Source organism: Scandinavium sp., from assembly GCF_032012665.1.
GTDB lineage: Bacteria > Pseudomonadota > Gammaproteobacteria > Enterobacterales > Enterobacteriaceae > Scandinavium.
The window spans coordinates 112,431-167,766 of sequence record NZ_DALZVG010000007.1; the positions used below are offsets into that span (position 1 = coordinate 112,431).

Sequence of the window (55,336 nt, forward strand, 5' to 3'; positions counted from 1 at the left end):
GTTGTCCGGCAGGGACGAAGAGACATCGATGCGCTCGATGGTTATGCCCGGATCGTTATCGCTGCCTTTCAGCGCTTGCAAATCCTGCATCATCACCTGGCGCAAATCGCTGCGTAATCGTGAACGCTCCTGCGCGGCACGACTGTCATCCTTTAGCGTTTCAGGGCGGGCGACCAGGATGGTATCCAGGTCGCGTCCTGCGCTAACCAGCGTCGCGGCGCGTTGCGCCAGCCTGTCCAGCAGTGGACCAATGTGCTGCTCCTGGAGCACATACTGGAGAGGAGAACTGATGCGGTAATACACCTGCATATTAAGCTGGACGACACCGGAATCGCCCGTCAGTAAATAACCCGCCCCGGCTCCGGCATCGCTGGTGTATTGATCGCCAGTCAGTTGCTTGAGTTGTTCATGTCGCTGCAGCGGCAGAACATCGTGCTGCATGATACGGGCCGGGCCCGGGATGATTTCAACGCGATCCACCGGTTTGGGCCAGGCAAACAGCATGCCCGAGCTTTCGACCGTTACGGGTTTGCCGAAACGAAAAATAATGGCCTGAGTATCGGGCGTCACCTGGTGAAAACTGGAAAAGATCCACGACACTGCGGCCAGCACGGTGGTGGCATACAAGCTAAAAAAGGCAATCCGGTAAGACTGTCCCCACGGGCTCATGCTTGAGGCTTGCTTTTTCATGGATTCGCCTTTTGCCCGTCAGCCGGTTTTTGCACCAGGGCATTGAACGGCGCGGCATCAGTACTCAACACAATGTGGGTGCTTTTATTCACCACGTCGTTAAGCGTGTCGAGGGAGCGCAGCAGGTTGTAGAGCTGAGGGTCCAGCGCATAGGCTTTGGCGTAGATAGCGGCGGAGTCCTGTTGCGCCTGAGCCGTGATGGCGGCCGCTTTTACTGAGGCATCCGCTTCGATAATGCGGGCTTCTTTATCGGCTGTGGAATGGATTTCTGCCGCCATTCGGTTTCCTTCCGCCGTCCGTTCAGTCGCGATGGTTTCACGTTCTGCCCGCATTCGATCAACCGTTGCATTAAGGGTAACGGCGGGCAGCGTCAGTCGCTCAATGCCGACATCAATCAGCTCAATGCCATAGCTGCTGAGAAGCTGAGCTTTTAGCTGATTTTTGATCTGCTGCTCCAACTGCGGAATTTTTACCTTTCTGGCGTCCGTATTGACTATCTCGGACAGCGCATAGTTGCTGGTTGTCGTCTCGAGGGAAGAGCCGATGAAGGTCCGAATCTGGCGTGCGGCCTCTTCTGGCTGGTTCTGCACCGCGCGAATAAAGCGCAGCACGTGAGTCTGTTCAGGGCTGACCTTCCAGATAGCCCAGGCCTGAACGATGACCCGCAACCCATCACGCGTTCCTACATCCTGTAAGCCACTTGAGGTTGAGCGGGTGCGTAAATCGACATCGACTGGCGTTTCAAAAGGCGCCGGAAGACGCCAGGCAAGCCCCGGGGAGAGTAAAACCCGAACCGGGCTACCAAAACGGGTCATGATAGTGGCGCTCCCGGCGTGCACCTGAACAAGGCATGCGGTCAGCAACGCCAGTACCACCAGCAGGGCGGCGATGCTGTAACGCAGCCAGCGACGTGAAGAGTGTGAAACGTGCTTCCGTGCGGCGACAGGATTGAAACCCACCTTGCTGTTTTCTGCAGAGGGGGAAAGAGTACGGATTTTCATTCTCAGCGAACCTTATTTATGCAGCACTATCGTGCGGGCTGGGAAAATTGACGTAAATCGAGCACGGGCTCATGGCCTTCAGCCACCTGGCTATCGAGAATGAAGAGCGGCGTTCTGGACAGCGCTTTGCTGTATGTCTGATAGCGGCGTTCATTAAGGTAAGCCTCCGGATTCATTTTCCAGGCATTATGCTCTGCGCTGTAGCGCGTCAGGGCGACATTGGCCTGCGCCATACGTTCACCTGCCGACGCCTCGGCTGCATTGATAGCCGTGGTTGCGTTACGCTGCGCTTCTTGCCCCTGCGATGCGGCGTAGCCTCTCTCTTTCGTCATCTGAGTGCTGGCGGCAATTTGGGCGGCCTGTACGCCGTGATAGGCATTTGCCGCACCGGCCGGAGGGTGGATAGATTCAACACGGGTATAGAGCAGTTCAACGCCGGAATGGAGTTGGTCCAGACGTTGCTGGATGGCGGTATTCATCGCCGCAGACATCGACGCGCGTTGCTCATTCAACAGGGCATCCAGCTGCTGATGCGCGAAATATTGCGTCAGAACCTGACGGGCAATGCGCTGGATAGTGGTGGGCAAATCATCGGTCTGGTAGAGGCTGTTCATGGCGTCTTTGTCCCGCAACCCCACGCGCCAGATGAGGCGAATATCCATATTGACTATCTGGAAGCTCTGTTTATCGCCAAGGGCGCTGGCGATAACCTGTGCCTGGTCGGTGATATGGGTATTATCCCACAGACGCCAGCTTTCCTGCGGTGCCGGGCCCTCAATGGTATCGGGGATGAGGGCATTTGCGCTTGCTTCGGGGGCTTTTTCGCTCAGCTGAAGCTCATGCACGGTGCCAAAATCAACGGGGATGACCCGCCCAAAAGGCCAGGGAAGGCCGATATGTAAACCTGGTGGCAGCACGGCAACAGGACGCCCAAAGCGTTCGTAAACCCCGCGCTGAGCAGGAGAGACTTCTTGCAGTCCGCTGACCAGCCAGCCCGTCAGGGCAATGCCCAGAAAAACCGGTAAAAATAGCTGTCCTATTAGCCTGAATGCCTGAATCCTTCCAATGTCCACGCCAAAATGCTGAACGATCTTTTTCCGCAGCGCCAGTAAAGGATGTAGCGGCCAGCGATACTGTTCAGCAATCAGGCTTTGGGTCAGAAAGGGCGGTTTTTCGTCAGGGGCGGGTAACGTGCAGGCGGCAGCCAGCGTCCGGAGAAGAAACTCAAGGGCAAGCAGAAACACGATTATGCTTGCGACCTGGACTATCCAGAGCGCGATCGCAAGTGAAAACGCGGAGACCGCAAAAGCGGCGGCTATCAGCAAGCCAATGCTGAGCATGGTGCGAATCAAACCAATAATCGCGGCCTGCTGCGGCCAGGTTTTTATACGCCGGAAGCTGAGGGTTCGTTCACAGACCAGCAGGGCGAAGCAGCCCACCAGAAGTACTGCGCCGGCCGGGATCATACCGCTGTCCAGCGGCGTAAAAACATTGTCGGTGGTGAAATTTTTGCTGACAAGCGAGAGGGCAATAAGGGCGCAGATAGCGGTTATCCCCAGGTGAATAATATGGGGTTCCCATTGCGCGAGAAGCGTATCCAGCCTGATAAGCCAGTCCGGTTTTTTCTTTCTTTTATTTTCTGCTGCCTCTTCGCCGTGCTCTGGCTCCCAGGGGGGCGGGAATGAAGACGCCCGCAGCGCATTTTCTGCCACCGCGAACGTTAACAATCCTGAGGCCAGCAGAGGCCGGATAAGAACCATCCAGCCGCTTTGCTCATCAAATAATTCGAGCATGAAAAACAGAATAGCGAAGGCGCCTAATACCATCCCAACGATGGCCCGACACCATAATAATCGCGAGCGCAAACGGCTGTCCTGGGGCGGAACGGTATTCTGAGGAGAAGGCTCCATGAAAGCTCCTGATTAACAATATAAAAACGAAACGCGTCATTTCGCTCAGGGATAAAAAGGGACTATCCACAACGCACGCGGCTTAACGGATGCCTGAAAGGATCCTGCACATTCTACGAATGGTTTTTGCTTATCCCCGGGTACACGAGCCTGCCATTGTGTTTTTTGTCACTTTGGGTGAGCGTGCAGGGGAGCCAACGGGTGTGGGGCGTTATGGTATAACGTAACTTAGGGTTTTGGCCTGATTTCTTCAACCCTTTTCTTATCCCGGAAAAGTTTGGTAACACAGTGTGTTCGCACCTGTCCGGAAGGCGTGTTTCCGGGCGCGATCTGTATCAGGATGGCATCGACGTTGTAATACGCAGGCAAACGATCGTGGCGGGCAGAAAAGGGAAGGCGTTCTGACCAGAACAAAAGCGATTCTCAGCCAGAAACGCTTCTGTTCTTCATTGATATGGGGTGAAGTACGACGAACTGTGCGGATCCGCCTGGTTATGTTTTATTCACGCGACAAGATCCCGCTATGGCTGGATTTCGCGTTTTTCCGCCCATTTCAGCATCGCATCCAGAGCCGGGCACAGGGCCTGTCCCCATTCCGTGAGGCGATATTCCACCTTAGGTGGCACCTGGGGATAAACCTGCCGTGACACGATCCCGTCGGCCTCGAGCTGCCGCAGCTGCTGTGCGAGCATTTTCTGCGAAATCGTCGGGATCAGTTTTTCGAAATCTGAATAGCGCTGTACTTTTCCATCGAAGAGATGAAAAAGGAGGATTAATTTCCAGCGGCCTTCCAGCAAACGAATGACCTGCTCCACGCCGCTTGCGGCGGATTCCGGACTGTATAACTTACTCATTGTTCAGCCACTCACTTTTTTGTGCGTACTTGTCAATTTCACAGTCTATGTCGAAAATGCGGGTACTGTAAATCAAGGGAGGTAAAGGCCATGTCATTAGTTCTACCGAATGCTGTTTCTGCCTGGTTTGCCATTGATAAGAGGGGCGATCTTACCGGCATCAGACGCTGGTTTACTGCCGATGCGATTGTGATCGATGAAGGTAAAACGCATCAGGGACATGCGGCTATTGAAGCATGGCTGCGTTCAGTGCAGTCATCGTTTGACTATAGCGTCGAACCGATTGATGTCCACGCCGACGGTAGCCGGTTTACGGTCACCGCCAACCTTGTCGGGAATTTTCCCGGTAGCCCTGTCGTACTCAGGTACGTGTTTGGCTTGACTGGCGACAGAATTAACACGCTGGAGATTGCATGATGTCATCAGATACCGATTTTCAGGGCAAGCGCGTGCTGGTTACCGCAGGAACCAAAGGCGTCGGTAAAGCGGTTGTCGGGCTGTTCAAACAGCGGGGCGCGAAGGTGTTAACGACCGCCCGCCACGCGCCGGAGGAAGCGGTCGCTGACGCCTTCGTGGCGGCGGACCTGACCACTATCACCGGATGTGCCGCCGTTGCGGAAGCCGTGCAGGCGCATCTTGGCGGCGTCGACATTATCATTCACGTGGCGGGCGGATCTGGCTCACCGGCCGGTGGTTTTGCGGCGCTGGGCGAGACGGAGTGGCAGCAGGAGCTTAACCTTAATCTGTTACCAGCGGTACGTCTGGATCGCGCGCTGCTGCCGGGGATGTTAGCGCAGGGCCACGGAGCGATCGTCCACGTCACCTCTATCCAGCGTGAACTGCCGTTACCGGAGTCGACTACCGGCTACGCAGCGGCCAAGGCGGCGCTGTCTGCTTACAGCAAAAGCTTGTCAAAAGAGGTCTCGCCGAAAGGCATTCGGGTGGTTCGTGTTGCGCCAGGTTGGATCGAAACTGAAGCGTCGGTGGCGCTGGCTGAGCGGCTGGCAGAGCAAGCGGGCACGGATTATGAAGGCGGGAAGCAGATCATCATGAATGCGCTCGGTGGTATTCCGTTGGGCCGTCCGTCAAAGCCCATTGAAGTGGCGAATCTCATTGTTTTCCTCGCGTCGTCTCATGCGGCCGCCATTACCGGTACTGAATTTGTGATAGATGGCGGCACCATTCCAACCGTGTAACGGTGGGCTCGATCGGCACATTATCTGAACCGGTTAAGCTTGCTTCTGGCTGACTATTGGTGATGCATGATGTCTGCTCCTGAACGGCAGCAGGCTGGCATAAAATCCGGACGTTAAGCATTTTCCAACACATCCCCTCGTCTCCCTGTGCCATGCTCGGTTATCACTTAAAAGCATTCGGGCTGAGGCGAGGAAGATGATGATAACGTTATGTAAAGCGTGTGGAACCTCTTACGACGTTGCGGCGGGGCATCCGGAAAACTGCCCGATTTGCGAGGACGAGCGGCAATACGTTCCGGTGAGCGGGCAGGCGTGGATTGAACCTTCTGCCCTTCACGCGAGGCACGCGAATAAGTGGCGACAGCTTGCGCCCGGGCTTCTCAGCGTGGAAAGCGTACCTGGTTTTGCGATTGGTCAGCGCGCGATCGTCGTGCAAAGCGAAGAGGGCAACATTCTCTGGGACTGTATTCCCAATCTGGATGATGCCACAAAGGCGATTATCACCGCGCTCGGCGGGCTAAAAGCCATTGCGATTTCGCATCCGCATTATTACAGCACCATGCAGGACTGGGCGGCAGAGTTTAACGCTCCGGTTTATCTGCACGCCGCCGATCGCAAATGGATTCAGCGCGACAGTCCGCATATCCATTTATGGGATGGGGAGTCGCTGCCCATTAACAGCCGCGTGGAGCTTTTGCGCCTCGGCGGTCATTTTGCCGGTGGCAGCGTTCTGCTTCACAAAGAAAATCAGGGCGTGCTGCTGACCGGGGATATTATTCAGGTGGCACCCGGTGCGGGCAGCGTCTCCTTTATGTGGAGCTACCCCAATATGCTGCCGCTTTCTGCCACCACCGTTGCTGATATCGCACAACGGTTAAAAGACGTCCGGTACAGCGCGCTGTACGGTGCTTTTGAAGGCAAAGATATTCCGGACAACGCCGCAGATATCGTGCAGCAATCCGCGCGAAAATACATCGAGTGTATCGAGCGGCGCTGAAGTTACGCATTCAACGGCGTCAGCTCATAAAGCACCAGCGCATTGCTCTCCAGTGAATCCACCATCTGCCAACTGTCGTGCAGATGCTCATCGCGCACGGCGAGCGTCATCGGCAGTTTAACTTCGGCAACGTATGAAGGTCTGTACCTGAACGCTGCGAAAAATCCCACCAATGCGGCTCTGATGCTACAATCCTCCACATGTTACACCACCCCAAAGAATCTCTTATGACTACCGCTGATTTCAAACGTCCTAAGCTGGAACTCCCGAAGGGGGCAGACAAACTGTTGCTGCATTCGTGCTGTGCTCCCTGTTCCGGTGAGGTGATGGAGGCGATCCAGGCCTCGGGCATCGATTACACCATCTTCTTCTACAACCCGAATATTCATCCGCAGAAAGAGTATCTGATTCGTAAGGATGAGAATATTCGCTTTGCTGAACAGCATGGCGTGCCGTTTATCGATGCGGATTACGATACCGACAACTGGTTTGAGCGAGCCAAAGGCATGGAGTGGGAGCCCGAGCGCGGTATCCGCTGCACCATGTGTTTTGACATGCGCTTTGAGCGGACGGCGCTGTACGCCGCTGAAAATGGTTTCAGCGTGATCAGCAGCTCGCTGGGTATTTCACGCTGGAAGAATATGCAGCAAATCAACGACTGCGGACAGCGGGCCGTTGCGCATTATCCGGGCATGGTGTACTGGGACTATAACTGGCGCAAGCAGGGCGGTTCGTCGCGCATGATTGAAATCAGCAAACGCGAACAGTTCTACCAGCAGGAATACTGCGGCTGTGTTTACTCACTGCGTGACAGCAATCTGCACCGTAAATCTCAGGGCCGTCCTCTCATTCAGCTCGGTAAGCTTTACTACGGTAAAGACGACGAGCAGGCCTGATTTTGCCTGTCACGCCCGCTGCGGCTTGACAACCTTCCTGAACTTATCCCTCTGTTATTCTCGTCAAGGGTTGCAGTAACAATCGCTATATAATTAAATGCATATCGGTTAGTTAAGGAGAGCGTTCCGATGAGGCTGTATATGTTTTACGTCGGCGGCAATGCCGGCAAGTCCAATATAGAAGTTCATGACATTCAGTTTGTCGCCGCTAACTCTCCACGCGAGGCATGGCCTGCGCTAAGGGCCGCGTGGTTTGGCGATAAAGATAAAATTCACATTGATGGCTACAGCCAGATTACCTGGGCGGATGGCTATAGCGTCACGCTCTCTGCCGAACCATCCTCTTCCAGCCTCAGGCTCTTCTTTGTTAACGCCGGGGGATATCGTCCGGACACGCTAGCTGAACTGCACGAGTTCGATTTGTTCGTTGCGGCGACTGCGCAGGAGGCAAAAAAGAAAGCGCTGGATACGCTCCTGTGCGGCGTCGATCAGCAGCATAAAGACAACCTCAAAGAGGTGGATGATTGTCTGTTGCTCGATAAAGTGGGTGAACTTTATGTGCATTTAACGCCCTGCGCCACCGGAACGCGCGACAAACCTGAGTGGCAGGGCTACCAGCCGATTGGTGAGTAAATTACCAGATTGAAGGAATTTGTCTGCCCGGTAAGCTTGTGCCACCGGGCAGTGCTGGCGCTGAGCTCCACTGTAAATAGTTTGCCCCTATGATTTGAGGGCGCGTCTGTTCAGCCATAGAGCCACTTCCCGGCTTCTGCTGATTCAGCAAACATTCGTACGTTCAGCGGCAAGCGGGTTGCTTCGACTTCTTCACGTTTGAGTTTGAACCATCGTTGCAAAAGCGGTGTATTTTCCCACGGGAAGTAAGATGTCCTGTTTACCTGTTCAAGACATACGCCAAACTGCTTTTGGTATTTGTCTAAAGTATCTTACAAATCAGCACGTGGATGCTCAAATAAATCAGAATCAAGCTCTGATGGAATCTCCTTCCAGTCGCTGTCTAAATAGACGGGGATTTATTCGTGGAATAACACTAAAACATCTTCGATTATTTCTGTCATTAGAAGGCGGTCTGCTGCATACATTTAAATTTAATATTGATTACGCAAAAATCATCACCATAATAGGAATGATTATATCTCTTGAATGAATGGATTGTTAAATTATATTGGCATTGAATATTTTAATAAAAATACCTCTGTTGCGCTGAGATGTCAGGCGCAGAGGTTGCGCCCTTTTTGTTATGCAGTCCAGCGAACATTCCAGCCGTCTTTGTACGAAACGTTACCGTCTGTATATTTCCATGTTATATTCTCGTAGCGTAGCTCAATGTTTTCCAGGTGCGTACTGGAAACTCCGCTCGGTAGCAGGGCAGGCGTAATGCTGCAAATCTTCACATTCTCCAATGTAATATTAAAATACTCAGCCTCGACTCCTGCATCAGTAATCCGGTACATCTTGATGGTAGCAGTCTTAAGCGTTCGCCCCTCACATAACGCCCTGAAAAGCAGGGGAGTAGTCTGATCAAACTCTTTCTGCATAACGATTGGGGAATGGACCCTCGTCCCGGTAAGTTTTCCGTAATTGGGATCGACGGGGATACAAACATTGTGCGTTAACGTTTGAATTTCAATGGAACCGAGTCGGGTAGGCATTAAACACCCGCCAACAATGGGTGAGCCATTTTCGTCTGTTAACCATAAGTGCGCTGGAGTTGACATATAAATTTCCTTTTTTTTCTTATTTGGGTTTTCGTGGAAAAAACCACATAAGAACAAACACGAAAACTATAAAGATTCCTATTGACTGAATAGCGAAGGATGGGAACCAGGTCACCGCAAACATACCGAATAGCACGGTCAAAACAACGGGCAGGCATGACCATAAAAAGAACGATGCTTCATACCTAATCCATTTCTTTAATAGTTTTAACATAATTAACGGACCATTCTTTGTATAATGTTAACCACGTCATGATCTGACATATAGTAGTGAGGTGCAAATGCTCCCGCCTTAGTAAATACCGGCTCAACTAAAAAATACATCATTTCAAGCTGCTGCATGTAAAGGGCATGGTAATACATGGGGCTAAGGAGCTTCAATCTGTCAGCGCTTTCCGATGCCTGCTGTACATAACCATAAGCTCCTGCAAGAAATACGGCTCCACCTGATAGCTTACGGACTTTTGCAACAATTAGAGGGCTAAATCCGGCGCTCAAACATACGGTTGTGGTCAGCCCCGCAACAAACGACTTTGCAGTCAATGTGCTGGCTGAGACGTTAACGCCAACTTTTTCGAGTGCCATGCCGATGGCCAGAACTTGCTGCTGCGTTTTGTTCTTGAATACTTCGTCAAAGTAAATGCCAATTAAGTCATAAATGATCCTTCGATTACGTACCAACTGAACTATCCCGGAGAGAAAACGACTATCTTCACTTTTCAGCTTTGCGCACACATTTTGATAATTCTGAGTAAAGCAAGAGGTGTAATAAATTGCCCGTGTCGCGCCATCTTGTATCCTAGCCGCTGCGTCTAACATTTCATCCTTCATCCCTGCTAGAGACTTATCAAGTTGCAAAGCCAATATTTTGTCTGCCTGCGTTTCGCTTATGATTAAATCACTGTAATACATATCCAGTTCCCTCCGGTAAATGTTGGTGCGAATATGAAAGGTAGCATGATTTTGTCAGGCTTTTAACTAAAAAAAGAGTGAGGTTGGAGGTGTGTATTCACCCTGTGTATATGTGGTGGAGTATTTATTTCCTTGCTTTATAAATAGCAACGCCAAAGCAATTGAAAGCTTTTCTTTCTATTTTTGATGTCAATGGCTCTCCAGTTTTTATTAGTAAGGGGAATATGTAATTCAGTAAACCAACACTAAAATCAATGATTCTTGGTTGTCTTTTTGAAAATGACCTATTGATCAGTGGGTTGTGAATTTCCCCCTGATGTTTGTATTAAGAAATATGTGATCGCAAACGAATAATTATGACAAATGTATAAATTGATGTTGAATATTTAATTTTAGAAGCCTATTTAAGAAACAGGCGTAGAAAAAATCTACGCTGGGAAAATTAATAATTGTTCATTTACTTTTTGAAAGGAAATCTTGATGTCAAATGTTTATGTAGAACCACAACCGACTGGGCGCCCGGAAGGGACTGCTATCACGCATTACACTGTTGAGTATGCAGGCGGACAGAGTATTGATGGAAAGAATCATGCTACACAGGAAAGTGCAATCAGCGCTGCGAAAGCAAAGGGGTTTAAACCTCTTGTTGCGCGGGTAAGGAATACCAGCAAAGGTAACCCGGATCACTGGCGCGCAGCTTGATTGTGCATATCCAAATAAACAAAGCTCCTTATGGAGCTTTTTTGCTACGATATTTAAATATTTGTCTTTAACCAACTTTCGCAGTGCCGCATGCTTGGTAAGCTTTCTCCATCAGGCATGATGCAAACCTGTTTATGATGAAGAAAAGCAGTAACGCTAGTTCAGTCATACCCTCTACAGCCCGGATTTAGCCGATTCAGCAAACATGCGTACGATCAGCGGCAATCGTTTTGACTCAACCTCTTTACGCTTGAGGTTGAACCACCGTCGCAAAAGCGGTGTATTTTCCCATGGAAAGTATAAGGGCCAGTTTACGCTCTCAAGACTGACTTCAAAGCGGTTTGATCAATTCAGCAGGGGCGTAGGCCCGGTAAGCTTGCGCCACCGGGCATATTGTTTTACTGCGGGAGCTTAACTGAAACCCAACGTGGGGCTTTCAGATCTGCTGCAAACATCCAGACCAGTTCACACAGAAGCCCTCTCAACGTCTTTTCCGTTTCAGGCAAAAACGATTGCTGGCACAGCACCTGAGCTAAAGTCTGGCAGTAATCGCAGAGTGCCTCAGAGTCCGGCTCGAAATGAGACTGAGGGGCAGGGAGCGTTTTGGTCGTAAGGCAATCAATCAGATGATCCGGAATGGGATCGTTAAGCGTCGGGCGCAGCAGCGCCAGACAGGCTCCGATCCGGCCCAACAGCGCCAGCTTTTCGGCTGTGTCGTCGCAGTCGATCAGGTTTTCAGCGAAACGGTCGCAGTGGTTGGCGAGTTCGATAAAGTTCGCCGCGGCGGTGAAGGACTGGTTCAGGACGTCTTGATCGGTAGTGGGGGTTGTCATATAGCGTACTCCAACAAGTGGTATATAAATACCGCCAGCGGAGAGGTCAATCTCGCGGGTGGCGGAACCGAGCGGGGTTGACCTTACCGACCTTGTTGGCAATCGGCGCACCTTTCGATGCCCCCGCCCGGCCCGCCATTGTAGCGTAGCCGTGCGCGCGACACAAAAGGCGCGGACGCGCCGCTGTGTCGCCAACAAGAGAATTTCAGGAGGTCAAACCCGGCACCTGAATTTGCAGGTGCGGGAAAAGAATAAGGCGATAATCCAATGCTAACAAGGGCTATTACTGGAAGGAGGGTCTCATTATGGAATGTAAACACCTTAGCTTATTTACATAAAATAGATGAATGGTTTATGCTGTCTTATTTGCATTGTCAATCTCAGCTAATAATTTTTTTCAACTTCAATGAGCGAAAGATTGCTATTATATGGCTGAAAGTTAATAATAGAAAATTCTGTCTTTCAACTGACTACCGCATCTGAAGGTTAAGGAAATGCTGCACGGTTCTATTCTTCATATTCAGACGCGGATATAATGCCTTCCTTAGTGCGAATGAATCTATGTTTCATAGGTTTGAATGGCGAATGCTTTACTATTTCTAAAGATAAATTGGTCAGCAGTCCAAAGACTTTATGTGCATACTCTAAACAATCATATGCCCCACGTTCTTCAATGGAAAATCGAGATAATTCTTTAAAATGCTCTATGTATTTATCAAAATCACTTTTCTTGCATCGTTCACCATAAAGTTTCTCTGGATTTGCAGGTAAAGGGAAACGAACAGAAAGGAGTTCTTTATTGCCAGGCAAAGCAATAGATTCGTGAATTGCATATAAACGATGGCTTGCTATATTTATCGGTGCAGAGTGCATAACTAAGTCCCTATAGTTCCCTAACTCGAACAACCATCCACCTGGACCCATTTCATTTTTTAAATAGGACTCCAACTCAGTACATACAACCATTTTTTTCAGGACTTTTAATAAACCACCTGCTGTTGTTATCTCTTTACCATCCTGCTTACACGCACCATCATTTGAAAAATGATACACATACTCGCATAAGTTATCTCGTAGTATTCCAGCATCAAACAAAAAAGAATGAAATTCTTGGTATACTAAGTCCGTAAATCCATCCTGGAAACGCTGGCCATTTTTAAAATTGTCTTTTAAAGCTAAAGCGTTTAACTGATTTTGATATGACAATGCTAAGTTTTTTAGACGGTTGTTAATACTAGTTAGCTGAAAGCTGATTCTGTTGGATAAATCATAGCTTAACCCATTTTTATTTCTAAAAGATGATAAGGCTATGCCACTCCATTTTTGTGTAGCATCCCAATTAGACCAATGTCTCTCTTGCTCAATATAGCCACGAAACTGTCTTGGTGACTCACCTGAAAACTCACTGTAATTAGTCGTAAATTCAACACCAATTATTTTTAAATTGTATTTATTAAGTGCATAGAAAAGTTTTTCATATTTGTCCAGTTTGATTTGTACCTCTTTTCCGTCTTTAGTGTTTGGCCAGAGTAAAACTATATCGCTTTGTGGTTCAATTGAAGCAACAGGACCGCCAAACAAAAATACTGTCCTTCCGCAAATTGGCCAATTATCTTTCATGTTTCCCCTTAGCTGAATACAGCAAAAAAATTGGTTGGAGAGAAAGCCGCTTTCCTTTTGGTTACTCTGTAACAATGCAAAAATATAGTCAACTTGGTACTGTGGTCTAACGAGAGCGTTGCAAAATACTGTAAGAGCACGGTAATCGCCTCCCCAATCATGATGTTTGCAGCGTCCGTTAGTGGTCAAAAGTTGTCCTCCACTATTCTGGTACAGCTTCTACATCTTATGCTTCTTCAACAAAGCCCGTAACTGGTGATAAGTCAGCCCCAGCAGCTCAGCCGCTTTTTTCTGATTAAACTTCGCTTGCTGTAGCGCCTGTTGCAGCAAACCCTTTTCCTGCTGCTGTTGAAATTCGCGCAAATCGAGCGGCAGCGAGAGGGCGCTTTCCTGGTTTTTTTCCTCAACATCCACCGAATCAGAAGCCGGAACCGGCCGCTGGAACGGATCCAGAATAATATTATCCAGCGGCTCTTCAATGCTGGCGTGGCGATAGACCGAGCGTTCGACCACGTTTTTCAGTTCGCGGATATTGCCCGGCCAGCGGTAGTTTTGCAGCGTGTCCCGTGCGTGTTCGGTAAAGCCCGGGAAGAGCGGTAATCCCAGTTCGCGACACATCTGAATCGCGAAGTGTTCCGCCATCAGCAGGATGTCGCTCTGACGTTCTCGCAGCGGCGGGAGCTGTACGACGTCGAAGGCCAGGCGATCGAGAAGGTCGGCGCGGAAGGTGCCTTCTTCCACCATCTTCGGCAGGTCGGCATTCGTAGCACAGACCAGCCGCACGTTTACCTGCAACGGCTGGCTGCCGCCGACGCGCTCCAGCTCGCCGTACTCAATTACACGCAGCAGTTTTTCCTGGACCAGCATCGGGGCGGTGGCGAGTTCATCGAGGAAGAGGGTGCCGCCGTCGGCGCGTTCGAATCTCCCCGGATGGCGTTTTTGGGCGCCGGTAAAGGCTCCCGCTTCATGGCCGAAAAGTTCTGAATCGAGCAGGTTTTCATTCAGCGCCGCGCAGTTGAGCGAGATAAACGGCCCCTGCCAGCGCGAGGAAAGAAAGTGCAGGCGGTTGGCAATCAGCTCTTTCCCGGTACCCCGTTCACCAATGACCAGCACGGGCTTATCCAGCGGCGCGAGCCGTGAAACCTGTTCCAGCACCTCGAGGAAACTGTTCGCTTCGCCGAGCAGGTTGTCCTTATATTCTGCCATGATGAAATTCGCCACTCGTTAGTGTAATTGACCACTTTACTGTAGCGGTGGAATGGGTGAATTTCAATCACTCCTCGCAAAATCAATAAGATAAAAAGTTGGCACGCCGTTTGTATTATCCCTTGCAGCAGGGCTTTGCCCGATGACAAAACTGACTGTATGAGGATGTGAATATGGGTATTTTTTCTCGCTTTGCCGATATCGTGAACGCCAACATTAACTCGCTGCTGGAAAAGGCTGAAGATCCACAGAAGCTGGTCCGCCTGATGATTCAGGAGATGGAAGACACCTTAGTCGAAGTGCGTTCCACTTCAGCCCGCGCGCTGGCGGAAAAGAAACAGCTGACCCGCCGCATCGAGCAGGCGACCGCGCAGCAGGCCGAATGGCAGGAGAAAGCCGAACTGGCGCTGCGTAAGGAAAAAGAAGATCTGGCGCGTGCTGCGCTGATTGAAAAGCAAAAGCTGACTGACCTTATCGTCACGCTGGAGCAGGAAGTGACGCTGGTAGACGACACCCTGGCGCGCATGAAAAAAGAGATTGGCGAGCTGGAGAACAAGCTGAGCGAAACCCGCGCTCGCCAGCAGGCGCTGACGCTGCGTCACCAGGCGGCCAACTCATCCCGCGACGTGCGCCGTCAGCTCGACAGCGGCAAGCTGGACGAAGCAATGGCGCGCTTTGAATCCTTCGAGCGTCGCATTGACCAGATGGAAGCCGAAGCGGAAAGTCACGGCTTTGGCAAACAGAAATCGCTGGATCAGCAGTTTGCCGACCTGAAGGCGGATGACGATATCAGCGCGCAAATCGCTGAACTGCGCGCCAAAATGAAGCAGGATAATCAATAATATCGTCCAGGCGGCACCGCGGGTGTCGCCGCTCATCATCAGTAAGGAGACCTTATGAGCGCGCTTTTTCTTGCCATTCCGCTGACGCTGTTTGTGCTTTTTGTTCTGCCGGTTTGGCTCTGGCTGCACTACAGCAACCGCAGCAGCGCAGATTTAACGTCGGGTGAAAAGCAGCGGCTGGCACAGCTGACTGACGAAGCGAAACGGATGCGTGAACGCCTTCAGGCGCTGGAAGACATTCTCGACGCGGAACACCCGAACTGGAGAGAAAAATAATGGCATTAGATTTCAGCAAAAAGCTGTGGCGTATTCCGCAGCAGGGCATGGTGAAGGGCGTGTGTGCCGGGATCGCCCACTGGCTCGACGTGCCGGTGAAGCTGGTGCGTCTTATCACCGTGCTGGCGATGATTTTTGGGCTGTTTTTCTTCGTGGTGGTGGCCTATATCATCCTGACGTTCGCCCTTGACCCGATACCGGAGAGCGAAATGTACGGCGAAAAAATGCCGTCCAGCGGCGAGCTGCTTGATGCGGTTGATGCCGAACTGGCGGCGGGTGAAAAGCGTTTGCGCGAAATGGAACGCTACGTCACCTCTGACACGTTTTCCCTGCGCAGCCGGTTCCGCCAGCTGTAACTGAGAGAGAAAAGCATGAATTCAAAATGGCAACGCACCGGGCAGAAGGTCAAACCCGGGCTGAAAATTGCGGGCAAGCTCGTGCTGCTGACCGCGCTGCGTTACGGCCCGGCGGGCGTTGCCGGTTGGGCTATCAAATCCGTTGCCCGCAGGCCGCTGAAGATGCTGCTGGCGGTGGCGCTCGAACCCGTGCTGGCGCGTCTTGCCAGCCGCTTATCCCGAAACCTCAAGTAGCAATGAGAGGCACAGCCACGGAAGTGCCAGAATCTTAAGAATTTTTTACATTGCATCTTCCTGCTTTGCCCTCATGTAATATCCTTGACTGATATTCCCACTTCTGGACGCAATGGAATGGCGATAAACCGACTCAAAAACGAACTCAATGCCCTGATGAACCGCGGCGTGGACCGACATCTGCGCCTGGCGGTCACGGGGCTTAGCCGCAGCGGTAAAACGGCGTTTATCACGGCGATGGTCAATCAGCTTTTGAATTTACACGCGGGCGCACGTTTACCTTTGTTAAGTGCGGTGCGGGAAGAGCGTTTGCTCGGCGTGAAGCGCGTGCCGCAGCGCGATTACGGTATTCCGCGTTTTACCTATGACGAGGGCCTGGCACAGTTATATGGCACGCCGCCGACGTGGCCGACGCCCACGCGCGGAGTGAGTGAAATTCGCCTGGCGCTGCGTTTTCGCTCCAATGACTCACTTTTACGACACTTCAAAGACACGTCCACGCTGTATCTGGAAATCGTCGACTATCCCGGCGAGTGGCTGCTGGACCTGCCGATGCTGGCGCAGGATTACCTGAGCTGGTCGCGGCAGATGACTGGCCTGCTGACGGGCCAGCGTGCCGAATGGTCTGTGCGCTGGCGTGAGCTGTGCCAAGGGCTCGATCCGCTGGCCCCGGCCGATGAAAACCGGCTGGCGGAAATCAGCCAGGCCTGGACCGACTATCTCCACACCTGCAAAAAAGAAGGTCTGCATTTCATTCAGCCGGGCCGCTTTGTGCTGCCGGGAGAAATGGCTGGTGCGCCTGCGCTACAGTTCTTCCCGTGGCCGGATGTGGATGCCGCAGGCGAGGCAAAGCTGGCGCAGGCCGATAAGCACACCAACGCCGGGATGCTCCGTGCGCGTTTTGACTATTACTGCGAACATATCGTTAAAGATTTCTATAAAAATCACTTCCTGCGCTTTGACCGCCAGATAGTGCTGGTCGACTGCCTCCAGCCGCTGAACAGCGGCCCGCAGGCGTTCAACGATATGCGCCTGGCGCTGACGCAGCTGATGCAAAGCTTCCATTACGGGCAGCGCACGCTATTTCGCCGCCTGTTTTCCCCGGTGATCGACAAGCTGCTGTTTGCTGCCACCAAAGCCGACCACGTCACCGTCGATCAGCACGCCAACATGGTGTCGCTGCTGCAACAGCTGATTCAGGATGCGTGGCAGAATGCGGCGTTTGAAGGCATCAGCATGGACTGCCTTGGGCTGGCCTCGGTGCAGGCGACGCAGAGCGGGCTGATTGACGTCAACGGCGAGAAAATCCCGGCGCTGCGCGGCCATCGTCTGAGCGACGGCGAGCCGCTGACGGTCTATCCGGGTGAGGTTCCGGCGCGCCTGCCGGGCCAGGCGTTCTGGGAACAGCAGGGTTTTCAGTTTGAAGCGTTCCGTCCGCAGGCGATGGACGTCGACAAACCGCTGCCGCATATCCGGCTGGATGCCGCGCTGGAGTTTTTGATTGGAGACAAATTGCGATGAGCGAACCGATAAAACCGCGCATTGATTTTGCCGGGCCGCTGGAAGCGGACAAAACAGAGCAGCTTCGCGGTGCGCAGCTGTTTGAACAGAACCAGGCCGAAACCTTCGCCCCGGCGCTGGTGGACGATCCGCTGGAAGATGAGGGCCAGGCGGAGGCCGTGGTTGAAGCTGCCCTGCGTCCTAAGCGCAGCCTGTGGCGGCGCATGGTCAGCGCCGGGCTGGCGATTTTCGGCGTCAGCGTTATCGCTCAGGGTGTGCAGTGGACGATGAACGCCTGGCAAACTCAGGACTGGGTGGCGCTGGGCGGCTGCGCTGCCGGGGCGCTGATCGTCGGGGCAGGCGTCGGTTCCGTCGCTACCGAATGGCGTCGTCTGTGGCGATTACGCCAGCGCGCGCAGGAGCGTGATGAAGCGCGGGATCTCCTGCACAGTCACGGCACGGGCAAAGGTCGCGCGTTCTGCGAGCAGCTTGCCAGCCAGGCGGGGCTCGATCAGTCGCACCCGGCGCTTCAGCGCTGGTACGCCGCGATCCACGAAACGCAAAACGATCGTGAAGTGGTGACGCTCTACGCGCACCTGGTTCAGCCGGTACTGGATGCGCAGGCACGGCGCGAAATCAGCCGTTCTGCGGCAGAGTCGACGCTGATGATTGCCGTCAGCCCACTGGCGCTGGTGGATATGGCGTTTATCGCCTGGCGCAACCTGCGTCTGATCAACCGTATCGCTACGCTCTACGGTATCGAGCTCGGCTATTACAGCCGCCTGCGCCTGTTCCGCCTGGTACTGCTCAATATCGCTTTTGCCGGAGCCAGTGAACTGGTGCGCGAAGTGGGTATGGACTGGATGTCTCAGGATCTGGCGGCGCGTCTTTCTGCTCGCGCAGCTCAGGGGATTGGTGCCGGTCTGCTGACCGCTCGTCTTGGCATCAAGGCGATGGAAGTGTGCCGTCCGCTGCCGTGGATAGACGACGACAAACCGAAGCTCGGTGATTTCCGCCGCGAGCTTATCGGGCAGCTGAAAGAGACCATCAACAAGCGTCCTGCCTGATCTTTTCCCTGCACGGTCGTGAGGCCGTGCGATCTTCGCGACGGGCACTGCGATTAGCGGGACGCTGGAAGCGATGTTTCAGCGCTGAGGTTTTGCGCTTTGTGCACTTTATCGTGAGCTTTACGGCAAAGCGCCTGATTTTCCGCCATACTGTCAATAATTGTTGACAGCCATCTTCCCGCAGGCGGAGAACTGTCTTATCATCCATGCGTTATTGGCTCTGAGGGTGATACTTCCCATGCGTCTTGAAGTTTTTTGTGAGGACCGCCTTGGTCTGACCCGTGAATTGCTCGATCTGCTGGTGCTGCGCGGTATTGATCTGCGCGGGATCGATATCGACCCCATTGGCCGAATCTACCTGAATTTTGCCGAGCTGGAGTTTAATGCCTTCAGCACGCTGATGGCGGAGATCCGCCGTATTGCGGGCGTGACGGACGTGCGAACTGTGCCGTGGATGCCGTCCGAGCGCGAGCATCTGGCGCTGAGTGCGCTGCTTGAGGCCATGCCGGAACCGGTACTTTCTCTGGACACCAAAGGCAAAGTCGAGCTGGCTAACCCCGCCAGCAGCCAGCTGTTCGGGCAATCGCAGGACAAATTGCGTGCTCATCACGTCGCCCAACTGATTAACGGTTTCAACTTTCAGCGCTGGCTGGAGGGCTCGCCGGTGGAGTCCCACGCCGAGCATGTTGTCATCAACGGGCAAAACTTCCTGCTGGAAATTACCCCGGTCACCCTGGAAGGGGAAAATGCCACCCGCGTGCTGATGGGGGCGGTAGTGATGCTGCGCTCCACGTTACGTATGGGCCGCCAGCTGCAAACCATGACCAGCCAGGACGTCAGCGCATTCAGCCAGATCATCGCCGTCAGCCCGAAAATGCGCCACGTAGTGGAGCAGGCGCGCAAGCTGGCTTTGCTGACCGCGCCGCTGCTGATTGTCGGGGATACCGGCACCGGGAAAGATCTGCTGGCGAACGCCTGCCACCTGGCAAGCCCACGCGCGCAGAAGCCGTATCTGGCCCTGAACTGTGCTTCTATCCCGGAAGATGCTGTAGAAAGCGAGCTGTTTGGCCATGCGCCGGAGGGCAAAAAAGGCTTCTTCGAGCAGGCGAACGGCGGCTCGGTGCTGCTGGACGAAATCGGTGAAATGTCGCCGCGGATGCAGGTTAAGCTGCTGCGCTTCCTGAACGACGGCACCTTCCGCCGCGTCGGCGAGGATCATGAAGTTCATGTCGACGTGCGCGTCATCTGCGCTACCCAGAAGAACCTGGTTGAACTGGTGCAGAAAGGACTGTTCCGCGAAGATCTTTATTATCGTTTGAACGTACTGACGCTGAACCTGCCGCCGCTGCGCGATCGTCCGCAGGACATCATGCCGCTGACCGAGCTGTTCGTGGCGAGATTCGCCGATGAGCAGGGGATTGCGCGCCCGAAACTGGCCGCTGACCTGAACACCGTGCTGACGCGCTACGGCTGGCCGGGGAACGTCCGTCAGCTGAAAAACGCGGTCTACCGTGCATTGACGCAGCTGGAAGGCTACGAGCTGCGCCCACAGGACATCCTGCTGCCGGATTACGACACTACAACCGTAGCGGTTGGCGAAGATGCGATGGAAGGATCGCTGGATGAAATCACCAGCCGCTTCGAGCGTTCGGTGCTGACCCAGCTGTACCGGAGCTTCCCGAGCACGCGCAAGCTCGCCAAACGCCTCGGCGTGTCGCATACGGCGATTGCCAATAAGTTACGTGAATACGGCTTAAGTCAGAAGAAAAACGAAGAGTAATAAAAAGGCCGCCTGCAAAAAATGAAGGCGGCCTTTTTTATCCGTGAAGGGATCAGGCTTTCAGAGCTTCCAGCGCGGCAGCGTAGTCCGGCTCGTTGGTGATTTCGTTCACCAGCTCGCTCAGTACGACGTTGTCGTTTGCATCGAGAACGATGACGGCGCGAGCGGACAGGCCTTTCAGCGCGCCTTCAGCAATGCCAACACCATACTGCTGCAGGAAGTCTGGCGCACGCAGGGTGGAGAGGGTAATCACGTTGCTCAGACCTTCTGCGCCGCAGAAGCGGGACTGCGCGAACGGCAGGTCGGCAGAAATGCACAGCACCACGGTGTTGTCCAGTTCGGTCGCCAGCTGGTTGAATTTACGCACGGATGCCGCACATACGCCGGTATCAATGCTCGGGAAAATGTTAAGCACCTTACGTTTGCCGGCGAACTGGCTCAGTGCGACGTCGGAGAGATCCTTGGCAACCAGTGTGAATGCTGGTGCTTTGGCGCCCGCCTGAGGAATGGTGCCCTGAACGGAGACGGGGTTGCCCTGGAAATGCACAGTTTGTGACATGATTATCTTCCTGTTTACATATAGTTAACGTCGCGGCTAGTGTATGCCAACAATCATAACGACAGCAAATGCTTTTGGTGCCATCTATAACGAGGGGCAGGGAATGAGAAGTCTGAGAGTATACGAGGAAGCCTGGCCGCTGCATACGCCGTTCGTCATCTCGCGCGGAAGCCGTAGCGAAGCGAAAGTTGTGGTGGTTGAGATCGAAGAAAACGGCGTGAAAGGCGTCGGGGAATGCACGCCATATCCGCGTTACGGGGAGAGCATTGACTCTGTAATGGCGCAGATTGTCAGCATTGGAGAGGAGCTGGAATCAGGCATCAGCCGCGAAGCGTTACAGCAGTTACTGCCCGCAGGCGCGGCGCGTAATGCCGTGGACTGCGCGCTCTGGAATCTGGAAGCGCTTAAGGCGGGTAAAACGCTGGCGCAAATGGTCGGGGCGGAGCTGGCCTCCAGCGTGACAACGGCGCAGACCGTGGTGATTGGCACGCCGGATCAGATGGCAAACAGCGCCAAAGCGCTATGGGATAACGGCGCGCGTCTGCTGAAGGTGAAGCTGGACGATCACCTGATCAGTGAGCGAATGGTCGCCATTCGCGCCGCCGTGCCGGAGGCGACGCTGATTGTTGATGCCAACGAAGCCTGGCACAGCGATGGCCTCGCCGCGCGCTGCCAGCTGTTGGCCGATCTTGATGTGGCTATGCTGGAGCAGCCGCTTCCGGCGACAGAGGATGCGGCGCTGGCGAATTTCATTCATCCGTTGCCGATCTGCGCCGATGAAAGCTGTCATACCCGTGAAAGCCTGACGACGCTTGCCGGTCGCTATGAGATGGTCAATATCAAACTCGACAAAACAGGTGGTCTGACGGAGGCGCTGGCGCTGGCCGCCGAGGCTGATGCCCAGGGCTTTGGGCTGATGCTGGGCTGTATGCTGTGTACCTCTCGCGCAATCAATGCAGCATTGCCGCTGACGCCAAAGGTTCGCTTTGCCGATCTCGACGGCCCAACCTGGCTTGCAGTAGATGCAGAACCCGCGTTGCGTTTCGGCACCGGTACGCTATACCTGTAAGGCTCAAGTTTATTTTTAAATAAAATCAGGCACAAAACGATCATAGCTCCTTCACGCGGCGCACTTAGGATAGCCGTATCAGATTTGAGGGTATTTGAGATGGTTGACTGGGAAGACGAAAGCGTCTCTACGCAGGATGCATTAACGAAGCGGATGATTGATACCGTGGGTCTGGTTGTTCTTCTGGTGGTCGTGATTGCCGCCCTGTGCTTTATCTGAATGGGGATTGTCGGCTGACTGAATGCCGGATGGCGCTGAGGCTTACCCGGCCTACGGCAAAAGATTGATTTTGCAGGCCCGGCAACGGCGTGTTGCCGGGCAATTCTCATGGTTATCGTTTGGCCTTTAATTCCGGATGCCAGTGCAGCAGCGCCGTCATCGCGGCGAGGTATTTCTCGCTGGCTTCGTCCGAGGAGATGGGCGGGAATTCAGCGGTGATGCAGTGCATCCCGATATCGGCACACCAGCTGCCGAACGAACCCGGTGTCGCATAGCCGACGCTGGTCACCAAAGGCAGCTCAAACGACTCTGCCAGCCATTTGCCAAGCAGCGTCTGCTGCGGATCTTCAATACAGGCCAGCGGATCGTGGAAAGAAACGACCCACGCCGGGTGAATCTTGTGAATCAGCTGACATAACGCTTCCGTTTCGGGTTCTGAGCCGGGGTTATCGCCTGTCAGCAATACCACGTCACGGCTTTCTGCTGAACTGTTCCAGCGGTAAACGGTTTCGCCTGCCTTCCAGTTCGCTGCCGGAAAATTGCGATTGAGATCGACGCCGTTGGCGTTGGCGCGCAGTCCCAACTGACAGCCGTCAGGGTTGACGGTCAGCACCACGTGATGACGGCGCAGATCCGGTGCGAGCGTGCGCAGGGCGCAGGAAAGCGTGACGATGGAAGAGTTTTCGTCGCCGTGGGTGCCGGCAATAATCAGCCCGCTGTTATGGTCGGCGAGCGGCGCGGGAAACCAGATCAGCGGCGCGCCTAATAACGAACGACCATAGTGCTGCGTACCGGGTGGAAACGCGCCGCGCTGTTGGCGAGGACGGGTGGAAGACATACGTATCCTGCATAATTGTGTTGTTTCTGGCAGTGTTGTGCAAAACTCACCGGGAATCAATTAGTTTCATACAGGTTGTTTCTGAAATCATTTCGCTGCTTCCTTCAATTTTTTGCCATAAGTCGTTTGCAATTCTTCCTGCTGAAACAAATAATTACCCGTCTAAGTTGGCTGGGTTTATTTGAACTGGGTTCATTTCAATAAAGGGGATCCCATGAAGTTTCCTGTTTCGTCTCTCTGTTTTGCGCTGGCGCTCGGTGGTACCGCGTCTTACTCATTCGCGGCGGATGTGCCGCAGGGAACTGTCCTGGCGCAGCAGCAGACGCTGGTTCGCCACATTAAAGATGAACCGGCTTCTCTGGATCCGGCGAAAGCGGTGGGGCTACCTGAAATCCAGGTGATCCGCGACCTGTTTGAGGGCCTGGTGAATCAGGACAGCAAGGGCAACATTGTGCCGGGCGTGGCGACCAAATGGCAGTCCAACGATAACCGCATCTGGACGTTTACGCTGCGCGGCAACGCAAAATGGTCCGATGGTACACCGGTGACGGCTCAGGACTTTGTCTACAGCTGGCAGCGTCTGGTCAATCCGAAGACAACTTCGCCATTTGCCTGGTTTGCGGCACTGGCGGGGATTACAAACGCCCAGAATATTATCGATGGCAAAGCAACGCCGGATAAGCTCGGCGTGACGGCAGTGGATGCGAAAACGCTGCGCGTGCAGCTTGATAAACCACTGCCTTGGTTCGTAAACCTGACGGCCAACTTCTCTCTCTATCCGGTGCAAAAAGCCAACGTCGAAAGCGATCCTAACTGGACGCGTCCTGGCAAGCTGATTGGCAACGGCGCGTACGTGCTGAAAGACCGCGTGGTGAATGAAAAGCTGGTGGTCGTCCCGAATACAAACTACTGGGATAACGCCAAAACCGTGATCAAGCAGGTCACCTTTGTGCCGATCAACCAAGAGTCAAATGCCACCAAACGCTACCTGGCGGGTGATATTGATATCACTGAATCTTTCCCAAAAAATCAGTATCAGCAGCTGCTGAAAAACATTCCTGGCCAGGTCTATACGCCGCCGCAGCTCGGCACCTATTACTATGCGTTTAACACTCAGAAAGGCCCAACCGCCGATGCCCGCGTGCGTCTGGCGCTGAGCATGACCATCGACCGTCGCATTATGGCGGAAAAGGTACTGGGCACCGGCGAGAAACCGGCCTGGCGCTTTACGCCGGACGTGACGGCAGGCTTTACGCCGCAGGCCTCTGCGGAAGAGAAAATGAGCCAGGCGGAACTTAATGCTCAGGCGAAGATGCTGTTATCCGCAGCGGGCTACGGTCCGAACCGACCGCTCAAGCTGACGCTGCTCTATAACACCTCTGAAAACCACCAGAAAATTGCCATTGCGGTGGCATCAATGTGGAAGAAAAACCTGGGTGTGGACGTGAAGCTGCAAAATCAGGAGTGGAAAACGTACATCGACAGCCGTAATACCGGCAATTTCGATGTGATCCGCGCTTCCTGGGTTGGCGACTACAACGAGCCATCAACCTTCCTGTCGCTACTGACCTCCACGCACAGTGGCAATATTTCGCGCTTCAACGATCCGGCCTATGACAAAGTGATTAACCAGGCAACGCTGGAAACCACCGAGAAAGCGCGTAATGTTGACTATAACGAAGCCGAAAAAATCATTGCCGCACAGGCACCGATTGCGCCGATTTATCAGTACACCAACGGTCGATTAATCAAGCCGTGGCTGAAAGGTTATCCGATCGATAACCCGGAAGACGTGGCCTACAGCCGTACGATGTACATCATTAAGCACTGATCGTTCCCGCAGTAAAAACCTGGCCTCGCATGCCGGGTTTTTTTATGGCTAAGACCACGCCATAAATGTGGATAAGGTCGTATTTGCGGGCTAAGCTTAGTTGATATCCTTTATCAGGAGGGGATATGTTGACGCATTCAGAAGCTAAACGATGGGCTACTCTGATGTTGAAATCCGCGCTCTGTGACGGGATGCAAGCCGAGGAAATTTTCCGGCAGGTGCATCTGGTTTGCGACAAGCACGGCAAAGAGTGCCTTGAAGAGTTAATAGAGGAAATTCTGGTGGAGGCCGGGCGTATTGGTCCTCAGCACAGCGCCGGGGAGTATAAGCACCACTAACGTCCTCTGAGCATAAAACCGCCTGCGGGCGGTTTTTGTGTTTTATGCGGCAAGCACCCGGTTTCGTCCGTCATCTTTGGCCTGATACAGCGCCTTGTCTACGCGTTTGAATATTTCATTAATGGTTTCTCCTGACTGGTGTCTGTTCACGCCTGCTTTTTTTGCGCGGTCGTGTGTAACGCCGTTGCCGGAGTATGCTTTGCGTTTTCAATCTGGGCTAATAATTGCGGGATCTCCTTTGCGGGGAGCGCCCTGGCAAAGAGGAATCCTTGCAAATTTTCTTTTGATTGGTCTTGTGCATCACATTTTTATCGACACGCTGAAACCTGTCGCACAAAACACCCTCATCGACTTAAGTATTGCTTAAGCATCTTATAGCACCAATAAAATGAAGTCTGGCATTACTGCTTTGCTGTGAGATAATCTGTTGCTATTAGGCAATAAAAGGGTATTTTTTGGTGTGAATAACTGCCAGCTCGGCGAATTGTCGGATAAATAAAGTTCTAAACTCAAACTCACCGTGTTTAACCGTGAATATCAATTTCTCATGGTGATTGGATTGAAATAGCCAGGCCAGCTGCTATAACCAGATCACCCCTCCGAGGATCTCTGTGAGCCTGATTATGCTAAGAAATATGAGTGTCAGAACTTTCATATTGATGTTTTTACTGGTGGTTGTCTTTATTGTCGATATTTTAGCAGTGATATTTTCCGCCAATACTGCCGTCCTGATTATGCTTAATATCAGCTGGCTGCTAGCGCTCTCCTTATTATGGTTATATATGACAAAATATCTGGTGACGCCCATTAATGCGGTTAAGCGCAGCATTGATGACGTGGTCTCCGGAAATATTTCAGTGCATATCCCTGAATTTGGTAATAACTGTGCAGGGCGTTTAATTCCCGGTATTAATAGTTTGTCGAGCAATATTTCCACGCTGGTATCGGAAATTCGCTCATCGTCGCAAACGGCAATGACGCTTTCCGAACAGCTGGCGAATCGCAGCGCGGAACTGTCGGTGAAGACGGAGCAGCAGTCGGCCACGCTAATGCAGACGGCCTCCAGCATGGAAGAGATTGCTGCCAGCACCAAAAATAATGCTGAGAATACTCGTCTTGCCAGCGGCCGTGCGGGAGAAGCCACGCTCTGTGCCCGGAAAGGAGGCGAGCTGATGGGCGATGTGGCAACCAACATGCAGTCCATTACCGACTGCGCCCGCCAGATGACCGAGATTATCACTATGATCGACGGCATTGCCTTCCAGACCAATATCCTGGCGCTGAACGCGGCGGTTGAAGCGGCAAGGGCAGGCGATCACGGGAAAGGGTTCTCGGTGGTGGCAGGCGAGGTGCGTAATCTTGCTCATCGTAGCGCCGAAGCGGCGAAAAATATCAAAACCCTGATTAGCGTCACCAGCGATAATGTGACTCAGGGGGCGAATATTGTTGCCGAGGCGGAGAAAAATATGCAGGAGATTGTCTCAGGATCGGGCCTGCTGAGCAGTCTGATGGAGCAGATCTCTTGTTCCACGCTGCAGCAGGAAAAAGGCATCGAACAGATAACCCTGGCGCTTTCAGAGCTTGAGAAAGTCACGCAAAGTAACGTCGCCGTGGTGGAGGAGCTGGCCGGTTCGTCTGATGTGCTTAAACATCAGGTGGTGGAATTACAAACCAGAACGCGTAATTTCCGCCTGGGAAATGAGGCACCCGCACAGGCTGTGGTACCCACGCCTTCAAAGCCAGCAGCGGTAGCGGTTTCCGGTGGTGAGCAAAATTACTGGCACTCTTTTTAATTCTCTCCTGGAGCGATAAAACGGGCCTGCATTCTGCGGGCCCGTTTTATTATATCCGGATGCCGAAATTATCCTTATTCACGATTTGACGATTGCATACGGTTTGTGCCTGCCAGATAATTCTGCTTTCATGAATAAATTCAGTGCGATGGAGGGCGTGCATATTGTTAATTACGTTCGCCGGGCTAGACTTCATTGCATAAGACCCGATAAGTGGAGGCGCTGTGGAAGCCATTAAGGGAGCTGAAGTGAACGTACCTGACGCGGTGTTTGCCTGGATGCTGGACGGAAAGGGCGGCGTCATCCCGATGACGGATGAGCGGGTTATCAATAAAGACAACCCCTGCTGGCTGCATCTCAACTATACCCACCCTGAAAGCGCACAATGGCTGGAGACCACGCCGCTGCTGCCAAACAGCGTGCGCGATGCGCTGGCGGGCGACAGTTTGCGCCCACGCGTCACACGAGTTGGGGAAGGAACGTTAATTACCCTGCGTTGTATCAACGGCAGCACCGATGAACGTCCGGATCAGTTGGTCGCAATGCGGCTGTACATGGACGAGCGCCTGATTGTGTCGACCCGACAGCGCAAAGTGCTGGCGCTCGATGATGTGGTAAAAGATCTGGAAGAGGGTACAGGCCCGACGGACTGCGGCGGGTGGCTGGTGGACGTTTGTGATGCGTTGACCGATCACGCCAGTGAGTTTATTGAGGAGCTGCACGATAAGATTATCGATCTCGAAGACAATCTGCTGGATCAGCAGGTGCCACCCCGCGGTTTCCTGGCACTGCTTCGCAAACAGCTGATCGTCATGCGCCGCTATATGGCGCCGCAGCGTGATGTGTACGCGCGGCTGTCCAGCGAGCGTTTTCCCTGGATGAGCGACGATCATCGCCGGAGGATGCAGGATATTGCCGACAGGCTGGGGCGAGGACTGGATGAGATTGACGCCTGTATCGCCCGTACCGGCGTGATGGCCGATGAAATTGCGCAGGTCATGCAGGAGTCTCTGGCCCGCAGAACCTACACCATGTCGCTGATGGCGATGGTCTTTTTGCCGAGCACGTTCCTGACGGGCCTGTTTGGCGTCAACTTAGGCGGTATTCCCGGCGGCGGCTGGCAGTTTGGTTTTTCATTGTTTTGCATTGGCTTAGTGGTGCTGATCGGCGGTGTTACCTGGTGGTTACATCGAAGTAAATGGTTGTAAGAAATCAGTTTTATGACCGGTAATGCGCCGAAAACGCGGTTTAATTTGAGCGAAGTCAATAAACGGACTACCCATTCAGGGCAATATCTTTCCCGCAGGTGAATGCAACGTCAAGCGATGGGCGTTGCGCTCCATATTGTCTTACTTCCTTTTTTGAATTACTGCATAGCACAATTGATTCGTACGACGCCGACTTAGATAAGTCGGCTTTTTTTTGCCTTTTGACCGGCGCCGCTATGCTTGCCTGGCCTACAATTCGGCCCACACCGAAGGCCGGGTAAGGTTTAGCCGCTATCTGGCAGCCCAAATTGCGATAACCTTTTTTGCCTCTCGCGCCAGACCTTCTACCCTTAAGGGATGTTCAACGTCCAGGAGGTCATTATGAACTGGCGACTCAGCGATCCGACACCCACCGATCCTGTTCCCGTACCGGACCCGAACCCTCGTCCTCAGCCCATACCTGAGCCACCGCTTGATCCCGATCCGCATCCGATTATCGATCCGCCGCCGCATTACTGAGCGGCAGGCACAAAAAAGCCCTCAGGCGAGGGCTTTAAGCGGGATTCAGTGGCTTATTTGATTTCGACGATGTCGAGTCGGTTGGCAAGCACGTCGGACTCGTCATCTTCTGGCTGCCAGCCTGCAGGCTGTAGTGGGATCTCTTCGCGATCGAAGGCCAGATCGCCACCGTCTACCACTTCTGCACCGTGCGTCAGGCCCTTGAAATCGAACATTTCGGTATCGCACAGGTGAGAAGGCACCACGTTCTGCATCGCGCTGAACATAGTTTCGATACGCCCCGGATAGCGCTTATCCCAGTCGCGCAGCATGTCGCCAATCACCTGACGCTGCAGGTTTGGCTGCGAACCGCACAGGTTGCATGGAATGATCGGATAGGCTTTTGCTTCGGCAAAGCGTTCAATATCTTTCTCACGGCAGTAGGCCAGAGGGCGAATCACGATGTGCTTCCCGTCATCGCTCATCAGCTTCGGCGGCATACCCTTCATTTTCCCGCCGTAGAACATATTCAGGAACAGGGTTTGCAGGATGTCGTCGCGGTGATGGCCCAGCGCAATTTTTGTCGCGCCAAGCTCAGTGGCAGTGCGGTAGAGAATACCGCGACGCAGGCGAGAGCACAGGGAACAGGTGGTTTTCCCTTCAGGGATCTTCTCTTTTACGATGCCGTAGGTGTTCTCTTCAACGATTTTGTACTCAACGCCAAGCGTGTCGAGATAAGCCGGCAGAATATGCTCAGGGAACCCTGGCTGTTTCTGGTCGAGGTTAACCGCCACCAGGCTGAAATTCACCGGTGCGCTCTGCTGCAGGTTGCGCAGAATTTCCAGCATGGTGTAGCTGTCTTTGCCGCCGGACAGGCAGACCATAATGCGATCGCCTTCTTCAATCATATTGAAATCGGCAATGGCTTCGCCCACGTTACGACGCAGACGCTTTTGCAATTTGTTCAGGTTATAAATTTCTTTCTTACTAACTTCTTGATTTTGCGACATGTAATGATGGCTCTGGTCGAAGGTAAAGGACAGCCTGCGTCAGGAGCACTGACGAACATCAGGGTTCATAGGGAGTGTAGCATCACTCTACGGCTGTCCTGTCGATAGTCTGGCGTGTATGGTACGGATTACAGCGCCGAAAGCCAGCGTGATTTCTGTCGCCGCGCATTTACTTGCCGGGTTTTTGGCTTTCGCTGAGCGGCATCAGCAGTTCCTTCAGTAGCGCATAGCGCTCGGCTGGCGTCAGGTAAAACGGTCCCAGGTGTGGCATATCTTTCGGCTCTTTCAGCCAATGGCTTTTCAGGTTACGTAACCAGCTGTGGACGTTGTTCATGATTTCATCTCCTGTGGTGATGAAATCATTGTGGTTGATGAAAACCGGAAGAAAAACGGATGGCATAAAAATTAGACTTCCGTATTTATGGTATGAATGACGCAGGACAACGGACAGATGACGTAGGGAATACGCTGTCTGTATCGCTCAAAAGGTTAAAATACGTAAATAAGAAGCACGAAGTGAAAAAAAGGATTGAGCCATCACGGTATCCTTTGCATTTGTCCGAATGAAGAGAATCTGATGTCCTTATTAAAAAGCATGCTGTTTTTTCTTGTTGTATCGTGCGGCTCGCTGATCACGCTGCTCTGTTTATGGCTCGATATGTCCGTCTGGCATGACGACTTATCCGAAGTTTCAGCGACCGAAGTTGTGCAGGAAATAACCCTTCTTGCGATTGTGATGATTCATTTTGTTCTGGCAAAACGTTTTAACGCTTTCCGGCTTTGTAACATTCTGGTCGGTGGTTTCTTTCTGACGATGTTAATTCGTGAACTTGATGCTGTCTTTGATGTTATCGCTCATGGCAGCTGGGTGTGGTTTGCTCTTGGTGCAGCTTTCATCGCACTGTGGTATCCGTTGAAAAAATGGCCAGAAACGTTGCGTGAATTAAATATGTATACCCGTACGCCTTATTATGGCGTGATGATCAGTGGGTTAATCGCCATTCTGGTCTTCTCAAGGCTTTTTGGCATGAACGTTCTGTGGAGCGCAGTATTGCAGGATGGCTACGCCAGAGTTGTAAAAAACGCAGTAGAGGAAGGCAGCGAAATGTTCGGCTACATGCTGTGCCTGGCGGCCTCTGCGGGGTACGCCTGTTACGTGCGCGCTGTGAGCATAAAAAAAGCCGCCTGAGCGGGCGGGTTTTCATCACCATACAAAGCAGAATCAGAACGGGTAATCCCGTTCTAAAACCACACCATAATATACCTGATTTGCCACGAATATCATTTTTCTGGCGCCGCGTACTGTTAATAAATCTCCGTTTTCTCTCAACAGAAATGAAAAGCCCGGGCATCTGTCCGGGCTTTTTTTAGTTATTTCTGAACCAGCTTACGGAATCAATCGCTGGTGGATTTCTCCGCTTTACCTGCCATTTGCGCGAGGAAGTCATAGCGTTTTTGCAGATCCGCCGTGGCGTCTTTCCACAGTTGCTCAGCAACTTCCGGCTGCTGGGCATTCAGGCGGCGGAAACGCTGCTCTTTCATCAGCGTATCGGCCAGCGCATCTGACGGTGGACGTGAATCCAGCGCCAGCGGCAGCTTGCCTTCGTCGGCACGACGCGGATCGAAGCGATACAGCGGCCAGAAGCCTGTTGCGGTCAGCTGACGCATCTGGTCATGGCTCAGGGCCAGATCGTAGCCATGCTCCTCACAAGGGCTGTAGGCAATGATTAGCGATGGTCCCGGATAGGCTTCTGCCTCCTGAATCGCTTTCACCGTCTGGTTGAGCTGTGCGCCCAGCGAAATCTGCGCAACGTAGACATGACCGTACATCATCATGCTGACGCCCAGATCTTTGCGTGCCTTACGCTTGCCGTGTTCACCAAATTTGGTGACGGCACCGAGTGGAGTCGCTTTCGAAGCCTGCCCGCCGGTGTTGGAGTAGCACTGGGTATCAAGTACCAGAATATTGACGTTTTCCGTCAGGCTCAGCACGTGATCGAGCCCGCCAAAGCCGATGTCGTAGGCCCAGCCGTCGCCGCCAATCAACCAGATGGATTTTTCCACCAGCGCGTCGGCATCGGTCAGCAGCTCTGCCGCACCCTCTTCGTTCTGCAAATGCTGACGCAAAGCGGCTACCTGTTCGCGACGCACTTCCGGCGTGGCTTCCGCGTGCAGCGCTTCGTTGAGCTCAGCAGGGAGCTTGTCGGCGAACGTTTCCAGCAGACGCATTACGCGGCTGCGGTGCTGGTCGACCGACAGGCGGAAGCCCAGACCAAACTCGGCGTTATCTTCGAACAGCGAGTTCGCCCAGGCCGGACCGCGGCCGTTGAGGTCGGTGGTGTACGGCGTGGAGGGCAGGTTACCGCCGTAGATAGACGAACAGCCGGTGGCGTTGGCAATCATCATTCTGTCGCCGTAGAGCTGAGTCAGCAGCTTGATATACGGCGTTTCGCCGCAGCCGGAGCAGGCACCGGAGTACTCGAACAGTGGCGTAATCAGCTGTGAAGTTCGAATATCGATTCGTTCCAGCTTCGTGCGGTCGATTTCCGGCAGGGCGAGGAAGAAGTCGTAATTGACTTTCTCTTCTTCGACGTGCTCCAGGCGTGACATCATATTGATGGCTTTGATATCCGGATCCTGACGGTCCTTCGCCGGGCAGACTTCCACACACAGATTACAGCCGGTGCAGTCTTCCGGGGCGACCTGCAGCACATACTTCTGACCGCGCATATCACGGGATTTCACATCCAGCGAGTGCAGGCTGGCCGGGGCGTTTTCCATCTCTTCAGGCGAAACCACTTTGGCGCGAATGGCCGAGTGCGGGCAGGCGGCGACGCAGTGGTTACATTGCGTGCAGAGATCTTCTTTCCAGATTGGGATCTCTTCGGCGATGTTGCGTTTCTCCCAGCGGGTTGTGCCGACGGGCCAGGTGCCGTCCGGCGGCAGCGCAGAAACGGGCAGGGCATCGCCAAGTCCGGCCAGCATGGCGGCGGTGACGGTTTTGACGAAGTCCGGTGCAGCGTCCGACACAACCGGCGGGCGCATCGGGCTGCTGTCGTCGACGGGCTGCAGCGGCACTTCCGCCAGCAGCTCGCGGGCCATCGCAAGGGCCTGCCAGTTACGTTCGACCAGCTCCTGACCTTTGCTGCTGTAGCTTTTGGCAATCGCGCCCTGCAGTTCAATCAGCGCGCTGTCGCCCGGTAAAATTTGCGTCAGCTGGAAGAATGCCATCTGCATCACGGTGTTAATACGCGCCGCAAGGCCACATTCACGGGCAATTTTGGCTGCGTTCACTATATAGAAGCGAGCCTGTTTTTGATTCAGCACGGCCTGCACTTCCTGCGGAAGACGCGACCACACCTCATCGGCACTGTATGGCGTATTTAGCAGGAAAATTCCGCCGAGCTTCAGACGCTCGGCCATCTGATATTTGTCGATAAACTGTAACTGGTGGCAGCCGACAAAATCCGCCTGCGAAACCAGATAGGCTGAGCGCACCGGCTGTTCAGAGACGCGAAGATGCGAGACGGTCAGTCCACCGGCCTTTTTCGAGTCATAGACGAAATAGCCCTGGGCGTACCACGGCGTGGAGTTACCGATAATCTTGATGTTGTTCTTGGTAGCGGAAACGCTGCCGTCGCTGCCGAGCCCGTAAAACAGCGCTTCCAGCTTCGCGGTGGAGGGCAACGTGTTTTCCGGCAGGGCCAGCGACAGGTTGGTCACGTCATCGTAAATACCAACGGTGAAGCGTGATTTTGGCTTGCTGGCGCTGAGCTCATTGAAAATTGCCAGCACGCACTCAGGGCCAAACTCTTTCGAGGAGAGGCCATAGCGGCCGCCAATCACCCGCGGCAGCGTTTCGCGTTCACCACTGTTAAAAGCTTCCGCCAGCGCGGTCATCACATCCAGATACAGCGGCTCGGCGTGCGCGCCAGGCTCTTTGGTACGATCCAGCACGGCAACGGTTTTTACGCTATCCGGCAGTTCAGCCAGCAGATGTTTAGCCGAGAACGGGCGATACAGGCGCACTTTCAGCACGCCGACTTTTTCGCCTCGGGTCAGCAGTTCATCCACCACTTCTTCACACGTGCCGATTGCGGAACCCATCAGTACGATGACGCGCTCAGCCTGCGGATGGCCGTAATATTCAAACGGTTTGTACTGACGGCCCGTGGCGCTGGCGAAGTCATTCATCGCCTGTTCAACGTGCTCGTACACCGCGTTGTACCACGGGTTAGTGGCTTCGCGGGACTGGAAGTAGGTATCCGGGTTGGCGGAGGTACCGCGAATAACCGGATGCTCAGGATTCAGCGCTCGCTCGCGATGCGCGTCGATTTCTGCCTGTGGCATCAGGTTGAGGATCGTGTCATCCGCCAGCGGAACAATTTTGTTGATCTCGTGGGACGTGCGGAAGCCATCAAAGAAATGAATGAACGGCACGCGGCTTTTCAGCGTCGCGATCGTTGAGATCAGCGCAAAATCCTGCGCTTCCTGAACGTTTGCCGCGCTGAGCATTGCGCAGCCTGTCTGGCGTACGGCCATGACGTCGGAATGATCGCCAAAAATCGACAGCGCGTGTGTGGCAACGGTACGCGCGGCGACGTGCAGTACAAATGGCGTCAGCTGACCGGCCAGTTTGTACAGCGTCGGGATCATTAACAGCAAGCCCTGCGAGGAGGTAAAGGAAGTGGAGAGGGCACCCGTTTGCAGCGCACCGTGCACGGCGGCTATCGCGCCTGCCTCAGACTGCATTTCCACGACTCGCGGAACGTCGCCCCAGACATTTTTAAGGCCGTTTCCCGCCCAGGCATCGGCCTGTTCCGCCATCGTCGAGCTTGGCGTGATCGGGTAGATGGCGATAACTTCACTGGTGCGAAACGCCACCGACGCGCAAGCGCCATTACCGTCAGTTGTAATCATATGGTTGCTCTCACTACTTAAGTTAAAGATTTATAAAGTTATTATTTGTTCCCACTAACTGCATGGGGCACCAATGGGGCATTCGCATTCATTTTCAGATTCAAAATGCCCAATTGGTCAGCATTGTTCTCGCTCATCCAGGCGCCATACACCATGTAAACCATCTGGGCGTTTCTGTGTCCCATCTGGTTGGCTATGAAGGTCGGGTTAGCTCCGGCAGCCAATGACCAACATGCATACGTGTGTCGGGACTGGTATGCATTCCTGTATCTTAATCCCGCTCGTCTGGTCATGTTTTCCCATGATGAATGAAGAGAAGGCACGGAATAATGATTTGCGCCAGGTCTTCCTCTTCTGGTGAGCTCAGGATTGAAGACGAAAGTGCACGGATGAATGCTTGTCCGGCCGTACTCCCGTAGTTTCACTACGATCTGCCTTTGCCTGTTTACCCTGGTTAGTTGAGCTTGGGCTTTCAGTGTTTCAATCGCTGGCTGAACGAGATGGATGATCCTGTCAGTTCCAGCGTCAGTTTTTGGTAGTGTGAATTCCTTGGCCCGCGTGTATGTTCTCTTAACAATGATAGTCCCGGTTTTTAAATCTATATCTTCCCAGGCGAGAGCACACAATTCACCGTGCCGCATTCCTGTGTAGACGGCGAGTGACCATAAATTTCGAAACTGTGGGTGCAATGCTGCTCCAATCAGTCTTGAAAATTCGTCACGTTCCAGCGGGTCCGGATCCGCTTTTGATTTCTTCAGAAGAGAAATCCCGTCAAAGGGGTTCTTTTGAACATACCCATTATCCGCAGCGAACTGAAACATCCCTCCGGTAACGACCATGTAACCATTCACCGTTGTCGCCTTCCGTCCTGTTTTTGGCTGTTTCTGCCCACCCATTAACATGTGAGGGCCAGTAAGCAACTCCCTCCTCAGGAACAGCAAGTCCTCCTGACTTACTGCTGAAATCATCTTTCTTGGCCCGATCAATTCAACCATATTGGAGATGACGGATTTATAACCACGCATGGTATTGTTTGATACATCCATACTCTTCAGTGCCAACCACTTTTCAGCGATTTCTGAGACAGTAATTTCTTTATTCTTAATCCCAAAATGCCGGAGATTTGATGAATTTGGGAACTGGGACGCGTAGTCGAAGTTGCCCATTTTTATCGAGAAACAAACCGCCGTTCTCAACTCACCGGCCATCTTTCTGTTCTTTGGAGTATCCGGAACTCCAAGGCTTTCGCGTACGCGACGGCCTTTGTAATGGAAAACGATACGGAGATTACCTCCGTGATTTTCAACGCCAGTAGGATAGGTTGGTTTACCCATTATGCCTCCCGCGCCCAAGAGCATGACCAGAGTAGCTGTTTAGATTTACACATCAAGGAGTCATCCCTGGCTGCTTTGATATTTGGGTTTCAATCCACCGATCGATAGCTTCGCGGTTATACAGACACTCACTGGTCGGTTTTGGCGCTCCTTCTGGCGACATGTGCACATACTCACGGCCAACCATCCAGGACGTTTTTCTGGCTCGAAGAATGGTTCCTGGTCGCAGACCGGTTAACGCGATCAGCAGACTTTCTGTGACCCATTTGTTTGGGGTCAGCTGGATTACGTTTTCCATTGTTACCTCGCGTGTATTCGAGGCCACATCAGCGAAAGATACAGTAAATTATCCGACTGCATTTTCCCTTAAGTAGCACTGTTTATGTTGGGTGATGGGGTATACAAAGTGGTTTGAAAAAAGAACCCGGCGCGGGGCCGGGAAAAAGGGTAACGGAGCGGTGCTTTCGCACCCAATAGCCAGCTCATAACTGGCTATCAGTTGCGTCAATGCAATAAGCCAAGGTCGTAGTTGAGGTTCTCAAGGCATTCTCGGTCCTGCTCGAAGCAGTAATCCCACAACTCCTGATCGTGCCATTCCCGAACCAGTTGCCACTTCCAGCCGCCGTCATGCTTCACTCGGCGGACCTTTCGCTTAACGATGGCGTCCTGATCGATAATCACCCCCCAACCTGAACCAATGCCATTGCGTAGCACATCCAGATCAACCTCGATAACGCGGAACAACTTCGGTAATTTCGGTAACTCTTCAATGCGCATAATCTCTCCTCATGCCGCGCGCTGGGCGCGCAGTTTCTTCAGGTGTTCTGCTTTTTCGATTTCTTCGGCGATCCGCTGAACTTCCGACTTGCTGACCGGTTCGAACTCAATGCAAAATCGGCCCATGCTGGCAATGCATGGACGGTTATTGCGGAGGTAGTGAACGATGTCGTTTTTGGTGCGGAGGATTTTGCAGGGGATGCTGTGGTGGTCAACGTAGTAGGTGTTAGGCCGGATTATCCTGAACATGGAATTCACCTTTTGATATTTTATCGTCCCACGAAAGCACAACCTTAAGCATCTCCTGATAGTCGTCGTCCCATTCCAGACGATCAGAGTCATGCGTTAACTTTGCCATCATCTCTGCGATGGTATTTGCTGGGAGATAACCTTTTCCGAAGTCAGCCAGTCGGGTTTGATAGTCAGGCGCATCATCTTCTCCATAGCCAAATTCACTCTCAAAGGCGTCGCAATAACTGCAAGACCCATACGATCCTTCACACACGCCAATTTCTCCACCTTCTTTGACAAGTGCCAGCCATTCCCCCTGGTAGCATCCAAACTCAACAAAATCTAATACCGCGCATCCAGCAGCAATTAGTGCAGACTGATAGCTCATTTCAAATCCCTCTCTGCTTATTCTTCAATTCGATAACTGATTGACAATCCGCGCACGTATGGCAGCCGGGAACGGCAGCGCGCCGCGGCTCGGGAATTGGTTCGTCGCATTCTTCACAACGCTCAGCTGATACGGCGTTGCGGTTGAGGCGGTGATAAGTGATGACGTACAAATCAGTTAAGCACGGGCTGCCGCGCTCGTTCACTCGCGTATGGGTGATGACCGACAGGAGGTGCCGGGGCTTAACGAAAGCGACGATTTCCCGGTAGAAACGGCGACGGCAAACACTGTCATCAGCGGCGTATATGCTGGAGGCCAGATAGCGATGAAAATCGTTAAACAGGCGGACTTCGATTACTTCGCCGACCTGGCTTTTCCGCACCCGGTAACGTTCACTATCAACGTGACGTACCCGATAACCGGCGGAACCCGCACGGAAGACGTGACTCTGTCTGGGCGGCTTATCAGTTTTGCTGAGACAAACGATGGGTCTGTTGTCAGTCCTGTTTACTATTACACCTTCACTTTCGACAACCTGAATGGCCCTTCTATACCCATTCAGGATGCGACTATCAACACGACGAAGTTCATCCTAAACGATAACGCCGCGCTGATAGTCGGACCTTTCTTCTCTCCGATACCATCAAGCCAGTTGTGGCTGCATACGCAGTCAGGTCTTGGGGGTAACAGCGAAACTAACTGGGTGGTAAACATCTGGAAAGTCGACAATGACAACAACCTGATACCCGGCACGGAGCAGACGTTTACGTACCGGCAGACAACGCCACACGACTACATGTCGGAGACGTTTAACCGGACTGATAAACTCACTCCTGCTGGCGGTTTTGGGCGTTATGCAATCACCTTCAAGAGGACCGATAACAGTAGCGATGCAAGTAAGCTGCAAGTTGAAGAGATTCATGCTGTCAACGTCAGGACGAATGTCGTTCACGATGAAGATTCGCTGGTAATGGTAAAGGTCCGGGCCACTGAAAATGCAACGAGCGGCCGCGACAGGAAATACAACGCGCTGATCACCCGCCACGTCATCAGTTACAACATGACGACGCAGCAGGTAGATTACACGCTCAGGCCGTCACGGAAATTTGCAGATATTGCTCTGTTTAACTGGCTTGTCGTCGGTCAGCAGCCGGAGTCGAGCATTGACATTTACGGCCTGTACCAGATTCAGTCTGAAATAGACGTCATTGATCCACGGCTCGGATATTTCGACTACACATTTGACGATGAAGATGTGTCGCTCGGCTCGCGAATGGAGACCATCTGTGACGCAGCCAGCGTGTCCGTTTATGACGATAACGGTGTGCTTTCTTTCACCCGCGACAGCAAAAAGACGTCTGCGGCCACGATATTCAATCGATCGAATACGAAGCCTGATGGTTACTCCTTGTCGTATGACATGACGCTTCCAGGTGGCTATGACGGTGTGGAGGTGCAGTTCCGTAACCCGGACACCAATAAGCAGGACTTTGTTCGGTACCGGATTTCCGGCAATTCCATTATTGAAGGATCACCGGCCAAAGCGAAGAAGTTCGAAATGCTGTACGTCAGGAACAGGTTTCAGGCGGACGAGCGCGCGCTGCGCGAGTGTAAACGGCTTATCTATTCACGCATGACAATGCAGATTACGGCCATGGCTGACGGCGAATGGGTAAACATCGGTGATATGGTTAAGGTTCCGGACACATACGACACGAATCAGCAAGCCGGGTACGTTACAGCCCGAAATGGAAATAACTTCGATACCAGCGAGCGTATCGATTTTTCTGGCAGCATGTTTGTCGTTGTGACCGATTCTCTCGGGAATACGACAGCGCGCTACCCGGCAACTCAACGCAGCGACACGCCGTTCGGATTCACAGCTGCAGTACCAAACATCATTCTCAACATTTACGACGGCTACGACGTTCAGTCACCTTCGCGCTATGTCATCGCAACATCAACGGAACTGGATGCAACGCAGTGGACTATCACAGCCAAGCAACCAAATGGTGACGGAACCACGTCCTTAACGCTGGAAGAATACAGCGACCTGATTTACCCGTAAGCAATTCACTTCAACTTAAAGCCAGCCATAGCGCTGGCTTTTTTATGGGCACAATATGGCTACTACACCTACCAATATGGCTGTACCAAGCGAAAAACCGCAAGACCTGAAGTTTAATGCTGGCAAGATTGATGAGTTCGTTACTTCGCAGGCATCTCAGTACATTGACCGCCTTGGAGGAAAGCATTACACCATTGAAGGCCTGAAGCAGCTTGTTTTACAGCAAATCTATAACCTGGGCTGGAACCCTGTCGGCACATTCCAGGATGGTGCAACTATCACCACTGCGGGCGACATTATCCAGGATGAGTCAACGGGCGTTTGGTATCGCTGGGATGATTTAACCACGCTGCCTAAAACTGTTCCCGCTGGCTCGACACCTGATTCTACTGGCGGTGTAGGGGAAGGAAAGTGGCTGGCGGTCGATGTCAGTGATGTATTGCGGAAAGATTTAGCAAAGTCTACGGGGGCCAGCCTCGTTGGGTACGGTGATGAGACTGTTGCTGATGCTCTGGACGGGATTAATGAATTAATTTCGTCTCAATTGGCTATCGAATTTGAGAACCTGGCATCTGCACAATTCGCGGACCTTTCAAAATATAATATCATTGCTATAAGATATAAATACTCGAATGTGAGCTATGTAAGAACGGGTGTAATAGGAGTTCCGTCCACCGGCAACGTTATAAGATTCTACGATATTTTTGGTTCTGAATTTAAAATCATTCCAGAGAAAAACATCAATGGTGATGTAACATGTTTCACCCAGATGTTTGTTCATGACCCCAGCTATTTTATGTATGCAAAGGGGCTTGGAATTGGAACTTTTATTAACTATATTTTTCCTGGTGACTCATTGACAATTCAGTTCCCTATATTTTTTGAATTGTGCAAACTATATGACGTCTCACTAATATTAGGCATTGCCGGATTTGAGGATCAAATCCCCACATACCTTTCTCAGGTATCGTCATACTTTAGTGATGATGCGGTTGTTGGCATCTATTGCTTTGACGAACCTGATACAAAATCTTACGCTACCCTTACATACCAAGATCAAGTAATTGATGCAGTAAAAGCTTTAACATCTAAACCTATAAGTGCCGCCCTCACTGCTGATGTTAATGCTGCAAAAAAACTAGACTATCGTGTGGATGTTATTTACATCTCAGTTTACAGGCAGTTCCATACCTTCAACGAAATAAAGTATTATATTGCCAATCTTATCGGTCCTATGGAAGAAGGTGCTACAAGAGAGGGGCGCTGCGTTCCAATATTGCAAACATTCAATCAACATACTGGAACAAACCTAAACCCGACAGTAGATGAGATAAAATCATCAAATCGAGGCTGGCTTTCTAGATTTCCTGGGTTTGTATGTTTTATTTTTTATGTTCCAGATAGCCCAAGCATTATGGAGAGCATTGAAAACAGCGAGCCCATAAAATGGGCTTATAAAGACCTTATACAATTCGCTAGACAAAGAACCACAGAAAGATGCAGGCCACTTGATATAAATAATTGCGGGCTTAATTATAGCTCGACCACCGATCAAAATAACATAGGCCCAACCAATAAAGGGTCGTGGTGGTGGTTGCATCCAAATACAACTTGCGCCATTGAGGATGGTAGCGTGGTGCCAACAACTGTTGGCGCATTTGTTTTCATTGTCGGTGATTTACTGGTATTAGATTTTGGCGTGCCAGTCCGTCCGGACTATGTAAAATTTGACTATCTGGATCTAACATCTCAATCAGTAGTTAGCACTTGGCAGTTAATTGCAGGTTTAGGAAACAGCACAACTTTAGTGCAAACTATTACGACCACCGGGAGCGCTACAGTCAACTTCAATGCAGTTGATACACTTACCGGTGTGAAAAATAGATACTGGGCGATAAAACTAAGTGCCAGAAGTTCTGAAGGAACACTGCGGAGGGCTGCAATTCGTAGGGTTAGGGGGGCATTTGCCAGATAAAAAAAGGGAGCCTAGCTCCCTTTTGTTTTATTTGAAAGCGGCAACCAATTTGTTTGATATATGAACCGCGTTTCTGTCTATGTATTTTTCGAAAGCAATTGATACAATTATGCTGAAAAAATAAACTAGAAAAGAGTTGAGCAATAATGTCAAAGAGCCATTTCCAAAATCCAACCCAAATCTTTTTACCAGTAGAAGTATAGGGAAGTGTATTACATATGATGAAAATGAGATTTTACCTAGGAATAAAGGTGTTTTTCTGCTGAATATGTCCTGGGTTATTTTTGAATTCATTGAGAAATAAAAAAATAAACATACGCCGAGAATATGCCAGAAGCTTGCGATATTGAAGTTTGTATCAATTTTCATTATTGAGTGCATTCCAATGGTTGACACTCCTGGGCGTATGGTTGGGTATGACATGAAAATTAAAGAAGTGACAAATAAAAATGCAAGCATGTATTTGTTTGTGCATGTGAACTTATCTTTTAAATATCCTGATGTAACAATGTCACATACAAAAGCACCAAAGATGAAAAGGAAATAAACGGTATTGAATGAGTAAGCCAAGCACGCAGTATAAATTAACCATCTTTTTGATAAGTTGTGCGTGAGCGCAATTAGAGCAAATACGACAAAAGAACCCATCAGCTCAATATGCATTGTCCAGAGCGGGCCATTTATTACATCCTTGCCTGTAAAAAATACATTATATACTGAAGTTTTGATAATTGTGTTTAGTGAGAAAGGATTTCTATCTCCGAAAATTAATGAAATGCTTTCAAAGCAAAGCCAGAAGAAAATCATAGATGCTATAACAGGTATTAGTAGCCTGAAGTATCGCTTTAACGCCCCAATTGTTACCACAGACAATTCTTTTGTTTTATGATATTTATATGATAGTACATACCCACTTAGCACAAAAAAAATAAAAACAGATATCAATCCGCTATATATTATGTTTAAAGGCGATGCAGCTATTATCGTTTTTATTGCGCCTGCGACCCCCGGATCACCGGTGTGGCGAAGAGCAGGGTAGAAATCATTCACGCAATGGTCAAAAATTACAACCATACAACTAATTCCGCGAAGTCCCTCAAGATAACTAATTTTATGGCCTTGCATACGTAGATTCCCGTTTAAGAAACAGAAAGAGAGTAATACACATAATCATGTCTATGTCATTTGTAATGATTAAATTAATGATGATATTTAATTGTATTAAAACATACAAACAATGGCAAAGGCTAAACTGGTCTCTCTGTTAGTTAATAGTTAGGACTCCGACCGCTATGGTGCCTTAACCTCACGTTAAAAACCCGGCAGTGTTTCCACATACCGGGGTCATGCCAGCAGTCTTTTCCAGAGAGCTTGCTGGCGCAAGGATTCTACCACACCATCATGGCAATGGCGACAGGCCCACTCAGGTGGGCTTTTTGTTAGCTATCATCACCACCCAACCACATATCTGCCTCTTCAAACATTTCCTGCACTGCGGCACTGATCCGCTCCTTCTCATGCTTGCTGGCATCCGTGTTGATTGCTGGCAACGTCATCATCGGCTTAATGCGGACGTCGGCATCCGGAAAAATTCGGTGAATCCGTTTCGTCAGTTCGGCGAGGATCATGCCGTTTGCGCCAGGCAAACCAACAAAATTCCTTTTGTCATAAACGAGTTCCACAAACATTGAATATTCCTTCTTTACTGGTTAGATATACAGTATTTATACTGTATTTCTATCCAGTATTCAATGGAGGTACATCATGCAGCAGTCAATCTACGCAACATGTGGAATTAGCAAGCATGCCGATGTTGTTGAAACGCAAAACGGTTTTGCAGTTGTCGACCGCAGCGGAAAGCCTGGCGCGCCCCACGTTCTGCTGATTGCGTATCAAGGGCATCGCGAATTTGCTCGCCTTGCTGGTGGCGCGCTGATCACGGAAGACGGCGAAGCAATCGAAGGGGAAGGTCTTGATGATGTTGAGGTGATCGGCGTGGTAACGCACATCATCAACCGGGCCGGTTTCGATGACCTGCCAGTGATGTAGCCCCGCTCTAATTTTACGGTGATTATTATGCAGCTTTTCACGCCTTCTGAGTTACGCCAGGTTGTCGCTATACCGCTGTTTGGGGAAATGGTCCAGTGCGGGTTCCCAAGCCCGGCTCAGGACTATGTTGAACAGAGGATCGACTTAAACGAGCTGATGGTGCAGCACCCCAGCGCGACGTATTTCGTGAAGTCTTCCGGGGATTCGATGGTTGAAGCAGGAATAGGAGAGGGCGATCTGCTGGTTGTCGACAGCTCAAGGAAAGCCGTTCATGGCGACATCGTCATTGCCGCGGTGGACGGCGAATTTACTGTTAAGCGTCTGCAGTTGCATCCGATCGTCATGCTCAAGGCCGAGAACCCGTCATACCGCCCAATCATGATCGGCAGTGAGGACAACCTGGAAATTTTCGGCGTGGTCACGTACATCGTGAAGTCTGCGAGTTGAGCATGTTTGCGCTGTGTGATGTGAACTCGTTCTATGCGTCCTGCGAGACTGTGTTCCGCCCGGACCTGAAAGGAAGGCCTGTTGCTGTTCTCTCAAATAACGACGGCTGCGTGATCGCCAGGTCGGCAGAGGCTAAGAAACTCGGCATCAAGATGGGCGACCCATACTTCAAGCAAAAGGACTTATTCCGGCGTCACGGTGTGGTGTGCTTCAGCAGCAACTATGAGCTGTACGCGGATATGTCCAACCGTGTGATGACAACGCTTGAGGAGATGTCGCCGCGCTGCGAGATTTACTCGATCGACGAAGCATTCTGTGACCTGACAGGAGTCCGGAATTGCCGGGATCTTACTGAGTTCGGAAAGGAGATACGCGCCACCGTTTTGCAGCGTACGCATCTGACCGTGGGCGTCGGAATCGCTCAAACGAAGACGCTGGCAAAGCTGGCGAACCACGCGGCGAAACAATGGCAGCGGCAGACGGGCGGGGTTGTGGATTTGTCGAACCTGGAGCGGCAAAGAAAATTGATGGCAGCGCTGCCGGTTGACGAAGTCTGGGGCGTTGGCCGCCGCATTTCGAAAAAGTTGGAAGCGATGGGTATCAAGACTGTGCTGCAGCTGGCGGACACTGACATCCGATTCATCAGGAAGCACTTCAATGTGGTACTGGAGCGCACTGTCCGCGAGCTGAACGGCGAGCCCTGCCTTGAACTGGAAGAGTTCGCACCGGTGAAACAAGAAATCGTCTGCTCCCGATCGTTCGGCGGCCGCATTACGGATTACGAAGAGATGCGTCAGGCGATCTGCAGCTATGCCACCCGGGCTGCGGAGAAGCTGCGCGGCGAGCATCAGTATTGCCGCTTTGTATCCGCGTTCGTCAAGACGTCGCCATTTGCGCTCAACGAGCCTTATTATGGAAACAGCTCGTCAGTAAAGTTGCTGACGCCCACGCAGGACAGCCGCGACATCATCGGCGCGGCCACGCGCTGTCTTGATGCGATATGGCGTGACGGCCACCGGTATCAGAAAGCGGGGATCATGCTTGGCGACTTCTTCAGCCAGGGCGTAGCGCAACTCAATCTCTTCGACGATAACGCGCCGAAGCCCAACAGCAATAAGCTGATGGAAGTACTGGACCATCTGAACGCCAAAGATGGCCGGGGAACGCTGTACTTTGCCGGGCAGGGCATACAGCAGCAGTGGCAGATGAAGCGCGAAATGCTTTCTCCGCGATATACTACGCGATACTCCGATCTTCTCGTCGTCAGGTAATTGGCTTCATGGGCAGAAGTTTTAGAGCGGCGTTCATGAAATCGTTCATTACTGAAATCGGAATATCTGGCTCCTGATAGGTCAGGGTTAGCTCGTGTGTGACGTCCGAGTAGAAAACTTCTGCGAGTTGCTTTTGTGGTGAGGTATCGGCCTCTATGAGTTCAAGGTACATTCCGTCGCGAACTACATCGCTGCCGCGGAGATAGTGGTAGGTTTTCTGTTTCATCGTCCTGATGCTATGGCTGGTAAAGGTGATTGGATTGTCGCCAGGAATGAAATAAGGGTAAACGGTGGGATCGTAATTTTGGTAACGTGCTCGCAAAGTTACGGCGATGGGGCAGGAGTGGGGCAGGAAAAATCGCTAAAGTTCACGTTAGAACATAAACTGAACAATTATCCAGAGATAACGAACTGAAAAACAACCTGCTCTTGGGCGATCTTCAGTAAGTTTTAAAAATGTGCATCCATAGTAATCATGTGACACCCTTACATTGCGCAAGAAAAAGGGACCCACGATAACCTCGGCGAGTCCTGTAATTATTGTTCTATTATAGGACTGCCGTGTAACTCATTGAAGTTGTGAAACCTTCCTGGGCACTATCGGACAAATGGGGCGCATTTGGGGCAAAATGTTTTCAAGCTTTTCATTCACTAAGGCAACCTGCTCCCTTTCCCCGATCCACTTTGAGTATACCTCGTAAACCATCTTTGCGTTTTCATGCCCCATCTGGCTGGCGATGAGAGCTGCTTATGGTTCAGGAAGCAGTGCTATTCGTGATATCGGCACAGCAAAGTCAAATGTGATGGAGATTGGAGCATTTGGCACTGGCCGGGATTCATCACTTCAAATACTTCGCCATGGAGGTTGTTTTGAAAGGTCAAACAGCCCCGTCGATACGAACGTATTCATCAAGATAGTCTTGCCGGTAGTGTGCGATTGTTTGGGGGGGATTCTGAAATACAATGACGAAGATGTAGGGGAAACGAAAAAATCGATCGGGGTTTAACAGGTAGCAGGAAGTCCTGGTCTGAATTCGGAAGGCTGGACAGTAGAAATCCCGCAGGCTATCGACGGAAACTGTCTGTGTTCTGCAGAAATTAGCGCCGACGACAGTGGCTCGCTGGCTGTTTCCACTTTCAAGCGCCGCTTTACAGTTGAGTCTTCGATGATTGTTGCTGGCGAGCCAAAGAACATACCCCGATGAGTGCTGAACAGATTTACATCTGGATATGCCAGGCGAGCGCATATGGAAGCAGCAGAAGCAAAGAAAACGATTGAAGCACCAATACAGAGGACATCTTCGTGAAGAAGCAGTTGACCACCGTGCAGGAACGTATCGCGGTTGGCCGTTACTGGGCAGGAAGTCTCTCCGATGTGGCTCCTGAATTTACTACTGTTTATCGGGATTGTTAGATGTACCGATCCAAACTTGAACCAGACTGAGCAGCATCAAACCAATAAATGCAGCAATGGCCGTTGTTAATATTAAGGATGTCATAGCATCACCTTTTCTGTTGAGAGTGATTTTTTAGACAATCTGCACCAGTCTAAGTTCATAACTTTCTGAACGGAAATTTTGTTCGAGTCATAACGAACAACAAAAAATGCTGCTGGGCAGGGTAACAATAATTTTTATCTTATTATTTTTGTATATGATTTATCCGATAAACGGGGGAGTTATACCTGGGATTAAACCCAGATTTTAACATGATATGGAAGATAAACATTTTAGAGATATCATAAATGTTTTTTGGCAGCATCCCGGATCTCCTGTGAAGTCAGCTCTCTGTCTGATGCTACGTAAACAATGCCATGATCACCCGTCAGCGAAGGAAAACCGGCAGACATTATCTGGAGATGTGTCTCTTCACCGTTTGGATACTCCTTACGGATAGATGTAATGCCCTTAAGAACGGTAATGACCTTGCAAGGCTCAGCATTAAAAAAAACGATTACCTTTTTCATATGCCACCCTGGAGTTGATGATTTTTTTCATAGATATAAAATCCCTGCAAAAGGAGACTCGATAGTTTGTTAACAACAAACCCGGAGCAACTATGTATTATTTCTTAAAATATCATTTTTGCTGAATTGATGGCTGTTATCAAACGTCATTGTCGATTTACAGAAAATACACTTTGCGCCAAATGGATTTTTCTCGGACACATCAAAAATTGACGTTCGGTATTGAGAGCCATGACAGCATGGACATCTGAAATGAATGTTTATAGTAATATTATTTACCTCGTTAATGATTTTTAGTTGGAGCCAGTAGCAGAAAAGCCTTGCATTTTCGTTTTTTTGCAAGTCGTTGCCATAAAGGCAAGCAAGAATGTGATTTAACGTGTATGGTGGCAGTCCCTTAAACCAGGAGATGCCTATGTCTGGACGTAAAAACACACAAACCCGTCGTAATCACTTAGTAAAATGCCCTTGCCCTAACTGTTCAAAAGATTCTGAGCATAGCTTTAGCCGTGTTCAAAAAGGGTCTCAGCTTGTCTGCCCTTACTGTAGTACTTTATTCAAGTCAGCAAAGTGATTTAAAAGAAAAGCACCTGTCAGGGGATAAGATCACTTAATTTTTCTTGAATATTTCCATAAGGTAACTGAAATTGACAGTGACTAACCCGGCAAAGTAAATGAAGTGATGCTTTTGGAGGTCGTCAGGCCTCTTAACTTTATTTTTATATGCCGTTAGCTTCTGTTTTCAAGCTGTTCATGCAGTAAATCTGATCTTCATTATATCGGTCAGCATTCTCATGTAAAATCTAAAATATACTGGCCGATTTGTCCGAAAAATCCGGGCGCTACAGGTTTGGGGACTGTCTACTCAGGAATAATCCATCATCGTTGTCGCAGCCCACAAATGTTTATTTGTCGCAAAGTATTACGCTGGCAGCAGCAGGACCCTTGTCACCACTATGAATCGCGAATTCAACCTTCTGGCCTTCAAAGAGCGTTTTGAAGTTATCACCCTGAAGAGCTGAAAAATGGACAAACACATCTTTGCTCCCATCAAGCGGGGAGATAAAACCAAAACCTTTGCCTTCGTTAAACCACTTAACCAGGCCTTTAATTCTTGTGGACATACTGACTCCTGTTGACCATTTTAAAAATGTAGTATTGATTATAAACGTATAATATTAAACTTATGGACTCAAAAGGAGGGGATATCAGCGATAGCGCCTGGTTATGAGGATTGCTCTGTAAAATGTTTTTACGTTCGTCTGTGTGTTGATTTGACTCATTCATTAATACACGGTGAGTATTAATTAGCAAATTTTATTTTAGCCATCCGGGCTTCCTGAGGAGAATTCAAATGGACAGAAACATCAGCTTATCGCCTGTTTGTGACAATAATATTTTTATTGCGGACCTGACGTTGTATCGTCCCTGCGGCTATGCAGGCGAGGTCTTCTTGGCGAATTTGGGCCTGAATAACGTTCAAACATGGTAAATTTCTAAACGGTCAGACTGAAACCAGAGGTCCCCATTTATACTTTTGCGCCCCTGGTATTCCTTTTAACAACGAGCAGGTCAATCCCTTGGGCGATAAATTGCTAGAATTTGTTTCAAAAAGGCAAAATGCGTGCCTCGTCTCTCGACGTCACGCCGCTTGCTGCCTATTATGAACAGGTTTTGCGAACCGTATTTGACAGGGGAATAAAGAGAATGCGAGCAGCTTTTTGGGTAGGATGCGCGGCACTTTTGCTGTCGGCATGCAGCAGTGAACCCGTACAGCAGGCCACGGCGGCACATGTCACGCCAGGTATGCGGGCGGCGATGTCTGACTCAGGGCAGGCCAACTGCGCGATGATTGGCGGCGCATTATCCGTTGCCCGTCAGCTGGATGGCTCTGCCATCGGTATGTGCGCACTTCCCAATGGCAAGCGATGCAGCGAGCAGTCTCTTGCCACCGGGTCCTGTGGTAACTATTGACGTTAGTTCACCAGATCGGCGAGCTTATACACCAGCGAATCATGGGACGTTGCAAGGGTCAGCTGGTTTTCCGTGAGGTCAACCTGTACACCGTCGTGCAGCATAGCGCCGACCAGTGCGTCCAGCTGATTCAGCTGCGCATCCGTGCAGAGCATGCGCGTCATCGCCAGGTTTTTCACCTTCAGCTCGCCGTCTGACAGCTTTCCTTCGCCGGTAAAGCGGTTGCACATATTCCCTGAAATGTGCATTTTCTCACCGAAGCTCAGCTCCAGCGGTTTTGCCGGGCTGACATTGTTGCCGTTTACGCTCTCAAGCACAAAGCGATGGTGTTGAAGCTGTTCCGGCTGCGTGGTCACCTTGCTGGTGGAGACACAGCCTGCCAGGAGAGTTGCCGCCACCAGGGCGAGCGTCAGTTTCATACTGCTCATCAAATATTCACCAAATAAATAATACCAACACAGCATGACACTGTAGTGCCGGGCTGAAGAGTGGGGATTATCCGAAAGTGCTCCCCGAAAACGGGGAGCAGAAAAGGTTAAACGAGGGCGTTCGGGCTGGTTTCGCCATTATCGATTTGGCGCAGGTTTTCCAGCGTGGTTTCGGAAATGCTGGTCAGCGCCTCGGCGGTGAGGAAGGCCTGATGCCCGGTAAACAGCACGTTATGGCAGGCCGACAGGCGACGGAAGACGTCATCCTGAATCACGTCGTTGGACTTATCTTCGAAGAACAGATCGCGCTCGTTTTCATATACGTCCATTCCCAGCGCGCCGATTTTCTGGGTTTTTAGCGCTTCAATCGCTGCCTGAGAATCAATCAGGCCGCCACGGCTGGTGTTGATCACCATGACGCCGTCCTTCATCTGACTGAATGCGGCGTGGTTCAGAAGGTGATAATTTTCCGGCGTCAGTGGGCAGTGCAGAGAGATAATATCTGACCGGGAGAACAGCGTCGGCAGGTCGACATATTCCACGCCCAGCTCCAGCGCCGCTTCGCTTGGGTACGGGTCGAAGGCCAGCAGCTTCATGCCGAAGCCTTTCAGAATACGCAACGTCGCCACGCCGATTTTCCCGGTGCCGATGACGCCCGCGGTTTTACCGTGCATAGTAAAACCGCACAGGCCCTCCAGGGAGAAGTTTGCATCACGGGTGCGTTGATAAGCCCGGTGAATACGACGGTTCAGCGACATCATCAGACCAATCGCATGTTCGGCTACCGCTTCAGGTGAATACGCAGGCACACGAACCACGCGCAGGCCCAGTTCTTTAGCCGCATCCAGATCGACGTTGTTAAACCCGGCGCAGCGCAGAGCGATGTACTTAACACCATGGTTTTTTAACTCTTCCAGAACCGGGCGGCTGCCGTCGTCGTTAACGAAAATACAGACGGCATCACAGCCATGAGCGGTTTTGGCTGTTTTTTCGCTTAGCAGGAAGTCAAAAAATTCAAGTTCAAAGCCAAATGCATCATTAACATCTTGCAGATACTTTTTATCGTACTGCTTTGTGCTGTAAACTGCGATTTTCATAAGACTTTTCTCCAGTGATATTAACGTCACGGTAGCATATTTAAAATAATCATACAAATTTTAAAAATTAGTTTAATTAGCAGGTTATATCAGAGAGTGTAGAGCATATTGTGCAGATGTTTTAGGGATCCTCAGGAAGAGGCAAAGTCCTGCATCTATGCTTAAACCTGACGGTGACTTTAACGACTGGGCTAAACATGCCACAATACGGGCCAATTCGGCTTTTACTTACAACAAATCAGGATGTTAACCGCCCATGAAGGGTACCTGGAAAGCCGCGATCGCGCTATTGTTGCTTCTTATTCTCCTGCCGCTCACGTTGCTGCTGACGTTGACGCACTGGGTGCCGACCCTTGCGGGTATCTGGCTTCCGGCGGGAACGCGAATCGCCATCGATCACAGCCCGCGCTTAACCCGAAACTCCGTGCGCTTGCCTGAGCTGCGCTATCTGGTGGGCGACTGCCAGCTGGCGGAAGCGACCAACGTGGAACTTTCTCACCCCAGCCGCTGGCGACTGCACGTCGGCGCGCTTGATATCAATTCGGCCTGCCTGAGCAAAATCCCGGAAAGCACGCCCGCACCCGGCGCGCCACGCAGCCTTGCCGAGTGGCAATCTATGCTGCCGAACAGCTGGCTGACCATCGACCAGCTGCGACTTTCGCCGTGGGAAAAATGGCAGGGCAAACTGGCTGTATCGTTAACCCCGGCAAAACAGGAACTCAGCTATGACGGTGAAGCGGTACATCTTCAGGCCAGCCTGAAAGGGCAACAGCTCACCGTAAGTCGTCTCGAAGCACGGGTGCAGGATGACAAACCGCCGATAAAACTGGTTGGGGAATTCACCATGCCGCTGGTGCCGGACGGCCTGCCGGTCAATGGCCACGTGGTGACGACTTTCCAGCTCCCGGATCCGGCGGACCTCGTCGATGCTGAACTGGAGTGGCGAGAGAACCAGGGGCAGCTGGTGGTGACGGCACGCGATAACCCGGATCCATTGCTGGATTTGCCATGGGAGCTGACCCGTGAGCGGCTGACTATTAGTGACGGGCGCTGGAACTGGCCGTGGCAGGAAGGTTTACCGCTGAGCGGCAGAGTCGGACTGAAGGTGGATAACTGGCAGCAGGGCATCGACAAAATGCAGATCGCCGGGCGAATGAACGTGCTGACGCAGGGCGCCGCAGGGAAAGGCAACGCCGTACTGACGATCGGCCCGGGCACGCTCAGCATGGATAACAGTGCGATGCCGTTGCAGTTGACCGGCGAAGCGAAATACGACGACCTGGTTCTGTACGCTATTTTGCCAGCCCAGCTAAGTGGCCCTTTAACCGATCCGCTGTTGAGCTTCGCGCCCGGCGCACTGCTGCGCTCGCGCGGACGAGTGATTGATTCCCTGAATATTGATGAGATTCGCTGGCCGCTTGCCGGTGTGCACGTCAGCAGCCAGGGCGTGGACGGGCGTTTGCAGGCCATTCTGCGTGCCCATGAGCAGGAGATGGGCGATTTTGTGCTGCACCTCGATGGTCAGGCGGAAAACTTCCTGCCGGACAAAGGCAGCTGGCGCTGGCGTTACTGGGGGGACGGACATTTCACACCGATGCAGGCGAAATGGGACGTGAAGGGCGACGGCGAGTGGCGCGACAGCGCGATTGTGCTCAACAGCCTGTCGACCGGGTTCGATAAACTTCAGTACGGCACGATGACCGTCAGCCAGCCGCGGCTGGTGCTGGATCAACCCATTCACTGGATCCGCGATGAACAGCATCCGTCGCTGAGCGGGGCGCTGTCGCTGGACGCAGGTCCGACGCATTTCAGCGGCGGCAGCGTGCTTCCGCCGTCGACCCTGAAATTCAGCGTGGACGGGCGCGATCCGACATGGTTCCAGTTCAAAGGCGATTTGCATGCCGAAGCGATTGGCCCGGTCCGGGTTAACGGCCGCTGGGACGGCATACGCCTGCGTGGCGAAGCCTGGTGGCCAAAACAGTCGCTGACGGTCTTCCAGCCACTGGTGCCGCCGGACTTAAAAATGAATCTCCGGGACGGTTCGCTGTACGCCCAGGTCGCGTTTTCGGCGGCGGCAGGGCAAGGCTTTGAGGCGGGTGGCCACGGCGTGCTGAAAGGCGGCAGCGCCTGGATGCCGGATAACCAAATTAACGGCGTCGATTTTGTGCTGCCGTTCCGCTTCAGTGAAGGCGTCTGGCAGCTTGGAACGCGTGGCCCTGTGTCGCTGCGCATTGGTGAAATCGTCAACCAGATCACCGCGCACAATTTTTCTGCCGATTTGCAGGGTAGCTATCCCTGGAGCGAAAGCGCTCCGCTGCTGCTGAGCGACGTTACCGTTGATCTGCTCGGCGGGAAACTGTCTATGCTTCAGCTGCGTATGCCGCAGCACGACCCGGCGCTGCTGCGCGTGCAGAATATCTCCACCAGCGAACTTATCAGCGCCGTAAATCCAAAGCAGTTCACCATGTCCGGGCCGGTGAGCGGGGCGATGCCGCTGTGGCTCGACAACGACAAATGGATAATCAAAGACGGCTGGCTGACCAACCCCGGCACGATGACCTTGCGTATCGACAAAGACACCGCCGATGCGGTGGTTAAGGACAACATGGCCGCCGGAGTGGCGATTAACTGGCTGCGCTATATGGAAATTTCCCGGTCATGGACAAAAATCAATCTTGATAATCTCGGGAAGCTGACCCTGCAGGCCACGGTATCCGGCACCAGTCGGGCCGACGGAAAAACCGGCAAGGTCAATTTAAACTATACCCATGAAGAGAACGTGTTCGATCTCTGGCGCAGCTTGCGCTTTGGCGACAATCTTCAGGCATGGCTTGAGCAAAACGCGGCCCTTCCGGACCCGCGTTGCCAGGCAGGCAAGGACTGTAAGGAGCAACAATGAAAGCGATAACCGCCATGCTGAGCGGAGTGATGGTTTTAAGCCTCAGCGGCTGTACGCCACGGATAGAGGTGGCCGCTCCGAAGGAGCCCATTACCATCAACATGAACGTCAAAATCGAGCATGAAATCCATATTAAAGTGGATAAAGACGTTGAAAACCTGCTGAAATCCCGCAGCGATCTGTTCTGAGGCCGCTATGAAAAAAAGCATATTAATGGCTGTGTTTAGCCTTGGGTTGCTCAGCCAGAGCGTGCAGGCGCTAACGCTGGATGAAGCGCGGGCGCAGGGGCGCGTGGGGGAAACGCTGAGTGGTTACCTGGCGCCACGCGAGCAGGATAAAGAGACCCTGGCTCTGGTGAAGAAAATTAACGATGCCCGCAGCGAAAGCTATCAGCAGTTGGCGGACAGCAATAATCTGCCGGTGGATGAAGTGGCGAAGATGGCCGGGCAAAAGCTCGTCTCCCGGGCGCAATCCGGCGAATATGTGAAGGGTATTAACGGCAAGTGGCTACGCAAGTGACGTCCTGCCGGATCGCGCTGACGCTTATCCGGCCTACGGTATGGTTACGGTTTTGTAGGTCAGGTAAGCGAAGCGCCACCTGACGATAGTTAGCGGTGGCGCTTACGGTATTCTCCCGGCGATACGCCAAAGCGCTGGCGAAATGCGGTGGAGAAATGGCTGTGATCGGTAAATCCCCAGCTAAAGCCAATTCCGGCCAGTTTTTCATCATCTGACGCGTGGCGCAGCGCTCTGGCGCAGAGGTCGAGCCGACGGTTTTTGATGTACTGCGCCACCACCAGTCCTTTATCCGCAAACATTCTGTACAGGCTTCTCACCGACATACCGGCTTCATTTGCCAGCCATTCCGGACGCAACGTTTCGGCCTGAATATGGTCATCAATCATCTGCACGATCTTCTCAAACTGCCTGTCGCGGCGCGATGGCTGCACGTCCTGTTGCTGTAAAACCGGGCGCAACAGGCAGACGATCGCTTCCAGGGCCGCTTCAATTTCCGTGCCGGACAGGTCGCGATTGCTCATGCTTTCCTGCAACAGGCGATGGCTCATCTGTACCATCGGCAGATTTTTACCCAGCCTCTGTACGCAGTGCGCCTCGCCGACGCGCAGCTGTTGTTCCAGTAAACTTCGGGGCAGCAACAGCGAGATCTGCCGCGACGGTTGCTGCCAGACCATGGAGCAAGGGCGCGAGGCGTCCACCAGTGTGATGTCGCCCGGCAGGATCACCGTCTGCCTGTCATGTTGTTCAATAATGGCCTGACCTTCCAGCTGAAAAACGGTGTAAAACCAGCTGTCATTGTGGTCCTTGATCTCGTTCTGAGTGCGGTAAAGATTGACGTTGGCGGTGGTAACGGTGCTGAGCTTAAGGGCGCGGGTATAGCCGGTTTCGAGGTGACCAGAGAATTCGCCGTCCAGCGGGCGAGCAGCAAAATTGCCGCACTCCTGGTTAATCTGGGCCAGCCATTGCTGGAACTGCTCGGTGCCGGAAATTTGCGCCATATCTGCCTCAGTCGTTGAAGTGCT

59 protein-coding genes and 3 pseudogenes (1 of these 62 running past the window's edge) are annotated in these 55,336 nt (G+C 52.0%); 29 read left to right on the forward strand and 33 right to left on the reverse strand.

The window, feature by feature from the left end:
• The 4 genes from RTU33_RS08595 to RTU33_RS08610 all read right to left on the reverse strand — a co-directional run.
• Positions 1-690, reverse strand: the 5' portion of a protein-coding gene (locus RTU33_RS08595) for a protease modulator HflK (protein WP_312626667.1). It extends 486 nt beyond the left edge of the window; only the first 690 of its 1,176 coding nucleotides appear in the window; its start codon is at positions 688-690; its stop codon lies off the left edge, out of view.
• Positions 687-1,691, reverse strand: coding sequence for a protease modulator HflC (locus RTU33_RS08600; RefSeq protein ID WP_312626668.1), 1,005 nt, complete (start codon positions 1,689-1,691; stop codon positions 687-689). The genes RTU33_RS08595 and RTU33_RS08600 overlap by 4 nt, the downstream gene beginning before the upstream one ends.
• A gap of 26 nt (positions 1,692-1,717) precedes the next feature.
• On the reverse strand, positions 1,718-3,601 hold the full coding sequence (locus tag RTU33_RS08605) for a protease modulator HflK (protein WP_312626669.1): 1,884 nt from the start codon (positions 3,599-3,601) through the stop codon (positions 1,718-1,720).
• 521 nt (positions 3,602-4,122) lie between these two features.
• Positions 4,123-4,455 (reverse strand): winged helix-turn-helix transcriptional regulator, encoded by a 333-nt coding sequence (locus RTU33_RS08610; RefSeq protein WP_312626670.1) that lies wholly within the window; start codon positions 4,453-4,455, stop codon positions 4,123-4,125.
• A 90-nt stretch (positions 4,456-4,545) separates the two neighbouring features.
• Here RTU33_RS08610 and RTU33_RS08615 point away from each other — a divergent pair, with 90 nt between their 5' ends.
• The 5 genes from RTU33_RS08615 to RTU33_RS08635 all read left to right on the forward strand — a co-directional run bounded on the left by RTU33_RS08615 (position 4,546) and on the right by RTU33_RS08635 (position 8,177).
• Positions 4,546-4,872 carry a nuclear transport factor 2 family protein gene (locus RTU33_RS08615; RefSeq protein ID WP_312626671.1) on the forward strand — a complete coding sequence of 109 codons (327 nt, stop codon included), beginning with the start codon at positions 4,546-4,548 and terminating at the stop codon, positions 4,870-4,872.
• Entirely contained in the window at positions 4,872-5,651 is a 780-nt protein-coding gene (locus tag RTU33_RS08620; protein WP_312626774.1) for an SDR family oxidoreductase, read from the forward strand. Before RTU33_RS08615 ends, RTU33_RS08620 begins: the two co-directional genes overlap by 1 nt.
• A gap of 199 nt (positions 5,652-5,850) precedes the next feature.
• A complete protein-coding gene (locus RTU33_RS08625; RefSeq protein ID WP_312626775.1) occupies positions 5,851-6,648 on the forward strand; it encodes an MBL fold metallo-hydrolase in 798 nt (265 codons plus the stop codon).
• Positions 6,649-6,875: 227 nt separating this feature from the next.
• Entirely contained in the window at positions 6,876-7,544 is a 669-nt protein-coding gene (locus RTU33_RS08630; protein ID WP_312626672.1) for an epoxyqueuosine reductase QueH, read from the forward strand.
• A gap of 129 nt (positions 7,545-7,673) precedes the next feature.
• Positions 7,674-8,177 carry a DUF1543 domain-containing protein gene (locus RTU33_RS08635; protein WP_312626673.1) on the forward strand — a complete coding sequence of 168 codons (504 nt, stop codon included), beginning with the start codon at positions 7,674-7,676 and terminating at the stop codon, positions 8,175-8,177.
• Positions 8,178-8,287: 110 nt separating this feature from the next.
• Here the strand turns inward: RTU33_RS08635 and RTU33_RS08640 are convergent.
• The 7 genes and pseudogenes from RTU33_RS08640 to pspF form a co-directional block, all read right to left on the reverse strand.
• Positions 8,288-8,575, reverse strand: a pseudogene (locus RTU33_RS08640) (DUF1493 family protein).
• 225 nt (positions 8,576-8,800) lie between these two features.
• Positions 8,801-9,280, reverse strand: coding sequence for a type VI secretion system tube protein TssD (locus RTU33_RS08645; RefSeq protein WP_312626675.1), 480 nt, complete (start codon positions 9,278-9,280; stop codon positions 8,801-8,803).
• A 216-nt stretch (positions 9,281-9,496) separates the two neighbouring features.
• On the reverse strand, positions 9,497-10,192 hold the full coding sequence (locus RTU33_RS08650) for a hypothetical protein (protein ID WP_312626677.1): 696 nt from the start codon (positions 10,190-10,192) through the stop codon (positions 9,497-9,499).
• Between the two features lie 876 nt (positions 10,193-11,068).
• Positions 11,069-11,233, reverse strand: a pseudogene (locus tag RTU33_RS08655) (DUF1493 family protein); the annotation flags it as partial.
• A gap of 59 nt (positions 11,234-11,292) precedes the next feature.
• Positions 11,293-11,727 carry a hypothetical protein gene (locus RTU33_RS08660; RefSeq protein ID WP_312626678.1) on the reverse strand — a complete coding sequence of 145 codons (435 nt, stop codon included), beginning with the start codon at positions 11,725-11,727 and terminating at the stop codon, positions 11,293-11,295.
• A gap of 507 nt (positions 11,728-12,234) precedes the next feature.
• Positions 12,235-13,347, reverse strand: a complete 1,113-nt coding sequence (locus tag RTU33_RS08665; RefSeq protein WP_312626680.1) for a hypothetical protein — start codon at positions 13,345-13,347, stop codon at positions 12,235-12,237.
• Positions 13,348-13,566: 219 nt separating this feature from the next.
• Entirely contained in the window at positions 13,567-14,568 is a 1,002-nt protein-coding gene (gene pspF / locus RTU33_RS08670; protein WP_312626682.1) for a phage shock protein operon transcriptional activator, read from the reverse strand.
• A gap of 158 nt (positions 14,569-14,726) precedes the next feature.
• On the opposite strand from pspF, the gene pspA reads away from it, so the two are divergent.
• The 7 genes from pspA to tyrR all read left to right on the forward strand — a co-directional run bounded on the left by pspA (position 14,727) and on the right by tyrR (position 20,608).
• Entirely contained in the window at positions 14,727-15,395 is a 669-nt protein-coding gene (gene pspA / locus RTU33_RS08675) for a phage shock protein PspA (RefSeq protein WP_097161057.1), read from the forward strand.
• Between the two features lie 54 nt (positions 15,396-15,449).
• The gene (gene pspB / locus RTU33_RS08680) at positions 15,450-15,671 is read left to right on the forward strand and encodes an envelope stress response membrane protein PspB (RefSeq protein WP_312626683.1); all 222 of its coding nucleotides are present in this window, start codon (positions 15,450-15,452) and stop codon (positions 15,669-15,671) included.
• Positions 15,671-16,027 (forward strand): envelope stress response membrane protein PspC, encoded by a 357-nt coding sequence (gene pspC / locus RTU33_RS08685; RefSeq protein ID WP_409438237.1) that lies wholly within the window; start codon positions 15,671-15,673, stop codon positions 16,025-16,027. The genes pspB and pspC overlap by 1 nt, the downstream gene beginning before the upstream one ends.
• Positions 16,028-16,042: 15 nt before the next feature.
• A complete protein-coding gene (gene pspD / locus RTU33_RS08690) occupies positions 16,043-16,261 on the forward strand; it encodes a phage shock protein PspD (RefSeq protein WP_097161054.1) in 219 nt (72 codons plus the stop codon).
• 123 nt (positions 16,262-16,384) lie between these two features.
• Positions 16,385-17,782 carry a YcjX family protein gene (locus tag RTU33_RS08695; RefSeq protein ID WP_312626778.1) on the forward strand — a complete coding sequence of 466 codons (1,398 nt, stop codon included), beginning with the start codon at positions 16,385-16,387 and terminating at the stop codon, positions 17,780-17,782.
• Complete coding sequence (locus RTU33_RS08700) at positions 17,779-18,828, forward strand: YcjF family protein (protein ID WP_312626684.1); 1,050 nt, start codon at positions 17,779-17,781, stop codon at positions 18,826-18,828. Before RTU33_RS08695 ends, RTU33_RS08700 begins: the two co-directional genes overlap by 4 nt.
• Positions 18,829-19,066: 238 nt before the next feature.
• Entirely contained in the window at positions 19,067-20,608 is a 1,542-nt protein-coding gene (gene tyrR, locus RTU33_RS08705) for a transcriptional regulator TyrR (RefSeq protein ID WP_312626685.1), read from the forward strand.
• A 52-nt stretch (positions 20,609-20,660) separates the two neighbouring features.
• On the opposite strand, the gene tpx is transcribed toward tyrR, so the two are convergent.
• Positions 20,661-21,167, reverse strand: coding sequence for a thiol peroxidase (gene tpx / locus RTU33_RS08710; protein WP_312626686.1), 507 nt, complete (start codon positions 21,165-21,167; stop codon positions 20,661-20,663).
• Between the two features lie 103 nt (positions 21,168-21,270).
• On the opposite strand from tpx, the gene ycjG reads away from it, so the two are divergent.
• On the forward strand, positions 21,271-22,236 hold the full coding sequence (ycjG, locus tag RTU33_RS08715; protein WP_312626688.1) for an L-Ala-D/L-Glu epimerase: 966 nt from the start codon (positions 21,271-21,273) through the stop codon (positions 22,234-22,236).
• Between the two features lie 331 nt (positions 22,237-22,567).
• Here ycjG and mpaA read toward each other — a convergent pair whose 3' ends face one another.
• On the reverse strand, positions 22,568-23,293 hold the full coding sequence (gene mpaA, locus RTU33_RS08720) for a murein tripeptide amidase MpaA (protein ID WP_312626689.1): 726 nt from the start codon (positions 23,291-23,293) through the stop codon (positions 22,568-22,570).
• A 214-nt stretch (positions 23,294-23,507) separates the two neighbouring features.
• On the opposite strand from mpaA, the gene RTU33_RS08725 reads away from it, so the two are divergent.
• Both RTU33_RS08725 and RTU33_RS08730 read left to right on the forward strand, forming a co-directional pair.
• Positions 23,508-25,124, forward strand: a complete 1,617-nt coding sequence (locus RTU33_RS08725) for a peptide ABC transporter substrate-binding protein (RefSeq protein ID WP_312626690.1) — start codon at positions 23,508-23,510, stop codon at positions 25,122-25,124.
• A gap of 125 nt (positions 25,125-25,249) precedes the next feature.
• Positions 25,250-25,462, forward strand: a complete 213-nt coding sequence (locus RTU33_RS08730) for a hypothetical protein (RefSeq protein WP_312626692.1) — start codon at positions 25,250-25,252, stop codon at positions 25,460-25,462.
• A 42-nt stretch (positions 25,463-25,504) separates the two neighbouring features.
• On the opposite strand, the pseudogene RTU33_RS08735 reads toward RTU33_RS08730, so the two are convergent.
• A pseudogene (locus tag RTU33_RS08735) lies at positions 25,505-25,591 on the reverse strand (hypothetical protein); the annotation flags it as partial.
• Between the two features lie 494 nt (positions 25,592-26,085).
• On the opposite strand from RTU33_RS08735, the gene RTU33_RS08740 reads away from it, so the two are divergent.
• From RTU33_RS08740 to RTU33_RS08750, 3 genes are all read left to right on the forward strand, one after another.
• Complete coding sequence (locus tag RTU33_RS08740) at positions 26,086-27,255, forward strand: methyl-accepting chemotaxis protein (protein WP_312626779.1); 1,170 nt, start codon at positions 26,086-26,088, stop codon at positions 27,253-27,255.
• Between the two features lie 224 nt (positions 27,256-27,479).
• Positions 27,480-28,463 carry a zinc transporter ZntB gene (gene zntB / locus RTU33_RS08745; protein WP_312626693.1) on the forward strand — a complete coding sequence of 328 codons (984 nt, stop codon included), beginning with the start codon at positions 27,480-27,482 and terminating at the stop codon, positions 28,461-28,463.
• 381 nt (positions 28,464-28,844) lie between these two features.
• Positions 28,845-28,982 (forward strand): hypothetical protein, encoded by a 138-nt coding sequence (locus RTU33_RS08750; protein WP_312626694.1) that lies wholly within the window; start codon positions 28,845-28,847, stop codon positions 28,980-28,982.
• A gap of 53 nt (positions 28,983-29,035) precedes the next feature.
• Here RTU33_RS08750 and ttcA read toward each other — a convergent pair whose 3' ends face one another.
• Together ttcA and RTU33_RS08760 are read right to left on the reverse strand one after the other, a co-directional pair.
• Positions 29,036-29,971 (reverse strand): tRNA 2-thiocytidine(32) synthetase TtcA, encoded by a 936-nt coding sequence (ttcA, locus tag RTU33_RS08755; protein WP_312626695.1) that lies wholly within the window; start codon positions 29,969-29,971, stop codon positions 29,036-29,038.
• A gap of 169 nt (positions 29,972-30,140) precedes the next feature.
• Positions 30,141-30,305, reverse strand: a complete 165-nt coding sequence (locus RTU33_RS08760) for a hypothetical protein (RefSeq protein WP_312626696.1) — start codon at positions 30,303-30,305, stop codon at positions 30,141-30,143.
• A gap of 243 nt (positions 30,306-30,548) precedes the next feature.
• Here RTU33_RS08760 and RTU33_RS08765 point away from each other — a divergent pair, with 243 nt between their 5' ends.
• Positions 30,549-31,160, forward strand: a complete 612-nt coding sequence (locus RTU33_RS08765; RefSeq protein WP_312626697.1) for a transporter — start codon at positions 30,549-30,551, stop codon at positions 31,158-31,160.
• A 206-nt stretch (positions 31,161-31,366) separates the two neighbouring features.
• Here the strand turns inward: RTU33_RS08765 and nifJ are convergent, their stop codons facing one another.
• The 7 genes from nifJ to RTU33_RS08800 all read right to left on the reverse strand — a co-directional run bounded on the left by nifJ (position 31,367) and on the right by RTU33_RS08800 (position 37,826).
• A complete protein-coding gene (gene nifJ / locus RTU33_RS08770) occupies positions 31,367-34,891 on the reverse strand; it encodes a pyruvate:ferredoxin (flavodoxin) oxidoreductase (RefSeq protein WP_312626699.1) in 3,525 nt (1,174 codons plus the stop codon).
• A 41-nt stretch (positions 34,892-34,932) separates the two neighbouring features.
• Positions 34,933-36,225 (reverse strand): site-specific integrase, encoded by a 1,293-nt coding sequence (locus RTU33_RS08775; protein ID WP_312626701.1) that lies wholly within the window; start codon positions 36,223-36,225, stop codon positions 34,933-34,935.
• 52 nt (positions 36,226-36,277) lie between these two features.
• Positions 36,278-36,523: an excisionase family protein gene (locus RTU33_RS08780; protein WP_312626702.1), complete on the reverse strand. Its 246-nt coding sequence runs from the start codon at positions 36,521-36,523 to the stop codon at positions 36,278-36,280.
• Between the two features lie 206 nt (positions 36,524-36,729).
• Positions 36,730-37,002, reverse strand: a complete 273-nt coding sequence (locus RTU33_RS08785; protein ID WP_312626703.1) for a hypothetical protein — start codon at positions 37,000-37,002, stop codon at positions 36,730-36,732.
• Positions 37,003-37,011: 9 nt separating this feature from the next.
• Positions 37,012-37,251 (reverse strand): DUF4222 domain-containing protein, encoded by a 240-nt coding sequence (locus RTU33_RS08790; RefSeq protein ID WP_312626704.1) that lies wholly within the window; start codon positions 37,249-37,251, stop codon positions 37,012-37,014.
• Positions 37,229-37,621: a hypothetical protein gene (locus RTU33_RS08795; RefSeq protein ID WP_312626706.1), complete on the reverse strand. Its 393-nt coding sequence runs from the start codon at positions 37,619-37,621 to the stop codon at positions 37,229-37,231. Before RTU33_RS08795 ends, RTU33_RS08790 begins: the two co-directional genes overlap by 23 nt.
• A gap of 1 nt (position 37,622) precedes the next feature.
• Positions 37,623-37,826 carry a TraR/DksA C4-type zinc finger protein gene (locus RTU33_RS08800; RefSeq protein ID WP_409438238.1) on the reverse strand — a complete coding sequence of 68 codons (204 nt, stop codon included), beginning with the start codon at positions 37,824-37,826 and terminating at the stop codon, positions 37,623-37,625.
• Positions 37,827-37,832: 6 nt separating this feature from the next.
• Between RTU33_RS08800 and RTU33_RS08805 the strand changes: the two genes are divergently transcribed.
• Together RTU33_RS08805 and RTU33_RS08810 are read left to right on the forward strand one after the other, a co-directional pair.
• Positions 37,833-39,689, forward strand: coding sequence for a host specificity factor TipJ family phage tail protein (locus tag RTU33_RS08805; RefSeq protein WP_312626709.1), 1,857 nt, complete (start codon positions 37,833-37,835; stop codon positions 39,687-39,689).
• A gap of 55 nt (positions 39,690-39,744) precedes the next feature.
• On the forward strand, positions 39,745-41,664 hold the full coding sequence (locus RTU33_RS08810) for a hypothetical protein (RefSeq protein WP_312626710.1): 1,920 nt from the start codon (positions 39,745-39,747) through the stop codon (positions 41,662-41,664).
• A 27-nt stretch (positions 41,665-41,691) separates the two neighbouring features.
• Here RTU33_RS08810 and RTU33_RS08815 read toward each other — a convergent pair whose 3' ends face one another.
• Both RTU33_RS08815 and RTU33_RS08820 read right to left on the reverse strand, forming a co-directional pair.
• Positions 41,692-42,789: an acyltransferase gene (locus RTU33_RS08815; RefSeq protein ID WP_312626711.1), complete on the reverse strand. Its 1,098-nt coding sequence runs from the start codon at positions 42,787-42,789 to the stop codon at positions 41,692-41,694.
• 314 nt (positions 42,790-43,103) lie between these two features.
• Positions 43,104-43,352 carry a DinI-like family protein gene (locus tag RTU33_RS08820; protein WP_312626712.1) on the reverse strand — a complete coding sequence of 83 codons (249 nt, stop codon included), beginning with the start codon at positions 43,350-43,352 and terminating at the stop codon, positions 43,104-43,106.
• A gap of 76 nt (positions 43,353-43,428) precedes the next feature.
• Here RTU33_RS08820 and RTU33_RS08825 point away from each other — a divergent pair, with 76 nt between their 5' ends.
• Genes RTU33_RS08825 through RTU33_RS08835 form a run of 3 tightly spaced genes read left to right on the forward strand, consistent with a single transcriptional unit; the run spans position 43,429 to position 45,431 of the window.
• The gene (locus RTU33_RS08825; protein ID WP_312626713.1) at positions 43,429-43,713 is read left to right on the forward strand and encodes a hypothetical protein; all 285 of its coding nucleotides are present in this window, start codon (positions 43,429-43,431) and stop codon (positions 43,711-43,713) included.
• A 27-nt stretch (positions 43,714-43,740) separates the two neighbouring features.
• Positions 43,741-44,160: a translesion error-prone DNA polymerase V autoproteolytic subunit gene (locus tag RTU33_RS08830; protein ID WP_312626714.1), complete on the forward strand. Its 420-nt coding sequence runs from the start codon at positions 43,741-43,743 to the stop codon at positions 44,158-44,160.
• 2 nt (positions 44,161-44,162) lie between these two features.
• The gene (locus tag RTU33_RS08835) at positions 44,163-45,431 is read left to right on the forward strand and encodes a Y-family DNA polymerase (RefSeq protein ID WP_312626780.1); all 1,269 of its coding nucleotides are present in this window, start codon (positions 44,163-44,165) and stop codon (positions 45,429-45,431) included.
• Here RTU33_RS08835 and RTU33_RS08840 read toward each other — a convergent pair.
• The 4 genes from RTU33_RS08840 to RTU33_RS08850 all read right to left on the reverse strand — a co-directional run bounded on the left by RTU33_RS08840 (position 45,424) and on the right by RTU33_RS08850 (position 47,667).
• Positions 45,424-45,657 carry a hypothetical protein gene (locus RTU33_RS08840; protein WP_312626715.1) on the reverse strand — a complete coding sequence of 78 codons (234 nt, stop codon included), beginning with the start codon at positions 45,655-45,657 and terminating at the stop codon, positions 45,424-45,426. The genes RTU33_RS08835 and RTU33_RS08840 overlap by 8 nt on opposite strands.
• 1,165 nt (positions 45,658-46,822) lie before the next feature.
• A complete protein-coding gene (locus RTU33_RS21870; RefSeq protein ID WP_409438239.1) occupies positions 46,823-46,930 on the reverse strand; it encodes a YnaM/YnfT family protein in 108 nt (35 codons plus the stop codon).
• Positions 46,931-47,169: 239 nt separating this feature from the next.
• Complete coding sequence (locus RTU33_RS08845; protein ID WP_312626716.1) at positions 47,170-47,397, reverse strand: hypothetical protein; 228 nt, start codon at positions 47,395-47,397, stop codon at positions 47,170-47,172.
• 90 nt (positions 47,398-47,487) lie between these two features.
• Positions 47,488-47,667 carry a cold-shock protein gene (locus RTU33_RS08850; RefSeq protein WP_312626781.1) on the reverse strand — a complete coding sequence of 60 codons (180 nt, stop codon included), beginning with the start codon at positions 47,665-47,667 and terminating at the stop codon, positions 47,488-47,490.
• 145 nt (positions 47,668-47,812) lie between these two features.
• Here RTU33_RS08850 and RTU33_RS08855 point away from each other — a divergent pair, with 145 nt between their 5' ends.
• The gene (locus tag RTU33_RS08855) at positions 47,813-47,971 is read left to right on the forward strand and encodes a YnfU family zinc-binding protein (protein WP_312626717.1); all 159 of its coding nucleotides are present in this window, start codon (positions 47,813-47,815) and stop codon (positions 47,969-47,971) included.
• Between the two features lie 331 nt (positions 47,972-48,302).
• Here the strand turns inward: RTU33_RS08855 and RTU33_RS08860 are convergent, their stop codons facing one another.
• Positions 48,303-48,521 (reverse strand): cold-shock protein, encoded by a 219-nt coding sequence (locus RTU33_RS08860; protein WP_312626719.1) that lies wholly within the window; start codon positions 48,519-48,521, stop codon positions 48,303-48,305.
• Positions 48,522-49,104: 583 nt separating this feature from the next.
• On the opposite strand from RTU33_RS08860, the gene RTU33_RS08865 reads away from it, so the two are divergent.
• Complete coding sequence (locus tag RTU33_RS08865; protein ID WP_312626721.1) at positions 49,105-49,371, forward strand: DUF333 domain-containing protein; 267 nt, start codon at positions 49,105-49,107, stop codon at positions 49,369-49,371.
• A gap of 2 nt (positions 49,372-49,373) precedes the next feature.
• Here the strand turns inward: RTU33_RS08865 and hslJ are convergent, their stop codons facing one another.
• A complete protein-coding gene (gene hslJ / locus RTU33_RS08870; RefSeq protein WP_312626782.1) occupies positions 49,374-49,790 on the reverse strand; it encodes a heat shock protein HslJ in 417 nt (138 codons plus the stop codon).
• Positions 49,791-49,906: 116 nt separating this feature from the next.
• Positions 49,907-50,896: a 2-hydroxyacid dehydrogenase gene (locus tag RTU33_RS08875; RefSeq protein ID WP_312626722.1), complete on the reverse strand. Its 990-nt coding sequence runs from the start codon at positions 50,894-50,896 to the stop codon at positions 49,907-49,909.
• A 256-nt stretch (positions 50,897-51,152) separates the two neighbouring features.
• Between RTU33_RS08875 and RTU33_RS08880 the strand changes: the two genes are divergently transcribed.
• Genes RTU33_RS08880 through RTU33_RS08890 form a run of 3 tightly spaced genes read left to right on the forward strand, consistent with a single transcriptional unit; the run spans position 51,153 to position 54,314 of the window.
• The gene (locus RTU33_RS08880) at positions 51,153-53,795 is read left to right on the forward strand and encodes a YdbH family protein (protein WP_312626723.1); all 2,643 of its coding nucleotides are present in this window, start codon (positions 51,153-51,155) and stop codon (positions 53,793-53,795) included.
• Positions 53,792-53,983, forward strand: a complete 192-nt coding sequence (locus RTU33_RS08885; RefSeq protein ID WP_312626725.1) for a YnbE family lipoprotein — start codon at positions 53,792-53,794, stop codon at positions 53,981-53,983. The genes RTU33_RS08880 and RTU33_RS08885 overlap by 4 nt, the downstream gene beginning before the upstream one ends.
• Positions 53,984-53,990: 7 nt before the next feature.
• Positions 53,991-54,314 (forward strand): YdbL family protein, encoded by a 324-nt coding sequence (locus tag RTU33_RS08890; protein ID WP_312626727.1) that lies wholly within the window; start codon positions 53,991-53,993, stop codon positions 54,312-54,314.
• 89 nt (positions 54,315-54,403) lie between these two features.
• Here RTU33_RS08890 and feaR read toward each other — a convergent pair whose 3' ends face one another.
• The gene (gene feaR, locus RTU33_RS08895; protein ID WP_312626728.1) at positions 54,404-55,312 is read right to left on the reverse strand and encodes a transcriptional regulator FeaR; all 909 of its coding nucleotides are present in this window, start codon (positions 55,310-55,312) and stop codon (positions 54,404-54,406) included.
• Between the last annotated feature and the right edge of the window lie 24 nt (positions 55,313-55,336).

What these genes read in the sequence shown, in the direction of transcription:
- hslJ (WP_312626782.1), bottom strand. Translation starts at nt 49,790, where the DNA reads ATGAAACTGACGCTCGCCCTGGTGGCGGCAACTCTCCTGGCAGGCTGT.
- RTU33_RS08840 (WP_312626715.1), bottom strand. Translation starts at nt 45,657, where the DNA reads ATGAAACAGAAAACCTACCACTATCTCCGCGGCAGCGATGTAGTTCGC.
- RTU33_RS08805 (WP_312626709.1), top strand. Translation starts at nt 37,833, where the DNA reads ATGGGTGATGACCGACAGGAGGTGCCGGGGCTTAACGAAAGCGACGAT.
- RTU33_RS08620 (WP_312626774.1), top strand. Translation starts at nt 4,872, where the DNA reads ATGTCATCAGATACCGATTTTCAGGGCAAGCGCGTGCTGGTTACCGCA.
- nifJ (WP_312626699.1), bottom strand. Translation starts at nt 34,891, where the DNA reads ATGATTACAACTGACGGTAATGGCGCTTGCGCGTCGGTGGCGTTTCGC.
- RTU33_RS08750 (WP_312626694.1), top strand. Translation starts at nt 28,845, where the DNA reads ATGAACTGGCGACTCAGCGATCCGACACCCACCGATCCTGTTCCCGTA.
- RTU33_RS08790 (WP_312626704.1), bottom strand. Translation starts at nt 37,251, where the DNA reads ATGTTCAGGATAATCCGGCCTAACACCTACTACGTTGACCACCACAGC.
- RTU33_RS08605 (WP_312626669.1), bottom strand. Translation starts at nt 3,601, where the DNA reads ATGGAGCCTTCTCCTCAGAATACCGTTCCGCCCCAGGACAGCCGTTTG.
- RTU33_RS08820 (WP_312626712.1), bottom strand. Translation starts at nt 43,352, where the DNA reads ATGTTTGTGGAACTCGTTTATGACAAAAGGAATTTTGTTGGTTTGCCT.
- RTU33_RS08785 (WP_312626703.1), bottom strand. Translation starts at nt 37,002, where the DNA reads ATGCGCATTGAAGAGTTACCGAAATTACCGAAGTTGTTCCGCGTTATC.
- tpx (WP_312626686.1), bottom strand. Translation starts at nt 21,167, where the DNA reads ATGTCACAAACTGTGCATTTCCAGGGCAACCCCGTCTCCGTTCAGGGC.
- RTU33_RS08845 (WP_312626716.1), bottom strand. Translation starts at nt 47,397, where the DNA reads ATGAAAAAGGTAATCGTTTTTTTTAATGCTGAGCCTTGCAAGGTCATT.
- mpaA (WP_312626689.1), bottom strand. Translation starts at nt 23,293, where the DNA reads ATGTCTTCCACCCGTCCTCGCCAACAGCGCGGCGCGTTTCCACCCGGT.
- RTU33_RS08610 (WP_312626670.1), bottom strand. Translation starts at nt 4,455, where the DNA reads ATGAGTAAGTTATACAGTCCGGAATCCGCCGCAAGCGGCGTGGAGCAG.
- RTU33_RS08825 (WP_312626713.1), top strand. Translation starts at nt 43,429, where the DNA reads ATGCAGCAGTCAATCTACGCAACATGTGGAATTAGCAAGCATGCCGAT.
- RTU33_RS08730 (WP_312626692.1), top strand. Translation starts at nt 25,250, where the DNA reads ATGTTGACGCATTCAGAAGCTAAACGATGGGCTACTCTGATGTTGAAA.
- RTU33_RS08625 (WP_312626775.1), top strand. Translation starts at nt 5,851, where the DNA reads ATGATAACGTTATGTAAAGCGTGTGGAACCTCTTACGACGTTGCGGCG.
- pspD (WP_097161054.1), top strand. Translation starts at nt 16,043, where the DNA reads ATGAATTCAAAATGGCAACGCACCGGGCAGAAGGTCAAACCCGGGCTG.
- RTU33_RS08880 (WP_312626723.1), top strand. Translation starts at nt 51,153, where the DNA reads ATGAAGGGTACCTGGAAAGCCGCGATCGCGCTATTGTTGCTTCTTATT.
- RTU33_RS08725 (WP_312626690.1), top strand. Translation starts at nt 23,508, where the DNA reads ATGAAGTTTCCTGTTTCGTCTCTCTGTTTTGCGCTGGCGCTCGGTGGT.
- RTU33_RS08615 (WP_312626671.1), top strand. Translation starts at nt 4,546, where the DNA reads ATGTCATTAGTTCTACCGAATGCTGTTTCTGCCTGGTTTGCCATTGAT.
- RTU33_RS08835 (WP_312626780.1), top strand. Translation starts at nt 44,163, where the DNA reads ATGTTTGCGCTGTGTGATGTGAACTCGTTCTATGCGTCCTGCGAGACT.
- ycjG (WP_312626688.1), top strand. Translation starts at nt 21,271, where the DNA reads ATGAGAAGTCTGAGAGTATACGAGGAAGCCTGGCCGCTGCATACGCCG.
- RTU33_RS08775 (WP_312626701.1), bottom strand. Translation starts at nt 36,225, where the DNA reads ATGGGTAAACCAACCTATCCTACTGGCGTTGAAAATCACGGAGGTAAT.
- pspA (WP_097161057.1), top strand. Translation starts at nt 14,727, where the DNA reads ATGGGTATTTTTTCTCGCTTTGCCGATATCGTGAACGCCAACATTAAC.
- RTU33_RS08765 (WP_312626697.1), top strand. Translation starts at nt 30,549, where the DNA reads ATGTCCTTATTAAAAAGCATGCTGTTTTTTCTTGTTGTATCGTGCGGC.
- RTU33_RS08885 (WP_312626725.1), top strand. Translation starts at nt 53,792, where the DNA reads ATGAAAGCGATAACCGCCATGCTGAGCGGAGTGATGGTTTTAAGCCTC.
- ttcA (WP_312626695.1), bottom strand. Translation starts at nt 29,971, where the DNA reads ATGTCGCAAAATCAAGAAGTTAGTAAGAAAGAAATTTATAACCTGAAC.
- RTU33_RS08635 (WP_312626673.1), top strand. Translation starts at nt 7,674, where the DNA reads ATGAGGCTGTATATGTTTTACGTCGGCGGCAATGCCGGCAAGTCCAAT.
- RTU33_RS08865 (WP_312626721.1), top strand. Translation starts at nt 49,105, where the DNA reads ATGCGAGCAGCTTTTTGGGTAGGATGCGCGGCACTTTTGCTGTCGGCA.
- RTU33_RS08630 (WP_312626672.1), top strand. Translation starts at nt 6,876, where the DNA reads ATGACTACCGCTGATTTCAAACGTCCTAAGCTGGAACTCCCGAAGGGG.
- RTU33_RS08855 (WP_312626717.1), top strand. Translation starts at nt 47,813, where the DNA reads ATGTCTGGACGTAAAAACACACAAACCCGTCGTAATCACTTAGTAAAA.
- RTU33_RS08875 (WP_312626722.1), bottom strand. Translation starts at nt 50,896, where the DNA reads ATGAAAATCGCAGTTTACAGCACAAAGCAGTACGATAAAAAGTATCTG.
- RTU33_RS08795 (WP_312626706.1), bottom strand. Translation starts at nt 37,621, where the DNA reads ATGAGCTATCAGTCTGCACTAATTGCTGCTGGATGCGCGGTATTAGAT.
- RTU33_RS08700 (WP_312626684.1), top strand. Translation starts at nt 17,779, where the DNA reads ATGAGCGAACCGATAAAACCGCGCATTGATTTTGCCGGGCCGCTGGAA.
- RTU33_RS08600 (WP_312626668.1), bottom strand. Translation starts at nt 1,691, where the DNA reads ATGAAAATCCGTACTCTTTCCCCCTCTGCAGAAAACAGCAAGGTGGGT.
- RTU33_RS21870 (WP_409438239.1), bottom strand. Translation starts at nt 46,930, where the DNA reads ATGACATCCTTAATATTAACAACGGCCATTGCTGCATTTATTGGTTTG.
- RTU33_RS08645 (WP_312626675.1), bottom strand. Translation starts at nt 9,280, where the DNA reads ATGTCAACTCCAGCGCACTTATGGTTAACAGACGAAAATGGCTCACCC.
- RTU33_RS08660 (WP_312626678.1), bottom strand. Translation starts at nt 11,727, where the DNA reads ATGACAACCCCCACTACCGATCAAGACGTCCTGAACCAGTCCTTCACC.
- RTU33_RS08650 (WP_312626677.1), bottom strand. Translation starts at nt 10,192, where the DNA reads ATGTATTACAGTGATTTAATCATAAGCGAAACGCAGGCAGACAAAATA.
- pspC (WP_409438237.1), top strand. Translation starts at nt 15,671, where the DNA reads ATGGCATTAGATTTCAGCAAAAAGCTGTGGCGTATTCCGCAGCAGGGC.
- RTU33_RS08665 (WP_312626680.1), bottom strand. Translation starts at nt 13,347, where the DNA reads ATGAAAGATAATTGGCCAATTTGCGGAAGGACAGTATTTTTGTTTGGC.
- RTU33_RS08780 (WP_312626702.1), bottom strand. Translation starts at nt 36,523, where the DNA reads ATGGAAAACGTAATCCAGCTGACCCCAAACAAATGGGTCACAGAAAGT.
- tyrR (WP_312626685.1), top strand. Translation starts at nt 19,067, where the DNA reads ATGCGTCTTGAAGTTTTTTGTGAGGACCGCCTTGGTCTGACCCGTGAA.
- pspB (WP_312626683.1), top strand. Translation starts at nt 15,450, where the DNA reads ATGAGCGCGCTTTTTCTTGCCATTCCGCTGACGCTGTTTGTGCTTTTT.
- RTU33_RS08890 (WP_312626727.1), top strand. Translation starts at nt 53,991, where the DNA reads ATGAAAAAAAGCATATTAATGGCTGTGTTTAGCCTTGGGTTGCTCAGC.
- RTU33_RS08810 (WP_312626710.1), top strand. Translation starts at nt 39,745, where the DNA reads ATGGCTACTACACCTACCAATATGGCTGTACCAAGCGAAAAACCGCAA.
- RTU33_RS08760 (WP_312626696.1), bottom strand. Translation starts at nt 30,305, where the DNA reads ATGAACAACGTCCACAGCTGGTTACGTAACCTGAAAAGCCATTGGCTG.
- RTU33_RS08830 (WP_312626714.1), top strand. Translation starts at nt 43,741, where the DNA reads ATGCAGCTTTTCACGCCTTCTGAGTTACGCCAGGTTGTCGCTATACCG.
- feaR (WP_312626728.1), bottom strand. Translation starts at nt 55,312, where the DNA reads ATGGCGCAAATTTCCGGCACCGAGCAGTTCCAGCAATGGCTGGCCCAG.
- RTU33_RS08740 (WP_312626779.1), top strand. Translation starts at nt 26,086, where the DNA reads ATGCTAAGAAATATGAGTGTCAGAACTTTCATATTGATGTTTTTACTG.
- RTU33_RS08815 (WP_312626711.1), bottom strand. Translation starts at nt 42,789, where the DNA reads ATGCAAGGCCATAAAATTAGTTATCTTGAGGGACTTCGCGGAATTAGT.
- RTU33_RS08860 (WP_312626719.1), bottom strand. Translation starts at nt 48,521, where the DNA reads ATGTCCACAAGAATTAAAGGCCTGGTTAAGTGGTTTAACGAAGGCAAA.